The organism is Allobosea sp. LC85, from assembly GCF_000735605.1.
Classification (GTDB): Bacteria; Pseudomonadota; Alphaproteobacteria; order Rhizobiales; family Beijerinckiaceae; genus Allobosea.
In genome coordinates this window covers 56,257-103,992 of record NZ_JPKG01000052.1, presented here as the reverse complement: position 1 = coordinate 103,992, position 47,736 = coordinate 56,257, and the positions used below count along the sequence as shown (strand labels likewise).

At 64.1% G+C, this 47,736-nt stretch carries 50 protein-coding genes (1 of these 50 only partly in view); 25 read left to right on the top strand and 25 right to left on the bottom strand.

The window, feature by feature from the left end:
- Window positions 1-324: 324 nt before the first annotated feature.
- The 3 genes from FG93_RS33425 to FG93_RS23025 all read right to left on the bottom strand — a co-directional run bounded on the left by FG93_RS33425 (window position 325) and on the right by FG93_RS23025 (window position 7,059).
- Complete coding sequence (locus FG93_RS33425; RefSeq protein WP_210165837.1) at window positions 325-477, bottom strand: hypothetical protein; 153 nt, start codon at window positions 475-477, stop codon at window positions 325-327.
- 138 nt (window positions 478-615) lie between these two features.
- Window positions 616-5,928: an autotransporter domain-containing protein gene (locus FG93_RS23030; protein WP_043238947.1), complete on the bottom strand. Its 5,313-nt coding sequence runs from the start codon at window positions 5,926-5,928 to the stop codon at window positions 616-618.
- A 477-nt stretch (window positions 5,929-6,405) separates the two neighbouring features.
- The gene (locus tag FG93_RS23025) at window positions 6,406-7,059 is read right to left on the bottom strand and encodes a glutathione S-transferase family protein (protein ID WP_043239016.1); all 654 of its coding nucleotides are present in this window, start codon (window positions 7,057-7,059) and stop codon (window positions 6,406-6,408) included.
- Window positions 7,060-7,470: 411 nt separating this feature from the next.
- Here FG93_RS23025 and FG93_RS23020 point away from each other — a divergent pair, with 411 nt between their 5' ends.
- A complete protein-coding gene (locus FG93_RS23020; RefSeq protein WP_200878146.1) occupies window positions 7,471-8,337 on the top strand; it encodes a hypothetical protein in 867 nt (288 codons plus the stop codon).
- A gap of 309 nt (window positions 8,338-8,646) precedes the next feature.
- Here FG93_RS23020 and FG93_RS23015 read toward each other — a convergent pair whose 3' ends face one another.
- Window positions 8,647-9,555 carry a LysR substrate-binding domain-containing protein gene (locus FG93_RS23015; RefSeq protein WP_052514083.1) on the bottom strand — a complete coding sequence of 303 codons (909 nt, stop codon included), beginning with the start codon at window positions 9,553-9,555 and terminating at the stop codon, window positions 8,647-8,649.
- Window positions 9,556-9,680: 125 nt separating this feature from the next.
- On the opposite strand from FG93_RS23015, the gene FG93_RS23010 reads away from it, so the two are divergent.
- The 5 genes from FG93_RS23010 to FG93_RS22990 all read left to right on the top strand — a co-directional run bounded on the left by FG93_RS23010 (window position 9,681) and on the right by FG93_RS22990 (window position 14,622).
- Complete coding sequence (locus FG93_RS23010; RefSeq protein ID WP_043238944.1) at window positions 9,681-10,775, top strand: ABC transporter ATP-binding protein; 1,095 nt, start codon at window positions 9,681-9,683, stop codon at window positions 10,773-10,775.
- A complete protein-coding gene (locus FG93_RS23005; RefSeq protein ID WP_244448702.1) occupies window positions 10,772-11,623 on the top strand; it encodes an ABC transporter permease in 852 nt (283 codons plus the stop codon). Before FG93_RS23010 ends, FG93_RS23005 begins: the two co-directional genes overlap by 4 nt.
- Before the next feature lie 3 nt (window positions 11,624-11,626).
- Window positions 11,627-12,430 carry an ABC transporter permease gene (locus FG93_RS23000; protein WP_043238941.1) on the top strand — a complete coding sequence of 268 codons (804 nt, stop codon included), beginning with the start codon at window positions 11,627-11,629 and terminating at the stop codon, window positions 12,428-12,430.
- A 72-nt stretch (window positions 12,431-12,502) separates the two neighbouring features.
- A complete protein-coding gene (locus tag FG93_RS22995) occupies window positions 12,503-13,621 on the top strand; it encodes an ABC transporter substrate-binding protein (protein WP_043238938.1) in 1,119 nt (372 codons plus the stop codon).
- Between the two features lie 65 nt (window positions 13,622-13,686).
- Window positions 13,687-14,622: an arginase family protein gene (locus tag FG93_RS22990; protein ID WP_200878145.1), complete on the top strand. Its 936-nt coding sequence runs from the start codon at window positions 13,687-13,689 to the stop codon at window positions 14,620-14,622.
- Window positions 14,623-14,683: 61 nt separating this feature from the next.
- Here FG93_RS22990 and FG93_RS31380 read toward each other — a convergent pair whose 3' ends face one another.
- Together FG93_RS31380 and FG93_RS22980 are read right to left on the bottom strand one after the other, a co-directional pair.
- Window positions 14,684-15,604 (bottom strand): hypothetical protein, encoded by a 921-nt coding sequence (locus FG93_RS31380; RefSeq protein ID WP_152579582.1) that lies wholly within the window; start codon window positions 15,602-15,604, stop codon window positions 14,684-14,686.
- A 72-nt stretch (window positions 15,605-15,676) separates the two neighbouring features.
- Complete coding sequence (locus FG93_RS22980; protein WP_052514081.1) at window positions 15,677-16,255, bottom strand: hypothetical protein; 579 nt, start codon at window positions 16,253-16,255, stop codon at window positions 15,677-15,679.
- Between the two features lie 558 nt (window positions 16,256-16,813).
- Between FG93_RS22980 and FG93_RS22975 the strand changes: the two genes are divergently transcribed.
- On the top strand, window positions 16,814-17,521 hold the full coding sequence (locus FG93_RS22975) for a hypothetical protein (RefSeq protein WP_244448701.1): 708 nt from the start codon (window positions 16,814-16,816) through the stop codon (window positions 17,519-17,521).
- Window positions 17,522-17,739: 218 nt separating this feature from the next.
- Here the strand turns inward: FG93_RS22975 and FG93_RS32015 are convergent, their stop codons facing one another.
- The 4 genes from FG93_RS32015 to FG93_RS32010 form a co-directional block, all read right to left on the bottom strand.
- Complete coding sequence (locus FG93_RS32015; protein ID WP_081881751.1) at window positions 17,740-17,958, bottom strand: hypothetical protein; 219 nt, start codon at window positions 17,956-17,958, stop codon at window positions 17,740-17,742.
- Window positions 17,959-17,987: 29 nt separating this feature from the next.
- Window positions 17,988-18,266 (bottom strand): HdeA/HdeB family chaperone, encoded by a 279-nt coding sequence (locus FG93_RS22970; protein WP_244448704.1) that lies wholly within the window; start codon window positions 18,264-18,266, stop codon window positions 17,988-17,990.
- 22 nt (window positions 18,267-18,288) lie between these two features.
- Entirely contained in the window at window positions 18,289-19,719 is a 1,431-nt protein-coding gene (locus FG93_RS22965; RefSeq protein WP_043238933.1) for a DUF1254 domain-containing protein, read from the bottom strand.
- A 424-nt stretch (window positions 19,720-20,143) separates the two neighbouring features.
- Window positions 20,144-20,521: an AraC family transcriptional regulator gene (locus FG93_RS32010; protein ID WP_081881749.1), complete on the bottom strand. Its 378-nt coding sequence runs from the start codon at window positions 20,519-20,521 to the stop codon at window positions 20,144-20,146.
- A 286-nt stretch (window positions 20,522-20,807) separates the two neighbouring features.
- Between FG93_RS32010 and FG93_RS22955 the strand changes: the two genes are divergently transcribed.
- The 4 genes from FG93_RS22955 (at window position 20,808) to FG93_RS22940 (ending at window position 23,344) form a co-directional block, all read left to right on the top strand.
- Window positions 20,808-21,809 (top strand): AraC family transcriptional regulator, encoded by a 1,002-nt coding sequence (locus tag FG93_RS22955; protein WP_081881767.1) that lies wholly within the window; start codon window positions 20,808-20,810, stop codon window positions 21,807-21,809.
- Window positions 21,810-21,909: 100 nt separating this feature from the next.
- Complete coding sequence (locus FG93_RS22950) at window positions 21,910-22,494, top strand: hypothetical protein (protein WP_244448700.1); 585 nt, start codon at window positions 21,910-21,912, stop codon at window positions 22,492-22,494.
- 233 nt (window positions 22,495-22,727) lie between these two features.
- On the top strand, window positions 22,728-22,862 hold the full coding sequence (locus FG93_RS33885) for a hypothetical protein (protein ID WP_280114155.1): 135 nt from the start codon (window positions 22,728-22,730) through the stop codon (window positions 22,860-22,862).
- A 35-nt stretch (window positions 22,863-22,897) separates the two neighbouring features.
- The gene (locus tag FG93_RS22940) at window positions 22,898-23,344 is read left to right on the top strand and encodes a VOC family protein (protein ID WP_043238926.1); all 447 of its coding nucleotides are present in this window, start codon (window positions 22,898-22,900) and stop codon (window positions 23,342-23,344) included.
- Window positions 23,345-23,724: 380 nt separating this feature from the next.
- Here the strand turns inward: FG93_RS22940 and FG93_RS22935 are convergent, their stop codons facing one another.
- The 7 genes from FG93_RS22935 to FG93_RS22900 all read right to left on the bottom strand — a co-directional run bounded on the left by FG93_RS22935 (window position 23,725) and on the right by FG93_RS22900 (window position 29,495).
- Window positions 23,725-23,946 carry a hypothetical protein gene (locus FG93_RS22935; RefSeq protein WP_043238924.1) on the bottom strand — a complete coding sequence of 74 codons (222 nt, stop codon included), beginning with the start codon at window positions 23,944-23,946 and terminating at the stop codon, window positions 23,725-23,727.
- An 83-nt stretch (window positions 23,947-24,029) separates the two neighbouring features.
- Complete coding sequence (locus FG93_RS22930; RefSeq protein WP_052514079.1) at window positions 24,030-24,755, bottom strand: outer membrane protein; 726 nt, start codon at window positions 24,753-24,755, stop codon at window positions 24,030-24,032.
- Window positions 24,756-24,868: 113 nt separating this feature from the next.
- Entirely contained in the window at window positions 24,869-25,264 is a 396-nt protein-coding gene (locus FG93_RS22925) for a hypothetical protein (RefSeq protein WP_043238921.1), read from the bottom strand.
- A 111-nt stretch (window positions 25,265-25,375) separates the two neighbouring features.
- Window positions 25,376-25,597, bottom strand: coding sequence for a hypothetical protein (locus FG93_RS22920; RefSeq protein ID WP_152579581.1), 222 nt, complete (start codon window positions 25,595-25,597; stop codon window positions 25,376-25,378).
- A 156-nt stretch (window positions 25,598-25,753) separates the two neighbouring features.
- On the bottom strand, window positions 25,754-26,110 hold the full coding sequence (locus FG93_RS22915; RefSeq protein ID WP_043238988.1) for an HdeA/HdeB family chaperone: 357 nt from the start codon (window positions 26,108-26,110) through the stop codon (window positions 25,754-25,756).
- Window positions 26,111-26,174: 64 nt separating this feature from the next.
- Window positions 26,175-27,797: a DUF1254 domain-containing protein gene (locus tag FG93_RS22910; RefSeq protein ID WP_043238916.1), complete on the bottom strand. Its 1,623-nt coding sequence runs from the start codon at window positions 27,795-27,797 to the stop codon at window positions 26,175-26,177.
- 255 nt (window positions 27,798-28,052) lie between these two features.
- Window positions 28,053-29,495 carry a DUF1254 domain-containing protein gene (locus tag FG93_RS22900; RefSeq protein WP_043238912.1) on the bottom strand — a complete coding sequence of 481 codons (1,443 nt, stop codon included), beginning with the start codon at window positions 29,493-29,495 and terminating at the stop codon, window positions 28,053-28,055.
- A gap of 402 nt (window positions 29,496-29,897) precedes the next feature.
- Here FG93_RS22900 and FG93_RS22895 point away from each other — a divergent pair, with 402 nt between their 5' ends.
- From FG93_RS22895 to FG93_RS22845, 11 genes are all read left to right on the top strand, one after another.
- Window positions 29,898-30,902: an AraC family transcriptional regulator gene (locus FG93_RS22895; RefSeq protein ID WP_052514078.1), complete on the top strand. Its 1,005-nt coding sequence runs from the start codon at window positions 29,898-29,900 to the stop codon at window positions 30,900-30,902.
- Between the two features lie 380 nt (window positions 30,903-31,282).
- Window positions 31,283-31,981, top strand: coding sequence for a GntR family transcriptional regulator (locus FG93_RS22890; RefSeq protein ID WP_162835451.1), 699 nt, complete (start codon window positions 31,283-31,285; stop codon window positions 31,979-31,981).
- Entirely contained in the window at window positions 31,978-32,904 is a 927-nt protein-coding gene (locus tag FG93_RS22885) for a dihydrodipicolinate synthase family protein (RefSeq protein WP_043238908.1), read from the top strand. The genes FG93_RS22890 and FG93_RS22885 overlap by 4 nt, the downstream gene beginning before the upstream one ends.
- Before the next feature lie 96 nt (window positions 32,905-33,000).
- Entirely contained in the window at window positions 33,001-34,173 is a 1,173-nt protein-coding gene (locus tag FG93_RS22880; protein ID WP_043238906.1) for an extracellular solute-binding protein, read from the top strand.
- An 80-nt stretch (window positions 34,174-34,253) separates the two neighbouring features.
- The gene (locus FG93_RS22875; RefSeq protein WP_043238904.1) at window positions 34,254-35,330 is read left to right on the top strand and encodes an ABC transporter ATP-binding protein; all 1,077 of its coding nucleotides are present in this window, start codon (window positions 34,254-34,256) and stop codon (window positions 35,328-35,330) included.
- The gene (locus FG93_RS22870; RefSeq protein WP_052514076.1) at window positions 35,327-36,262 is read left to right on the top strand and encodes an ABC transporter permease; all 936 of its coding nucleotides are present in this window, start codon (window positions 35,327-35,329) and stop codon (window positions 36,260-36,262) included. The genes FG93_RS22875 and FG93_RS22870 overlap by 4 nt, the downstream gene beginning before the upstream one ends.
- 4 nt (window positions 36,263-36,266) lie before the next feature.
- Window positions 36,267-37,109 (top strand): ABC transporter permease, encoded by an 843-nt coding sequence (locus FG93_RS22865; protein WP_043238902.1) that lies wholly within the window; start codon window positions 36,267-36,269, stop codon window positions 37,107-37,109.
- Between the two features lie 65 nt (window positions 37,110-37,174).
- Window positions 37,175-38,380, top strand: coding sequence for a mandelate racemase/muconate lactonizing enzyme family protein (locus tag FG93_RS22860; protein WP_043238900.1), 1,206 nt, complete (start codon window positions 37,175-37,177; stop codon window positions 38,378-38,380).
- 19 nt (window positions 38,381-38,399) lie between these two features.
- On the top strand, window positions 38,400-39,260 hold the full coding sequence (locus tag FG93_RS22855; RefSeq protein WP_052514075.1) for an SMP-30/gluconolactonase/LRE family protein: 861 nt from the start codon (window positions 38,400-38,402) through the stop codon (window positions 39,258-39,260).
- A 2-nt stretch (window positions 39,261-39,262) separates the two neighbouring features.
- Window positions 39,263-40,096, top strand: a complete 834-nt coding sequence (locus FG93_RS22850) for an NAD(P)-dependent oxidoreductase (protein WP_244448699.1) — start codon at window positions 39,263-39,265, stop codon at window positions 40,094-40,096.
- A 16-nt stretch (window positions 40,097-40,112) separates the two neighbouring features.
- Window positions 40,113-41,006 carry a hypothetical protein gene (locus tag FG93_RS22845; RefSeq protein ID WP_043238899.1) on the top strand — a complete coding sequence of 298 codons (894 nt, stop codon included), beginning with the start codon at window positions 40,113-40,115 and terminating at the stop codon, window positions 41,004-41,006.
- 229 nt (window positions 41,007-41,235) lie between these two features.
- Here FG93_RS22845 and FG93_RS22840 read toward each other — a convergent pair whose 3' ends face one another.
- The 4 genes from FG93_RS22840 to FG93_RS32565 all read right to left on the bottom strand — a co-directional run bounded on the left by FG93_RS22840 (window position 41,236) and on the right by FG93_RS32565 (window position 42,800).
- The gene (locus FG93_RS22840; protein ID WP_043238897.1) at window positions 41,236-41,436 is read right to left on the bottom strand and encodes a hypothetical protein; all 201 of its coding nucleotides are present in this window, start codon (window positions 41,434-41,436) and stop codon (window positions 41,236-41,238) included.
- A complete protein-coding gene (locus FG93_RS22835; protein WP_043238895.1) occupies window positions 41,418-41,651 on the bottom strand; it encodes a hypothetical protein in 234 nt (77 codons plus the stop codon). Before FG93_RS22835 ends, FG93_RS22840 begins: the two co-directional genes overlap by 19 nt.
- 522 nt (window positions 41,652-42,173) lie before the next feature.
- On the bottom strand, window positions 42,174-42,506 hold the full coding sequence (locus FG93_RS22825) for a GrlR family regulatory protein (RefSeq protein WP_152579579.1): 333 nt from the start codon (window positions 42,504-42,506) through the stop codon (window positions 42,174-42,176).
- 81 nt (window positions 42,507-42,587) lie between these two features.
- Entirely contained in the window at window positions 42,588-42,800 is a 213-nt protein-coding gene (locus FG93_RS32565) for a hypothetical protein (protein WP_152579578.1), read from the bottom strand.
- Window positions 42,801-42,921: 121 nt separating this feature from the next.
- On the opposite strand from FG93_RS32565, the gene FG93_RS22815 reads away from it, so the two are divergent.
- The 3 genes from FG93_RS22815 to FG93_RS22805 all read left to right on the top strand — a co-directional run bounded on the left by FG93_RS22815 (window position 42,922) and on the right by FG93_RS22805 (window position 43,870).
- A complete protein-coding gene (locus FG93_RS22815) occupies window positions 42,922-43,290 on the top strand; it encodes a hypothetical protein (RefSeq protein ID WP_152579577.1) in 369 nt (122 codons plus the stop codon).
- 143 nt (window positions 43,291-43,433) lie between these two features.
- Window positions 43,434-43,658 carry a hypothetical protein gene (locus tag FG93_RS22810; protein ID WP_043238884.1) on the top strand — a complete coding sequence of 75 codons (225 nt, stop codon included), beginning with the start codon at window positions 43,434-43,436 and terminating at the stop codon, window positions 43,656-43,658.
- A gap of 11 nt (window positions 43,659-43,669) precedes the next feature.
- Window positions 43,670-43,870, top strand: a complete 201-nt coding sequence (locus tag FG93_RS22805; protein WP_043238881.1) for a KTSC domain-containing protein — start codon at window positions 43,670-43,672, stop codon at window positions 43,868-43,870.
- A gap of 71 nt (window positions 43,871-43,941) precedes the next feature.
- On the opposite strand, the gene FG93_RS22800 is transcribed toward FG93_RS22805, so the two are convergent.
- From FG93_RS22800 to FG93_RS22785, 4 genes are all read right to left on the bottom strand, one after another.
- On the bottom strand, window positions 43,942-44,778 hold the full coding sequence (locus tag FG93_RS22800) for an ABC transporter permease (protein WP_052514072.1): 837 nt from the start codon (window positions 44,776-44,778) through the stop codon (window positions 43,942-43,944).
- Complete coding sequence (locus FG93_RS22795; protein WP_043238878.1) at window positions 44,775-45,944, bottom strand: ABC transporter permease; 1,170 nt, start codon at window positions 45,942-45,944, stop codon at window positions 44,775-44,777. Before FG93_RS22795 ends, FG93_RS22800 begins: the two co-directional genes overlap by 4 nt.
- Entirely contained in the window at window positions 45,941-47,005 is a 1,065-nt protein-coding gene (locus tag FG93_RS22790) for an ABC transporter ATP-binding protein (protein WP_043238974.1), read from the bottom strand. Before FG93_RS22790 ends, FG93_RS22795 begins: the two co-directional genes overlap by 4 nt.
- A 199-nt stretch (window positions 47,006-47,204) precedes the next feature.
- A protein-coding gene (locus FG93_RS22785; RefSeq protein ID WP_052514071.1) for an ABC transporter substrate-binding protein crosses the window boundary here: on the bottom strand, window positions 47,205-47,736 show its 3' portion. The gene runs 521 nt beyond the window's last position; 532 of the gene's 1,053 nt are visible here — the last part of the coding sequence; the start codon falls outside the window, past its right edge — the gene reads right to left on this strand; the stop codon is at window positions 47,205-47,207.

The window sequence follows — 47,736 nt, the reverse complement described above, 5'->3', positions numbered from 1 at the left end:
TGTCCACCACCGCCGCCGCCGGCAGCCATTGCTTCAGGGATAGCGATCAGGGCTGCCGCGACCACGCTTGCGACGATCATTGCGCGTCGGGTCGATTGGGATTTCAGCATCGCGGAGTCCTCCTGTTGCGAACTGAAGGATTTGCCTCCCCTCCATGAACGCCGCCTGAATGTCTCGGCGCCATAAGACCGCCGACAATGTTGCGGGACATCCGGCTAGATCACGCTGCGTTTGGACGAAATCATCCAAACGCAGCGTGATCGACTCTCATAGTTTTGAGCAAGCTTTATGCGAAAAGCCGTTGCCACATTTTCGCAGAATGCTCTAGCGCGAGCGAGTACATGGTGGCCTGCCTCGCAAGAACGGCGGCGTTTCAGCACGGTTCTGCAGGTTCAGGAAGAACTGATCCGGCGCGATCTCGTAGCCGGACGCCTTCCTGACGATGCGGAAAAGCTTGAGGCTCTCCTCGTCAGCCATGAGTATCGTTGAGTGCAGATGTCCATAGCACCACCGATCTCCAGCTCATCATCGGACCGGCCGGCGATCGTCACATCCATCGGCGCGCGAGACGGAAAGTTAGATCATCGGACCGGATACGAGATCCGGCCCGATGATCTAGAATCTCATGGCGAGATTGGCCTTGAAGCCATGTTGCTGCGCAGATGCGGCGAGCTGTCCCGTGTAGGAGAGGCCGAGCGTTGCAGCGGAGTGCAGGTCGAGGTCGAGGCCGGTCTCGACGACAGCGGCGTCTCGCGCGATCGGCACGCCGGCGACGGAGAAGGCGTTGCCTGCGGAGAAGGCGTTACTAATGGAGAAGGCCTGGAGGGAGAGCGGCGTCGTGTCGCCAAAGGCATGGCGCCAGCCGAGGGTGGCGCGCGCGGTGGCGTCGACGCCGCCGAGGTTGAGGCTGGTGGACGCTCTGAGACCCAGCGTGGTGAAGGTGGCGTCCGTGCTCTGGCTGCCGGCGCGCAGCGCGGCTGCGCCGCCGCTCTCACTGAGGCCGCCGGTGGCGAGGCTGACATAGGCGAGATTGGCGAAGGGCTCGAACGCAGCCACCACCGTGTCGATGCGATAGCCGAACTCGCCGAAGCCCTGGACAGTGCCGGCGCGATAGTCGCCCTTCGGGCTGTCGGCGAAGCCGGGCAAGGCGACGGAACGGCTGGTGGTGATGTCATGCCATGTATAGGCGAGACCGGTGCGGAAGCCGAGATTGCCCCACTCTGTGCCGCCATAGAGGCCGAGATGATAATTGTCGCTGGAGCCTGAGGAGACGCGGTCCCTGGCGTTGAAGGTTGTGCGGCTGTAGCCGGCGAGCAGCCCGAGCCGCCAGGTCTCGAACAGCGGAGCATCGGCGCCCATGAGCAAGCCGCCGGTCGAGCGATCGAGACGGGCGGCGTTGCCATCCCCCTTGTTGTGACTCCAGGCGCCAAAACCTTGGCCCCAGACGGCGAAACGGTCAGTCGTCGCCGGCGCCAGTTCAGGTCCGCCCGGAGCGTAGGCCATCACGGGCATCGACGACGCCCCGACAGAGCCGAAGGCGGCGCGGATGCGATCCGTGGCGGCATCGCGCACGAAGCGGCTGTCTTCGATCAGCGCCGACTTGGCCGAGGCATGGATCTCGCCCGAGAGCCGGTCGAAGGCAGCGCGCGCCTGGATGTCGGAGAGATTGAGCACGGCGTCGTAGAGCCGATGGCCCCAGCCCAGGCTCTCCGTGCCAGCCCCGGTGGCGGCCTGGTTGCGGGTCTGGCCGATGCCGGCGAAGTCGGTATTGTTGCGGGTGAGCGTCAGAAAGACGCTGGTCGCATCATAGCCGAGCGAGGGATCGAGAAAGGCGAGGTTCGAGGTGACGCCGGTGAACGCGCCGCTGCGACCGCTCGAGGTGAGGATGGTGTAGCGCGTCGCGGGCCCATAGCTGCCGGCCGCGGCCAGCACCTTGACGGTGCCGCCATTGATCGTCGCTGCACCGGTCACGGCAATGCTGTCGCTCTCGCCCCCGGCATTGGCCTCGACCTCGTAGGTCGAGCCCGCGTTGAAGGTGACGGTCCCGGCGAGACGCAGCGTGCCGATCGAATTGCCCGGCGCAATCGTGCCGCTGTTGACGGTCACGGCGCCGCCGATGGTTCCGCTGCCCGAGAGCGTGCCGCCGGTATTGACCGCGACGGCGGTATGGCCGAGCGAGCCGGTCACCCGCAGCAAACCCTGGTCGATCGTCGTCGCGCCGGTATAGGTGTTGGCGCCGGACAGCTCCAGCTCCCCGGTGCCCGTCTTGGACAGACCGAGCCTGGCAGATGCGCCGTCCTGGATGATGCCGGCATAGCGGGTCGAGCTGTTGTCGCCGCCCGTGGTCAAAATGGCGAGAGAGCCACCCTCGTTGCCGACCACGGCACCGACGGCACCGGTGAGCGAACCGATCGTCTGATCAAACCCCAGGAGATGGAGTGCCGCGCCATTGGCCAGGATATGCGCGCTCGTGGCGCTGAATGCGTTGCGATTGTCGGCGCTCAGCGTGCCGGCGTTGATCGTGGTGACGCCGGTATAGGTATTCGTGCCGCCCAGCGCCCACGCGCCGCTCCCGTCCTTGGTCAAGGACGTCACCTCGGTCACATCGGCGACGAGGCCAGAGCCTGCCCCGCCCAGCGTCAAGCCGTGCGCGCCGCTGAGGCCGCCCCTCAATTGCAATGCTCCGCCGTCCGCATTGATCCGGGCTGCCGCCGTCAAGCTGATGGCACCGGCATAGCTGTTGCTGCCCGTGACATTGCGCAGCGCGCCGCCATTGTTGATGCCGCTGCCGGCCAGGCTCAACCTCTCGTTTGCGATTGCGATGCCGCCCTGCAGTTCGAGCACGGCACCGCCTTGCACCACGGTTCCGCCTGCCATCGTGCCGAGCGCACTGCCGTTCCGGATGTTCAGCACGCCGGCGCTGATCGTGGTGAGGCCGGTATGGCTGTTGGCGCCGGTCAGCGTCAGCGTTCCCGCACCGGTCTTGGTCAGGCCGTTGCCCGTACCATCCGTCAGGACCGAGCCGATCGTGACGCCGACGCCGTTGTCCACCAGGATTGTCGCGGTCGAACCGGACGCAGGAGTGAAGGCGAGCGCGCCGCCCATCAGGTGATAGCCACCCGCCGAGAATTGCAGCGTGTCGAAGCTCTGCGTGCCCGAGACGGTGACGGTTCCGGCCGCGCCCCTGAAGACGCCGACCGAGCCGCTCCAGAGGCCGTTGATGTTCGCCTGCCCGGGCCGGCCGGTCCAGTTGCCGGCCGAACCCCAGGTCCCGCTGCCGCCATCGACGGCTCCGTTGCCCACCGTGTCCGCCCCATCCCAGAATTGCATGGTCTGGCCGGCGCCGAGCACCGATAGATTGACCTGATTGGGAATGCCGTATTGCACCTGATGGCTGGCGACGGTGAAGCCGGCCTGGCTCGAGGTGACGGTTTCCGCGCCGAACGTGCTGCCGCCTGTCAGCGTGCCGTAGTCGAACAGCCGGAAGTAGCCGGCCGAGGCGACGCGGGCTTCGAGCGTACCACCCAGAGTGAGATTGCCGCCGACCTTGACGAGATCGTTGCCGGTGGTCAGGCCCGTGCCGCCGACGATGCCCGGCGTGTTCAGCTCGAACACGGTCGTCGAGCCACTGTCGAGCGTCAGATTGCTGGTGAAGGTCAGCGTCCCCGGACTGTTGCCGGCAGACAGCCTGCCGCCATTATTGACGGTCACGGCGCCACCGATGGTTCCGGTGCCCGACAATGTGGCGCCGGCATTGACCGCGACGGCGGTGTTGCCGAGCGAGCCGGTGACGCGCAGCTCGCCGCCGTCGACCCTGGTATTGCCGGTATAGGTGCTGGCGCCGGAGAGTTCCATGATCCCCGTGCCGGTCTTGGTCAACGCGAGCGACCCGGTGCCATTCTGGATCATGCCGGCATAGACGCTCGACTGATTGTCGCGGCCGGTGGTCAGGGTGGCGGGGCCGCTGCGATTCGTGACCACGGCGCCGGCGGCACCAGTGAGCGAGCCGATCTCCTGATTGTAACTGTAGAGATTGAGCGTCGTGCCGGCGGCCAGGACATGTGCGCTCGCGGCGCTGAGCGCATTGGTGCCAAAGCCGATCAGCCTGCCGGCATTGATCAGCGTGGCGCTGCCATAGGTGTTCGTGCCGATCAGCCACCACTCACCGGGCCCGTCCTTGCTCAGGCTGGCCACATTGGTCACGTTGGCGACGACGCCATCCCCAGTGCCGCCCAGCGTCAAGGCGTTCCCGCTGCCGCTGATCCCGCCCGAGAGCTCCATAACCCCGGCGTCTGAATTGATCCGGGTGGCCGCCGTCAGGGTGATCGCACCGGCATAGCTGTTGATCCCCGAGACATTGCGCAGCGCTCCGCCATTGCCGATGCCGCTTCCGGCAAGGCTCAGCGCCTCGCTTCCGCCCACGAAGGTGCCCTGCAATTCGAGCGCGGCACCGCTCGCCACCACCGTTGCGCCCGCTGTCGTGCCGAGCGCGCTGGCGTTGCGGATGTTCAGCGCGCCCTGGTTGACCATGGTGACGCCGGAATAGCTGCTGGCACCGGTCAGCGTCAGCGTCCCCGCACCGGTCTTGGTCAACGCAAGAGAACGCAAGCCGTCCTGGATCAGGCCCGCATAAAGGGTCGAGCTGTTGTCGCGACCTGTGGTCAAGGTGGCGATGCCGCTGCCATTCGTGACCACGGCGCCGGCGGCGCCGGCGAGCGAGCCGATCTCCTGATTGAAATGGAGGAGATTGAGGCGCGCACCGGCGGCCAGGACATGTGCGCTCGCGGCGCTGAGCGCATTGGTGCCAAAGCCAATCAGTGCGCCGGCATTGATCATCGTGGCGCCGCTGTAAGTGTTCGCGCCGGCCAACCACCATTCACCGGGCCCGTCTTTGGTCAGGGTGGTCACATCGGTCACGTTGGTGACAAGGCCGTAGATATTTCCACCCAGCGTCAAGGCGTTCCCGCTACCGCGGACCCCGCCCGTCAGCTCCAGGGTCCCAGCGTCTGAATTGATCCGGGTTGCCGCCGTCAGGGTGATCGCGCCGGCATAATTGTTGAACCCCGAGACATTGCGCAACGCGCCGCCATTGGCGATGCCGCTCCCGGCAAGGCTCAGCGCCTCGTTTCCGACCGCGACGCCACCCTGCAATTCGAGCGCGCCGCCGCTCGCCACCACCGTTCCGCCCGCAATCGTGCCGAGCGCGGCGGCGTTCCGGATGTTCAGCACACCGGCGCTCACCGTGGTGACGCCGGAATAGCTGTTGGCGCCGGTCAGCGTCAGCGTGCCGGCTGCCACTGTCAGCGCGAGCCGCCCCGGACCGCCATCCTGGATGACACCGGAAAACGCGGACGGCCCCGCCAGCGAGCTATCGACGGTCAGGACACCATGAGTGGCACCGGCATTGGTGATGATGCCGCTGTCTGCCTGCACAGAGTTGATGCTGCCAATGGTCGTGCTGTGGCCGTTCAGTCTGAGGACGCCGCCCGTATCGCCGACACTGCCGAATCGCACATCGGTCGTGGCCGTCAGGGCGTTGTCGGCGAGTACGTTCAGTGTGCTGTTGCCGCTGAAGCTCTGAATACCACCGCTGATTGCTCCGGCGACCGAGGCATTGAGCGCGCTGTCATTGTTGAAGGTCTGGATCCCACCGCTGGCGGCGTTGGCTGCGTTGGCATTGAATGCGCTGCTGTCCCAGAAGAACTGGGAGCCGCTCGAAAACGGGCCGTTGGTGGTCGTGCCGCCGGTGAATATCTGGGCAAAGGCGGGGGACGCCGTCGTGCCGATGGCGACAGTCCAGGCGACCAGCGCAGACTGGATATGGCCGCGGCTACGCGCGACCCCAGCACTGCCGGGCAAGACATCCCCCTGCCCGGCTTTCGCGGACGAGACGTCAGGCGGATCGGTCCGACCGGTTTCGACAGGCATCCAGCATTTGCCCCTAGAGTTGCCAAGCGCAACGCAACAGCCGGCGCGATTACGGTCGTCATGCCCAAATACGCGCGGCAGCCCATATTCCCTTGGGGCAGTTACCGGGAATATCAGGACGGAGCTGATCCCGCCAGTCGGCATTTTCCGGAGGGCAAGTCAGGCAGATCGTGTCGCCATTGCGCCCGTCCCAGCCACTCGGAAGGGAGGGTCCGGAGGGCGGTCGCCAGCACCGCCCAGAGGCCCCTCCCCGCCTCCGCCGAAGCGATTGAGTCGAGGCACTGTCCTGGCGGAGAACCGGGATCGACAGCGCGCCGCAACCGGTCAGGTGGACGCCGACCGCTTCAACGCCGACGTTCACGCCTTCATCAAGGCCTGAGGCGACTGGCGGGCACTGTTTCACACGGTGCCCGCCAGGTCAGCGGACGTGCAATGGCCCAGGAGCCCGGCGACGTGCAGCTTCAGGCCGGCCCTCGATCAGCCGGTCGGCGATTTGCTGGTGTTCACCGCCCATTGAGCCTCAAAGGCCCGCTTGTAGGCGGGTCGCGCTTCGCCGCGGGCTACATAGGCGGAGAGGTTCGGATAGTCGTCCAGCAGGCCCGATGATTTCAACCTGAGCAGCACCGACACCATCATCAGGTCGCCCGCGCTGAACGCGCCATCGAGCCAGTCGGCTTCGCCAAGGCGACGGGACAGTTGGACCAGCCGGGAACGGACGCGTTCCTCGACCAGAGGCAGGCGTTGCGCGGTCCAGGATTTGTCGCCCTCGATCAGCTTGGCGTTTGCCAGCTCAAGGATCGGCGGCTCCACCGTACTGAGCGCGGCGAACATCCAGGTGATCGCGCGCGCCCGGGCATTCTCATCGTCTGGCAACAGGCCCGCATGGCGCTCCGCGATATGGAACACGATCGCGCCTGTCTCGAACAAGCCGAGATCGCCGTCTTCGTAGGTCGGAATCTGCCCGAAAGGATGAAGCGCCAGATGTTCGGGTTTCTTCATCGCCCCGAACGAAACAAGACGAACCTCATAGGGTTGGCCCACTTCTTCCAGCGCCCAGCGCACGCGCATATCGCGCGCCAATCCCTTGCCGCCATCGGGTGACCGTTCAAAGGCGGTAATGGTGATGGCCATCATGAAGCTCCTCCTTGACCACAATCATCGACTGCGGGGCAGGCACGCTGTCATTCCATCTGATGCGACAGCGTGATTCAAGCGCGGCAAGAGGCCCTGCCGAAGTTTAGGACCTGCCGAAGTAGGACTTGCCGACGTTTGCAGGCGGCGCGCACCACGCCGCAGCGTTTGGCGCGAAATGGCAAGATTCGCCTCCGTGAGTCGATACGAGATGGCGCCGGAGCGCTATCGCCGGGTGTTGCTGTCGGGGCAAGTCGAGGTTGCGCGGACTACGGCGGTTAAGGCCAGAGCATGCTGCGAAAAAGTGGCAACGGTTTTTCGAATCGAGCATGCTCTAAACTATGAGAGTCGATCACGTTTTCTGCGTTTGGACGATTCCGTCCAAACGTAGCGTGATCTAAGGGGCGCGACGTGCCGGACATCGATGGGAATGGGGAATTCTCGCAGCAAAGTTGCGGGCGGTTGCGGCTGACGCTGTGTCTCACGCTCGCCATGCTGGCGGGCTTTGGCAGCTCAGTGGCCATCGCGCAGGACGAACCCGGGAAAAGCACGGCCGATCTGGCCAAGGCGGCGCAAAATCCCGTTGCCGACATGATCAGCCTGCCGTTCCAGAACAATTTCAACTTCAATGTCGGGCCGCATAAGCAGCTGCAGAACGTCCTCAACATCCAGCCCGTGATCCCGATCACGCTGAACCAGGACTGGAACCTGATCACGCGCTGGATCACGCCGGTGATCTCGCAACCGGCCCTGACGGTGAATGGCGACCGCGAGTTCGGCCTCGGCGACATTAACCCGAGCTTCTTCTTCTCGCCGAAGCAGCCGACGCACGGCATCATCTGGGGCATCGGGCCGACCTTCGTGCTCCCGACCGGCACCGACAAGACCCTGACCGCCGGCAAGTATTCAGCGGGCCCGGCCTTCGTCGCCTTGACGATTCAAGGGCCCTGGGTGCTCGGCGTCCTCGTCAACAATGTCTGGTCCTTCGCGGGCAAGAGCAACCGCAGCGCGGTCAACGCGATGACGCTGCAGCCCTTCGTCAACTACAATTTCCACGGCGGCTGGTACCTGACCTCGGCTCCGATCATCACCGCCGACTGGGAAAGTGGCCATGGCGACCGCTGGACGGTGCCGATCGGCGGCGGCTTTGGGCGGGTATTCAAGATCGGCCATCAGCCCGTCAACGCGCAGCTCGCAGCCTATTACAATGTCGCAAAGCCCAGCGGCGCCGCCGACTGGCAGCTCCGGGCCCAGCTCCAGTTCCTGTTCCCGAAGTAGACACGGCAAACACGCAGCATTGAGCGTTCGACCCACCTGCCTTTGCGGGTGGATGGCTGACGTTCGTGGAGCGCCTCTGGGATGTCGCGCGCCCGCCATCAGCGGACAACGGGCACCTGTGCAATAGATCATCGGACCGGAAATCGTATCCGGTCCGATGATCTAACCCTTTGTGTTTGCGTCGGCTTTGCCCCGAAAACCGCAATCCACTTTTCGGGCCGATTCTTCAGCTGACATCCGGACTGTGGCAGAGCGATCCACCCGTCAGGCGCTTGCCTGACGCCAACTTTTCGGCCGCAGGCGGCGACCTCAGCCGAGGTAAGGGTTATTGGCGCGGATCAGCCGCGCATTTTGATCCCTGAATGCTTCTACGAACTCGCGCGCAATACGCGACAGAGGGCGAGGCCCCGGCTGGAACATCGCGTAGCGGTAGTCGAGCCTTGGCTCGAAGGGTCGTGCGACCAGGCCGACCTTGCGGAAGTGAAGGCTGGTGATCACGTCGACGATCGTCACACCGACATTCTCCATGGCAAGCGCGCAGGCCGTGCCGAAGAATTCGACATGGACGGCCATGCGCAGCCTCGCCGACTGCTCGGCGAAGGCGCGCTCGATCGCCTCGTGCAGGAAATGGTCGGCGTAGAGCGAGATGAAGGGAACGTCGTCGAGATGGCGCGGCGTGATGACGGTTTCGGCCGCGAGGGGATGGCTCGCCGGCAGCATACAGACGCAGGGCACCTCGATCGTGTCGATGACGAAGGCCGGAGTTTCGATCGGCAATTCCGCAAAGCCGATGTCGAACGCCTCGATGCGGCCAAGGTCGCGGACGGTGGGCGAGGATCGGGTGATGAAGCGCACCGTGCCGTCGGGCCACCGCTTCAGCAATCGCGCGATGATCGGCGGCAAGACGTAGGTGGCGAGGCCGGGCTGGCTCGCCAGCGACAGCGTCCCCGAGCGCAGGCTCTTCAGATCCCGCGCGACCTGGCGCGTGCGTTCGAGCACGCCGAGGGTACGCCGCGCCTCCTCGAAGAACAGCATCGCTTCGGGTGTGACCTGGAGCTTTCCCTTCTTCCGCTCGAACAGTGCGACCCCGAGCTCGTCCTCCAGCCGCGTGATCAGGTTACTGATCGCCGGCTGCGATTTCGCCAGCAGCACGGCCGCCGCGCTCATCGAGCCGGTCTCGATCACCGCGCGGAAAGCCTCCAGATGTCGCGTGTCCAAGCTCGTCCCTCTCGCTGAAGTTATAATGCAGAATTATACCTTTTGGGCCATTTCGTTTTTGACGTGGCTCTCGAAAACGCGACCATTGCGCCAAGCCTGAATGGCAGGGGAATGGGACCGCATCGGTGAAAGACACCCTCGTCCTCGACAAGGTCGAGAAGCGCTATGGCGATTTCGTCGCGCTTGAACCGACCGATCTGACGATCGGCGCCGGGGAGTTCATCACGCTGCTGGGCCCCTCCGGTTCCGGCAAGACGACGATCCTGATGAGCATCGCCGGCTTCGTCAGCCCGAGCCGTGGGCGCATCCTGCTCGACGGTCGCGACGTCACCGCCCTGCCGCCGGAACGGCGGAACTTCGGCGTCGTCTTCCAGGGCTATGCGCTGTTCCCGCATCTCACCGTCTTCGACAACGTCGCTTTCCCGTTGCGGGCGCGCGGCATCACCGGTGAAGCGGCCCGGCCAAAGGTTCTGGCGGCTCTCGAAATGGCGAAGCTGCAGACCTTCGCCCACCGCTACCCGCGCCAGTTGTCGGGTGGGCAGCAGCAGCGGGTCGCCTTGGCGCGCTCCCTCGTCTTCTCGCCCGAACTTCTGCTCCTGGACGAGCCGCTGAGCGCACTCGACCGGGCGCTCCGCAAGGAGTTCCAGACCGAGTTCAAGTCGATCCACCGCGAGGTCGGCACGACCTTCATCTACGTCACGCATGATCAGGAGGAGGCGCTGACGATGTCGGACCGCATCGTCATCCTCGATCGTGGCCGCATCCTCCAGATCGCGCCGCCATCGGAGCTCTATGAGCGGCCGGCCACCGAATTCGTCGCGGGCTTCCTCGGCAAGAGCAACTTCCTGCGCGGCAGGACTGCGTCGGCCAGTCAGGGGCAGGTCGAGCTTCACATGCCGGGCTTCGTCTCGACAGCGGCCGAAAACGGCGTCGCCCCGCGAGTGGGCGCACCGGCGGTCGCCGCGCTCAGGCCGGAGAAGATCAGGCTCGCTCAGCCGAGGGACCGTGCCGGCGCATCGGCCTGTCAGGTCCGCGGCAGGGTCAGCGACGTCACCTATCTCGGCGCCTCCGTCGAGGTCGAACTCAAGCTCGAGGACGGCGAGTCGCTGCTTGCGGCCGTTCCTGCCGGACAGCGGTCCTTCGTCGAGGGCGAGGAGATGGTCGCATCCTGGGGCTCGGACGCGGCCATCCTCGTGCGCCCGAGCGAGGCGTCGTCGTGAGCGCGGCCGCCGCAAGCTCCAGCGGGACCGAGCGGCTTTACTGGCTGATGCTGCTCGCCCCTTGCGTCTTCCTGGCGCTGTTCTACCTCGCGCCGGTTCTCAACGTGCTGGTGCTCAGCTTCACGGTGCCGCGGCCCGGGGTCGCCAACTACGCCGAACTCGTCAACAACGCAGCCGTGCAGCGTGTGCTCTGGACGACGGTGCGGATCGGAGCGATCACCACCGTTCTGGCGCTCCTCATCGGCTACGTCGTCGCCTATGCCCTGCTGCATTGCGGGCCGCGCGAGCGCCGGATCCTGCTCGGGATCGTGGTGGCGAGTTTCTGGATCAGCGCGCTCATCCGGGCCTTCGCCTGGGTCGCGCTCCTGCAGTCACGCGGACTCGTCAACGCGCTGCTGATCTCGGCGGGCGTCATCGACAGCCCGCTGAGCCTCGTCCGCAACGAGTTCGGCGTGGTCGTCGGCATGGTCCACTACATGCTGCCCTATGCGATCCTGCCGCTCTACACGAGCCTGCGCGGCATCGACGACCGGCTGGTCCCCGCGGCACGCGCGCTGGGGGCCACGCCGTCACAGGCCTTTCGCTGGGTCTTCCTGCCCCTCAGCCTGCCCGGCCTGATCGGCGCGGGGGTGATCGTGATGATCTTCTCGCTCGGCTTCTACATCACGCCCGCGATCCTCGGCGGGGGGCGCACGATCATGGTCGCCGAGTTCATCAGCGTGCAGATCTCCGAGACCTTGCGCTGGGGGCTGGCCGCGATGCTGGCGACCGTCCTGCTCGGCACCGTGCTGCTGCTGGTGATGTGGCTCAGCCGGTTCATGGATGTCGAGCAGGCGCTGAGGAAATAGCCCATGGCCTCTCCCGGCACCTCCCCGAACGGACCCGGCGTTTCGCTCAAGCGGATCGTCGCCTGGCTGGCGGCGGCCTTCCTGCTGCTGCCGGTTCTCGTCGTGATCCCGATCTCGCTCACGCCGGAACGCTATCTGTCGCTGCCGACGAACACGATATCGCTGCGCCATTACGAAAGCCTGGTGACGGACGGCCGCTGGTCGAAGAGCATCGCCGACAGCCTCATCGTCGGGCTGGGCGCGACGGTGCTCGCGACCGGGCTCGGCGTCGCCTTCGCGGTCGGCGCCTGGCGCCTCGGCGTGCCTCTCGCCCGGCGGCTGAGGCTGCTGCTGCTCGCGCCGATCATCGTGCCGCCGATCGTCCATGCGGTCGCGTTCTACCGTGCCTGGGCGACGCTCGGATTGCTCGATACCTATCTCGGCTTGATCCTCATCCATGCGATGAAAGGGCTTCCATTCGTCGTGCTCACGGTCGCCGGCACGCTGGCAAATGTCGATCCACGGCTCGAGCAGGCGGCGCGCAGTCTCGGGGCCAATGCGCGACAGGCGATGGGATGGGTGATCCTGCCGCAGATCCGCGCCGGCATCGTCGCCGGCGCCGCCTTCGCCTTCATCACCTCCTGGGACGAGACGATCGTCGCGCTCTTCGTCACCAGCCGCGCCGTCACGACCCTGCCACGCCGCATCTGGGAAGGCCTGGCGGACAACATCGATCCGGCGATCGCGGCGCTCGGCACGGTGATGATCGTCCTGACCTTCATCGTCGTCGCGATCACGACGGCGCGCAGCGCTTCCGCAAAAGCCTAGAGCATCGGACCGAAAAGTGGACTCCGGTTTTCGGAAGAATCCGATGCTCAAACAAACAGAGGGGACGACAGCATGACCAGAGAACATCAGGAATTCCGTGAAGACTGCCTGGCGATCCTGCGCGAGCAGACGCAGGGCAAGCGCGTGCATCGCCGGCATTTCCTGCAGGCGCTGGCCATGCTCGGCGCCATTCCGGCCGGGCTTCGCCTGACGCCGGCGCACGCCGCCGCCGGCGAGATCGTGATCGTCAACTGGGGCGGCGATGCCGTGCCCGCCTATGACGCGATCTGGGCCCAGCCGTTCAATGGCGCCAATCCCGGCGCGAAGGCGATCATCAACGGCTCCGGTCCGAGCTCGGGCAAGATCAAGGCGATGGTCGAGAGCGGAGCCGTGACCTGGGATGTCTGCGACCGCACGGTGCCGGCATCGATCGAACTCGGCCGCCAGAGCCTGCTGGAGAAGGTCGACTGGTCGATCGTCGCAGAGGACAAGCTGCGCCCGGCCCACCGCTCGGATTGGGGCGTCGGAGCCTATCTCTACTCGTTCGTGCTCACTTACGATGCGCGCGCGCTGCGCGGGCCCGCCCCGAAGAACTGGAAGGACTTCTGGAACGTCAAGGACTTCCCGGGAAAGCGAACCCTGCGCAACAATATCGAGGGCATGCTCGAGGCGGCCCTGCTGGCCGACGGGGTCAGCCGCGACAAGATCTACCCGATCGACGTCGACAGGGCGCTCGCCAAGATCAAGGAAATCAAGGCGCACACCATCTTCTGGACGACCGGTGCGGAGAGCCAGCAGCTCTTCCGCAACCAGGAAGTCGTGATGGGCAATCTCTGGCACACGCGCTCGATGCTGCTCGCCAAGGAGGTCGGCGACCACATCAAGTTCACGTTCGAGGACGGCGTCCTCTTCCCCGGCGCCTGGATCGTGCCGAAGGGTAACCCGGCCAAGGCCCGCGCCTGGCAGTTCGTCGCCTCGGCGCAGGACCCCAAGAGCCAGGTCGAGCTGTTCAAGCGCGTCGGCAACGGACCGGTCAACCCGGCCGCCGCGGCGATGGTCCCGGCCGAGATGAAGGCGCTCGACTGCGGCTCGCCCGAGAACTTCGCGCGTCAGGTCGCCGTCGATAACGAATGGTACGCGGAGCATTACGCCGCGATCCTGGCCCGCTACCTGGACGCCATCTCGTCCTGAGCCCTGATACCCACGGACGGCGTGCAGCCGCCCGTTCCTCGCTCCCGAACCCACAAGGTAAATCCATGACGACCGCCCCGTTTTCGCTCGCCCAGACCTTCATGGGCGTTCCGCATCGCACGGAGATCGGTGACGCCAAGGCGGTGGTCCTCGGCCTGCCCTTCGACTGCGGCACCCACCCCCAGCGCATCGGCTCGCGGCTCGGGCCGTCCTCGATCCGGGAACAGTCGTTGCTGTTGCGCGCCTTCGACTTCGCCAACGGCATCAACCCGCTCGACGCGCTGGGCGTGGTCGATGTCGGCGACGCCCGGGTCAGCCCCGGCGATCTGGAAAACTCCTATGCCGCGATCGAGACGGCTGTCGGCATGATCGCCGAAGCCCGGGCCGTCGCCGTCACGCTCGGTGGCGACGGAGCCATCGCCCTGCCGGAGATGCGTGCGCTTCACCGCGTCTATCCCGATCTCGTCACGGTCCATATCGACGCGCACACCGATGCCTATCCGATCGAGGGATACAACACCGCGACCGCCTTCGGGCGCGCGGCCGAGGAAGGGCTCGTCGACCCGACGCGCTCCTACCAGGTCGGTATGCGCGGCACGACGATGCTGCCCGGCGTCGGCGATTATGGCCGGAGCCTCGGCTACAACGTGATTCCGATGAGCGAGCTGCTCGAACGGGGCATCTCAGCCGTTTTCTCGGAGATCCGGACACGCATCGGCGACCGGCCCGTCTATCTGTCCTACGACATGGATTTCTTCGACCCCTCGGTCGCGCCGGGCGTCTGCACGCCGACCTGGGGCGGCGCGACCTCGCGCGAGGGCCTCGCCGTGCTCGAAGCCTGCGCCGGCCTCAACCTCGTCGGCGTCAACATCAACACTGTAAGTCCCCCCCATGACGTAGGCGGCATGTCGGCGCTGCTTGCCGCCCAGGTGACGTTGAACGCGCTGAACCTGATCGCAAGGCAACACCAGTCGAGCGTGGCTTCAGCTTCTAAGGAGTGATCGCTCAGGGGCCCTGGGCTTGCCATATAGACGGCACTGGCCGCGACAGTTCTTTAGGCTGTCAGTTGCCTCCCCCGGGTTTTGCTATCTCGAGCGGCACATAGCCTTCGGATTCACTGAGGCGTTCGATCGTCGTCTTGCCGGCCGCACGCAGATAGTCGACAGCCTCCAGGAGAAGCGGGTGGGTGAGGTCCGCCGCGCCCAACACATGACTTTCGTCGCCCTGCAGACGCGACAGGAAGTCGGCTCGATCCGTTTCCTCGACGTAAGAGCGCGCGACATAGGTCCTGTCCGCGCGCGAGAAGCGATAGATATCGTATTCGTAGTGATAGTCGTGGAAGCCTTGCTCATCGGGCTCCGACGCATCGACATGATGGCTGATCGCGACGTTCATTGCCGGCCGTTCACCAGTGGCCGAGGCGTCGCCATCGAGCGTCATGCCAAGCATCCGAACGGCCTGCCCGATCCCGGCGAGAACATCGGCAAGCTCGTCCTCGCTGGCGGCAGCCAACAGGATGCCGTCTCCGTCTACGGCCGGCGCGATCAAGAGCCGGGCATCCGACGGAAAGCAGACGCCGTGCCAATCCCGCAGGCTGCGAAGCGTCCCGATCGTCGTTTCGGATGGTCTTGCGGCCCGCAATACGAGGGCGGTCTGGCCCTGTAGTTGCCAGTCCTGCTTGAACAGTTCGGCTGTGCCTCGAGCGTCGTTGGCCACGGCAATATCGGCAGGCCAGGTTCGCGTCAGCCTTTGATAGAGTCTCATTGGCAACCAGGCACGCGGCGCTGCCAGCGTCGAAAGTTCAGCAGGCAGGTCATGCGGCCAGAAAAGCCGGAATGCGACCGGCCCCAATGACACGGCGACTTGCGATACGATGTCGATGATCGCGGCGGGAACGCCGGCGTCATGCAGCGGCGGATCCATCTCCCAGGTCAGTAAAGCTGCGGCGCTGCGCATCGGCGTAAAAGCAGTCGTGCGGAACAAAACTTCGTTCCAGGAGCGATCGATCCGTAGGGTGGCAACGGGGCTCATCATCAAAGCAACGTTCGGGCCCGTTCAATCCTTGAGCTCGACTGAATAGGAACAGCCCAGAAGCGCTTTGGTGGGGTGGCTCGTCACATTCGAGAGTACCCGCTTCACCGTAGAGGCGAAACTCAGGCCATTGTCCGTCTCGCTTTTTGACGAAATCACCCGTTCGCCCAGGAATTTCTGTGAAGCACCCAATTTTTGCGAAGCACCCAATTCTTCTGAAGCGCCCAGGGCATTCTCAATATTCTCATGACGGGCGAGTTCGTTGAGATCGGCGTCCAGCACGGCCATGATCGCCGTGCTTGAAAAGACGACCGTTCGCGTGCGGTGCCCCGCGATCGTGATCGGCTTCGGCAGTTCGTACTGCGAGAGAAAAGGATTGTTGGACTTCCGCCGCTTCCAACCCCGGGCTCGATAGCCGCTGTCATCGGATCCAATGGTGAAGGCAAAGCCGTTATAGGTTCGCGGATCGAGCCTGCATTCCAGTGCATCCACCACGTCGACGGTGAGAGGATCGAATTCCATCTCCCCTGCCACAGCAACGGCAGGCACCGTATTCACTGCGGCAGCCGCCGCCACGATCACCAGAGAAACCAGTTTATGCATGCAACCTCTCTGCAATGCAGGGCCCGAACGAGGCGTCTTTTGGCAAAAAGTCCATAGCGGATCTTTCCGTGAAATTAGAAGAGGTAGCGTGCAGCTCCTCGCCACATTCTCCTCCGTGATCTTTGGTCTTCTGCCCCTTTTCCCGTTGATTACGGCCAATTTTCATTTTTCTGCGGCAAGCAAGATCTGACGGCTCCCGGAGCCTATCGGCAAGATCTTGCCACCAAAAGCCGAGGCCCGTGCAGTTTTAGCCGCATCTTCATGCGCATCATGACGCTTCAGCCTGTCGCTCAACGACGACGACACAGGAACAGCAAGTTGCTGCGCGGCAAAAGTCCGCGTGCGGGCGGCTCGCCCCGAGCCGCAGCGTTTGCCGCGAAATGGCAAGACTCGCCTCCGTGAGACGATACGAGATGGCGTAACGAAAGGGCTGTCGCCGGGTGCTGCTGTCGGTGCCCGTCGCGATTGCGCGGACCAACGGAGGATACGCTCGGCGCGCCCGTTGGGAACCGATCGCTCGTAGAACACACTCACGAAGGCAAACGAGGAGAGTGCGCCATGAAAACCGCGCGAAATGCAGTTGCCCTATTCTTTCTTCATGCTGTCGCGGCTTCAGCCCTGACCTTGATCTCCGACTCTGCGTCGGCTCAGGCGACGCCGGCCGTCCCTCCGCACGTGCCGCTGCAGAAAACGATCGGTGCCCCAGCCAAGCCCGAGCTCGTGCCGTCGCTCTTCGTCCTGAGCGCTCGCGGCGCGACCTTGCAGGGCGGGAAGCTGGTGCTGAGCGGCCTGTCACCAAACTCCATCGTCTTCGCCGACCGTCCCGTGAGGTCCGCTGGTCACGAACTCACGGCGCATATCCTCGAGGAGTGGCTGCCGAGCAACCAGAGCCCCGACAGCTTTTACAAGGACCCTCCGAATGCGACAGTGTCGGCTTTTATGAGGGATGGCTCGGGCGTTCGGGACGCGGTCGTGGTCTTGAAGACACCGAAGCTTGAAGGCGACCGGGTGACATTCGACGTCGATGTCCTGGAAGGCGACCTCGCGGGCGGTGACGGCGCTGCGTCGATCTTCATCGATCTGATCGGCAGGCCATTCACGCCATTGTCCTTCGCCGGCGTGGCCCGACGTTCGGCCTTTCGCGGAGCCTATTACCGAGGCGCCGCGATGGCCGCCGGCGCCGGCGCCCTGGGTGCCGCAGCGTATTACGCGCCCTATGCCTATCGACCGGCCTGCGGATATTATCCGTACCCGCCCTGTTACTGATATGAGCTCGCGCCCGTATGGGCGGACCTGAAATCCGATGTCCGCTCGTCCCGCCCCTGGCGGCGCCTGAGCGGACATCGCTGTGGCCGAACGCGTTCTGACGAGTAGCGCGGGATGCTAGATCGCCGGGATCCGGTGTCGAGCGTAAGTCGATCCGTCGAGGCATCGCCGTTGCCATCTGGCAGGCAGGCTTTGATCGCCTCGGCCCCGCGGCAGGTTTAGCGGCAGACCCGTCGCCCGTTGACAATCGCACAGCGGACCGGCGCCGGCCTCACCACCACGGCCCTTGGGACGGGGCGTCGCGCGACGACGGCGCCACCGGGGCCGGCGCATCCCGCTCTCACCACGCCACGCGCGCAGACGACAGCGTTGGCCTCCGCCGGAATGGCAATTGCCGCCAGCCCGAACATGCCGGCCACCAGGATTAGAGCTTTCATCAACGGTCCTCCTGCGATGGGCGGCCAGGCTACGGCTTCAACGCGATCCCGAGCTTCGCGCGCATGTCCTTGAATGCGACAGCGATCGCTTCGATGACCCGCTTGTCGGGGTTGACCTTGCAGTACTGGATCACCTCGTGTTCCGCCTCCTTCGCTCTCTTGACGTTCAGGAGGTGGTGGCGGGCGAGGCCGTTATACCAGCCACTGTACCAGGTGGTGAGCATGTCGGCGTCTTCCTGCCAGGTTCCGGCAAGTTGAGCGCAGGGGAGATTCTGAACGTCAATGGAGCCCTTGGTGGCCGCCTGCAGAGGGCGGCCACCAGCTCGAGCCTCAGGCGAGTTTCTGGGCCGCAGGAATCGCCCAGGTGCCGTTGATGATCGACGGATCCGTCTCGCTCGGCCAATACATCCGCAGCATCAGGATGAATTCGTCGGGTGGCGCCGGGAGCCAGTTCGACTCCTTGTCCTTGCCCGGAGAATCCTTCTGGATATAGAGATCGGTCGAGCCGTCCGGATTCGTCTTCAAATCCTGCCGCGCGCTGATCGAGTATCGATTCAGGGGATTGTTCACGAAGAAGTACTTGTCGTCATACATTGTCAGCGACCAGAATCCCTCGACCGGCGGCAAATGGCCTTTGGGGAAACGCATGACATACTTGTTGGCGCCGTTATACTTTCGGCCTTGCGCATCCACCTTGGATGTCGGGTAGACCGCGTCCTGCGGACGGTTGGCGCCGAGTCCGATCGCGGTAATCAGAGCCCGCATCAAGTAATCCGTGCCGTAGATGCCGGTTCTTGTCGTGAAGGCCCAACCATCCTCGTCCTTGATCGCCTTGTTGATCTTGAACTGAATCATGATCCTGTCGAACGCGATTTCCGGAACGCGCTTCACGAAATCCGCCTTGAGCTTGCTCGCGTCAAAATCCTGTCCGGGCACGATGCCGATGCGGGCGAATCTGGCGAGCTGGGGAGCATCGGCGGCAGATGGCGGATTGGTCTTCATCAGCTCGCAGAGCAGCGTGAAGTAGGCTACCGCGTCCATGCGATTGACCTGATCGCGGACCGCCGTCTTCATGTCGATCGACGGATCGGCCTTGCCGGGCGGCGGCGTGTAAGTCTTGCCGTAGGCGCTGAGCGGAACGAGCTTGAACTCGTCCTGGAGCTTGTGCACGGCGGCGTAGTCCTCGGGCGTGCCGGTGCAATAGATGCGGCCGAGCAGCCACACGATGCTGGTCGGCGATTTGTATTCTTTCACACCCTCCGGCAATGTGCCTTTCCAGCCGGGTCCGGTAATCGCATAGGTCTGCGCCCCGGTGCCGGTCGTGCGCTTGCCCGGAACCTGGAACACCGAGGTCCAGCCGTCGAGCATCGGCATCAGGAAATAGCGCCCCTTCATGTCCGGGATGCTGAGCACCCACGGTTCTTTGCCGACATCAAAAAAGGCGGTCGTGTAAAGCGTGTCCGCATTCGGCGCCGTGACATCCCTGAACGAAGCGTCGGGATAGTGGCGCAGCTTGATGATTTGCCCCATCGGTGCCCGCGTTCCCACGGGATCGGCAACATTGGTGATGACCCGGCGGGTCATTTCCATTGTCACCAAGGGATATCCAAAGATGTAGGCGTCGGTCGCAAGCCAGAAGTCCTCAAGACCTTCGCCAATACCGAGGAATGCCCCCTGCTCTGCGTGTGCTGATGGGCCCATTGCGCCGCCGGCAAGCATTCCAAGTCCGCCCAATGTGGCGGACCGACGAGTGATCTTCATTTTTGTACCTCCACAAGATTCTCAGGTATGAAACAGCAGCCGCGTGCAGGAACGATCCTGCAGCGGAGCGGAGATCAGGGGCGCGCCGTCCCGCCCGCGATCGGCCCCACCGACAACGGCGTGACCTAACTGGCGCGCCCTCTCCACTTCACCGCCCGCCCGCCCGAAGTGCCGGAGGCCAGCGGGAAACAGCCGGAGCGCTTGCACAAATCCCGGCGGTGCCGGCATGGTCTGCGGCGGTCTTGGCCGGAGCCCCGAATGTCCCAGATACCTCCAGGCGATTGCCCCCTTGGCCCATTTCTCCATTTGCCCGTGCATCTCGATAGACTCCGGAGCGGCTGCATCGGCGACAGCGGTTATCGCCTAGCCATTTCGCGCCAACTCGGAGAGACGTGTCTTGCCATTTCGCGCCAAACCCGACGGCTCAGTATCGGTTGCCTTCAATCAGACGATTGCCGGGGAACGACCTCTTCCTGTGCTGCCGCCGATACGTGACAGGCTGAACCTTCATCAGACGCATGAAGGTGCGGCTGAAGCTGCTGGCGCCGGCATAACCAAGACGGAGGGCGATGTCCGAAATGCGCTCGTTGGATTGAACGAGAAGATGGCAAGCGGTATCGAGGCGCACCTCGGCCACCACCTCGCTGTAACTGGTACCTATCTCTGCGAGATGACGCTGCAGCGAGCGCGCGCTCACTCCCAATTGACTTGCGATACATTGAAGAGATGCGCCATTGTGCTGCAGCGATTCAGCAATCGCTGCTCGCACCACGTATCGGGAGGGCAAATGGACGAGCTTCATAGCCACGTTGTGAAAAGGTCGAAGCCTTTGCCTCGCGGTTCAAACAAGTCCTCTATTCAATGACCGAAAATATCGACGGTCTGGCCATCAGCCGCCAAAATTAACCCGAAACGAGCATCGCCTGGAGATGACCAGGGCGAAGCATCCGAGCCGAAACGCAACATACAGAAGCGCAAGCGCGTCGTTGAGAGCCTGCTGCCTACCCGTTATTTCGGTGAAACCACAATGCCGAGGAATGGCCGGGGATCAGCGAACCACTCTCTCCCGCAGCCGGGGGGCAAGCAATATGGACGGAATTCCTCTCACCCGTTGCCAATTCCTCATTCCCTTCGCCGGTATCCACGACGAGATCGGCGCTCCGACCGCGTCACTTCTGACCAAATTTCGCCTGCCGACATCCCTTGAGGAAAAGGCCGATCACTTCTTGCCGATAATGCCGGCCATACACTTCGCGGAAGCGGCGCAGAGGTCGCAAGGTATCACGGATTTCGGGTTTCAAGCCGCAAGACGGCTGCAGTTTTGCCACCTCAGCGAAAGGATCCGGCTCCTGATCGGGTGCTCGCCGACCTTGTTCACCGCGTTACAGCAGACATGCAAATGGGCGACCCTTGAAGATACAGTCTTGAGCATGTGGCTCGAGCGTCGGGATGATCACGTCAGGATTTGCAGCAAGCTCACCGGGACCGCCGGAATGGCGCATCTTGAACACTCACAATGGCTTCAGCTCATCTTTCCCATCCACATTGTTCGACAGTTTGCCGGATCGAGCTGGGTTCCGAAGACGATAGCCTTTGAAGCCCGGTATACGCCTGGCCCGGAGCCTCAGTCCTTCTGGCCGAATACGCGCTTCCTGTCTGGGCAAGAGGCGTCCTGGATCGATGTGCCCATCTCGCTTTTGAGCCTGCCCAACCTTGCCAATGAAGTGCTGCCCGATCCGTCCGGTGATGACGCTCGGCCGGCCGGCAATGGAATCATCGCCACGCTCAAACTGATGTTGCCATCATACCTGGATGAAGGCCCCCCGACCGTCGCTGAAATCGCGGAGATGGCCGGCACCAGCGTCAGAAGCCTTCAACGCAAGCTCTCGGACGCGGGCCTCACATATTCCGACTTGCTCGGCGCGGCCCGGTTTGAAAACGCCGCAAAATACCTGCGCGAGACGGACGTCAAGATTATCGAGATCGCTTTCTCGTCCGGCTACACGGACCCTGCGCATTTTACCCGCGCCTTCCGTCGGATCTCCGGTGTGACACCGCGGCAATTCCGCAACCAGTGGAGATCGCAATAAACCTGCCCCTCGCGTCGAGAGACGCGTCGGTTCTCGATTGGCGCGAAATGACAATTCTCCCCGACGCAAGCCGGCTATTGGATGGGGAGCAAGCAGCGTGATGCCGCCGCATGGCGCGGCGTTGGACAGCTTGCGAAATCCGGGCTTCGCCAAAATCCGGGCCTCACAGGGTGGTGATATGGATGTACTCGATGCAACCCCATGGGGGACGGACTGGGCCTGGAGCCTGCCGCTCATCCTGTTGAATGTCATCATTCACGTCTTCGGCCTTGCCTTCATCTACGACGCGTTCACCGTCCTCTTGCGGGAGACGACGGCTCGCCGCCGTTTCATGATCCGGTTTGCCGAAGTCATGAGCGTCTCCGTGCTGCTGATCGTCGTGCTGCATGGCCTGGAGGCGATCACCTGGGCCGTCGCATATCTTGCACTCGGCGCGATTCCGGACAGCAAGTCCGCGATGCTCTATTCGCTCGGCGCGATGACCGGCTTCGGGGTCGGGAACGTTTCCTTGCCGGCTCACTGGCAAATGATGGGTGTCCTGCAATCCCTCGCCGGAGTGCTTCTGTTTGGCCTGACCACGGCGTTCATGTTTGCCATGTTCCAGGCGGTGTGGCCGTCGCAGCAACAGCCGGAACGGGGCAATCCGCGGCGCGACAAGGATTCGATCGCCAAGCGTGTTGATTGAGACCCCGCCCCTGGCGCCGTCACGGCCTGAGCCACGGCGCAGGGTCCAACCTCCGAACACTGCCGGCCGATGAGAGAGAGGCTCGGGAGGCGGCGAGAACTCGCGGTCCGGCCGGCAGCCAACACGTTGCGGATCAGGAGTTCGTTGCCGGACGTCCGGTATGCCATGGCAAATCCGAACTAGGCTGCGCGCCCGTCAATCGTCTAGGTTGCCCCGACGGCGCGTCGGACGAGGTGCAGGAGCGGCACTTCGGCGACCAGTCGGTCGGCGGCAAGACGCTGATGCTGCGGGGAGATTGCGGTTTCAGCAAGCGCTTAGGCGGGGTCGCCGATGGCCTCGATGTGTCCTGGCAACTCGAACTCGCCTGACGCGCGTCGACGTTTCGATCAGAAAGGAGACGACCATGAAGATCGTGACCAGCTTGAGCTTCCAGGGCCAGTGCCGCGAGGCGTTCGAGTTCTATGCCAAGGTCCTGGGCGGAAAGATCACGGCCGCCATCCCCTATGGCGACGCGCCGGCGGGCATGCCGATCACCGACGAGAAGTACAAGACCTGGCTGATGCATTGCTGGCTCGAGGCCGGCGACCAGGCGTTGATGGGCGCCGACATGGATGTCAAATGGGCTCCCAACATCGAAAAGCCCAAGAACGGCTTCGACGTCACCCTGCACACCGAGGACAAGGCCCAGGGCCAGCGCTGGTTCGAGCAACTGTCTGAAGGCGGCAAGGCGGTCATGCCGTTCGGCGAGACGTTCTGGTCGCCCGGCTTCGGCTCGCTCGTCGACAAGTTCGGCATCCCGTGGATGATCAACGTCATTCCAGCGGCCGGCTGGAAGCCGTCGCAGGGCTGACCCTCTCGCTGAAGCGACAGAAGCAACCGAATGTCGGCGCCGGTCGGCCCCCTTGGTGGATCACCCTCACGCGGCCAGCCTGCTTCGGGGCATCGCCCTGAAGCAGGCCTTGCCACTGGGGTTGGCCTGCTTCCGCCCACGATCCGTCCCGGACACGAGAGCATCGGCCTGAAAAGTGGATTGCGGTTTTCAGGCAAGCCGATGCAATCACAGCAAGCCGATGCAAACACAGGAGGCTGGATCATCGGACCGGATACGATATCCGGTCCGATGATCCAATGTGTTCGGGGAACGCTCTGATCAGGGCCCTGCCCGCCATTCCGGGCAAGATACGGCCCTGGACGTGGATCCCGGAATGCGCTTCGGCGTCACTGCCGCGATCAGCGACAGACGCGCCTGCCGTTGATGATCGTGCAGCCGCGTCGCGCGGGCGCGACGACCACGGCGCGCGGCGCGACCGGGCGACGCACCGCGACCGCACCATTCGGCCCCGCACAGCCAGCCCGCACGACCCCGCGTGCGCAAACCACGGCGCTGGCCTCCGTCGGAGCCAGCGCAGCCGCCAAGGCCAGGGCTCCAAAGCCGAAGATTGCATATTTCATGTCGTAGCCCCTTGTCGTAACGGAAGGATGGGATGGCTCTCGGACGACCTGCTCGCAGCCCGTCCGAGAGGATCAGGAGAGGATCAGAACTTGTAGAGCAGCCGCCCGACAACCTGATTGGTGCTCAATTGCTGCTTGAAACCGACGATCCCGAGCCCGCCGACGCCAACCGGGTAGGCGTAGGTATTCTCCTCGAACTGAGAGTAGCGATACTCCAGGCCGGCGATCCAGTTGTTCGTGATCGCGTATTCGGCGCCGGCACCGAGCGTCCAGCCGACACGGGTGCTGTCGCCCGCGCCAAAGGAATAGCCCGTGCCCGTCACCGTCGACTTGGGCGCGGCCAAGGCGAGGCCGCCGGTTGCGTAGACCATGAACCGGTCGAAGGCATAACCGACACGCAGCCTGGCCGAGCCGACCCAGTTGGTATGGGCGGTGATAATGTCGCCGGTCAGCGCGGTGAACCGCTGCTTGCCGGTGATGAGGGCAGCGCCGTCGATCTCGCCACCGAGGACAAGCTGGCCAATCTGGTAGTTGTAGCCCAGCAGCAGACCGACCGTGGCGCCGTCCCTGTTCAGGCTCGGCAAGGACGCAATGGCGGTCCGACCGGCGATCGCGGCGCCGGGCGTCAGTTCGGTTCTGGTCTGCGTCCAACCGGCTTGGGCGCCGACATAGAAACCGGTCCACGTGAAGGCAGGCGCCAAGGGAATGGCAGGTGCGATCCGCCGCGACGGCAGGTCGGCGGCCTGCGCGCCGATCGAGAATAGTGCGAAAGCAAGTCCGGCGCCAAAACCGGTAGATAAGGTAGACATCTCTAAAAACCCCTCATTAATAGCAAAGCGATTGCGCGTATTGGCCTGCAAATTCATACAGACCAACACGTGCACGGAACTCAGGCCTTCTTCTTTTGAAGCGCGATATCGATTCAGTACATGAAGGGTCCTGGCCCACCCCAGGGCCCGAAATCGAAGGCGTCCTGATTCATCATCGCCGTCATCTGGCGCTCGTCGGCCAGTTTCTGCGCGAAGACCATCTGGCGAAACTGGGCGTAAGCCGCCTGGTTGCCGAAATAGACGCATTGGCAGACGACCGGATCGGCGTAGACATAGACGATCTGCGCGTTTTGCGCCTGTTGAACGAACTTGTTGGGGGGTAGCTTCTTCATCGCCGCAATGCGCTGCGGCGTGTTCGCGGGCTGTGGCACGAAGCCGGCCGCCGAGAGCTGGTCTTCCTTCTGCTGCACGGCCTGGGGCGCGGACTGGCAGCCGGCCAGGGCCAGCCCGAGCGAGATCGCAAGGGCAGTGACGACGCGCGATGTCATGACATTCTCCAGAGAGGGGTTCGACTTAGGACCAGTTGGGCGGCGGCCAAGCAACGGCGCTTGCCGCGAACGTCCCGGGTCACAGTGGCGAGGGGGAATTCCGGCGAGGCCTCAATTGCCGACGGCCGCGCCGAGCAGATAGTCCTTCTGCAGCGCCTGGTCCGATGACGGATAGAGCGCCTGGCATTCCGACCAGTAGCCGGACTTCGGCGCTCTGTTGTTGGGATCGGCGCAAATCGTGGCGAGTTCCGCCTGCCGTGATTGCGACGTCTGGCAGCCCGCAAGGACGAGGCCGATCGATAATGCAATCCCAGCCAAGATAGACCTGGTCATGACGTCCCCTGTTGAGTGAGGTTCTGGAGGTTGCCAGCTTGATTTAAGGGAAGCGGACGCCCCATCGGTGCGTCCGCCAGGTCTCATTCGGCGGCTTTCGGCCGGTTGCTGCCGGCCGGCAAAGCAGGCACGGCCAGCGAACCCACCGGCAGGGGCTTATTTCATCTGGATGCCCAGCTTGGCGCGCTCATCCTTGAACACGACTGCAAGTGCCTCGATGATCTTCTTGCTCGGATTGGCCTTGCAGTAGACGATGACCTCGTGCTCGACGACCTTGCCCTTCTTCAGGTCGAGAAAATGCTTCTTGGCCAGGCCGTTATACCAGCCGCTATACCATGCGGACAGCGCATCGGCGTCCTCCTGGAAGGTCCCGGCCAGCTGTGCGCAGGTCAGGGCCTGAACATCGATGAAGCCGTTGGCATCGACATAGCTCGTGAGCGGAACCTGGGCCGTCGCCGCTGACGAGGCTGCGCAGACGACCGATACCGCCATGGCGGCAAGAATTCTGGACATGATGATCTCCACTTTCGAAGTGTATGGGGTGCGGACAGGTGCCATCGATTTCCTGTGGCGATGACTACTTCATCAGCTCGATCTCGCTCGGCTGCCAGGTCTTGGCGAAGAACGGCTCGAGCGGGCTGTAGAGGCGCAGGACCGTGAACCAGCCTTTGCCTGGCATGGTCTGGATCCAGTTGCCGCGCTTCACCCCGGCCGGCTGGGTCGGGCTGAAATAGACAGTCGTCGAACCGTCGGCGTTCGGTTCTGCCGCCGGCGACGGGTAGCTTTGGCTGCCAGCGCGCGGGAAGCGCTGCGGCGTGTCCAGCATCGACCGCGTCATGTTGTCGTACACGGTGAACGACCAGAAGTTCGCCTCCGGGATCCCCTTGGGCAGGGTCACCGTGTAAGTCTTGGCTCCGTCGAGGTTTTGCTTGTTCGCATCCAGCATACTCCAAAGATAGGTCGAGCCGATGCCGGGCAGGCGCATCGCCATGCCAGGCGTGATGCCGGTCACGCCGTAGAAGAAGTTCGAGCGCGCATCCATCGTCCGATAGCCGGTGGGCGGGAAGGGCTTGACGCCCTCGCGCGTGATCAACGGAATGGGCGTCTCGAACTCGTAGCCGGTCTCGAACAGGTAGTTCTGCCACGACGAGTTTGGATAGTAGAACCAGCTTGGATCGCGCGCACTCATGAGCAGGGTGCGGGAGGTCGCGTTGGCGAGCCCGAGCGCGTCGCTCATGATCTTCTTCATGCGCGCGTCGGGAGCGAAAGGCTTGCCTTTGACGATCCCGATGGCGGCGATCGGTCCCATCAGTTCCGGATCGAGCGAGGTGGCCGGCTCCCGCTGCACGATCTCGTTGAGCATTTCGTAAAATGCCCAGTCGTTCGGCGGGATGGTGTTCATCACCTTGCCGCTGCCTTCGTGGAACACGGTCGGCGGCGGAGGCGTGACGCGACCGAGCCTGGCCTTGCCCGCCAGGAACTCGGCGACCGGAGTGCCGACGCCGCCCGGTTCGTAGGCGTAAACCCTGGTCGATTTCCGGATGCCTTCGACCACTGGCTTGGGATCGCCGTGGTTCTCCAGGAACGACCGGCCGAACCACACGATGGTGTTTGTGCGCGCGCGCGAGATGAAGAAGCCGCCATCCGGCAGTTCACCCTTGTAGTCCGGCGGCACGATCAGATACTTGCCGCCCTCTCCGCGATCGGGGCCAGGGACTCCGAGGTCGACGACCCAGCGGAACCAGGCGTCCTGCACCGCGCCGAGAAACTTGGGCGGCGTCTCGATCACCACCGGGCCCTTTGTCAGGTCGAGCGAGCCCATGACATAGATCGTGTCGGCGTTGGCCGTCAGGAACAGCGACTTGGCGTCCATCAGTTGCGAGAAGACGAGCACCTCGTTGTCCTTCACGCCGATGTCGTGCATGCCCTTGCGCAGCGCATGAATGCTGACGCCCCGCAGGTTGTCCATGAAGGCACGATAAGCGTAGGTGAAGTCGAGGTTCTCGTAGAGTTTCTCCGCCGTGGCCTTGCTTGGCACGCCGTCCTTGAATTCGAGCGGGCCGAGACGCGACTCGACCTTGTCGGGCGTGCTGAGCGACGGCGGTATCGGCGCCTGGGCGAACGCTGAACCTGCACTGGCGGCGAGCGTTGCGGCCAAGACGCCTGCAATTGCGGGAAGCTTACGCTGGCTAAATTTCATGACGTAGATCCGTCTTTGTCAGAACGATGAAGGTGCAGTTCGACTGTTCAGAAGGTCACACAACCGCATTGCTCACCGCGGTCGCGTCGGTGAGGATCTTTTTCATCCGGCATCCGTTTGACGATGCCGATGGCCGCCGCTGCCTGTCATGCGCCTCAAGAGCGAGGCGGATACGGCTGGCAGCCGCACGGCTGTCGAAAATCGGGATACGGATGGGAAGTACGCCGCGCCGGGCGCGGCGCATGCGTTCCACGTCTACGATACCCGCTTGATTCCCGGTGGCTGCCATGTCCCCTCGCCCGCCGGCAGGATCGACGGCGGCGTAGGCTTCGGCCAATAGAGGCGCATCACCAAGTAAATCGGCCCGTTCGGAGCAGGCAGCCAGTTAGCTTCCTTGTCGGCACCCGGAGACTTGTTTTGGATGTAGAGCGTCAGCGACCCGTCCGCGTTGGTCTTCATGGCGGGCAGCATGGGCGAGTTAATCAGATAGCGGTTGATCGGGTTTTCGATCAGGAGTTGGGACTTGCCGTCATACATCGTCAGCGACCAGAACGAATTCACCGGTGGCAGTTGTCCCGCCGGGAAGGTCAGTGTGTAATTGTGCTTGCCGCCGTCGAGCGTCTGGCCGTCACTGTCAACGCGCGTGAACGGATAGGTCGCTTCCGCCGGGTCATTACCATAGATGCCGGCCTGAGCGGCGACGGCACGCTTCAACCAGTCGCCATTGTAGTGGGCGCTATCGCCCGGAAGACCGCTAACCCGCCAGCCATTGATCGCCTTGCCGACATTGGCGACGGCCTCGTCGACCTTCCGCTGGCCTTCCTTCATGCCAAGGCCGATCTCCAGCTTATGCTCCAGAGAGAGGTCCTTAAAGTTGAAGGTCTTGCCAGGCCCAACGCCGATGCGTGCCAGCTTGGCGCGCATCTCCTTCTCATTACCCTGCGCCGGCGCGAATTGCAGCGCGAAGTCGAGATAATCGAAGAAGTTGGTCTTCACGAGTTCCTTGTCGATCTTCGGGAAATCGATGGTTGGCGCGGCCGGCGGCGGCGTCTGCTTCAGATAGGCCGAGAGCATCTGCACCTTGTAGCCAGCCTGCACCTTCTTGACGTTGTCGAGATCATCCGGGCCGAAAAGCTGGGTGCGATAGCCCGCGAGGGAAAACTCTGTGCTCGAACGAAACACCTGCTTGATGCCCGCCGGGGTGTCACCCTTCCAGTCGGGCCCGACCACCATGTAATCGCCGGCCTCGCTCCCTGTGGCACGGGTACCGATATAGCCGTAATTGTAGGTATTGCCGTCGCAGAGCATGACCGAGTAGTAGCGCTTCGGGTCGATCGCCGGCACCGAAAGCACCACCGGCTCCGCCCGCAAATCCATCCACACGAAGGAATAGGGCGTGTCGCTGTTCGGCGTGACGATTGCCGTATCTTTGTAGGTGAAGACGTTAGGTTCATTCTTGATCTGATTGAACGGAGCCTTGAACTGCCCGGAACTGCGATCGATCGCATATTCATGCATGACGGCATAGTTCATCACGATAGGCAGGCCGTAGATGAACCCTGCCTCGGCGATGTCCTTGGCTTCAAACATGTTGGGCCATTCGGCTTTGTTCTGCGCAAAGACCGGGGTGGACTTCGCCGTCGCTGCGGCGAATGCGGCCATCGCAGCGGAGCCAAGCAGATCGCGTTTCGTCAGCATCTGAACACTTCCTTCCGGTTCGCAACTTTTGGTCAGGCGCGCGCAGGTCGCAGGGTAACGCTACGCGACCTCGGCGATGATTGACAATGCAGGAATGGCCGACCTGGCCCCGCTTCCGGCGAATTCCGCTCTTGCGCCGCTTGATGGGCCTGGGACGGACGAGCGGACATCCCGCGCTCCGGACGCACCCGGATTTGTGAGTACGCGGCGCGGTTTGGCGGAACTGGTCAAACTCCACGCGCTCACGGCCGGACATTCCCTTAACTATGTCAAAGCTATGCCGACGGCCAAAACCGGTTTTCCCGTTTGCCCGCTGCACTTATACTGTGCCACAAAGCAGCGATCGGATTTCGAGACCACTCATTTTGCGCCAACCTTGCGGCATTCCGGAGCGTCCAGCGCGTGGCTGAGATCCCAGTCATCTCCAGCCACATCCTGCACGGGCTGCCGGCATTCGTGCGTCAGGAAATCGGGGAAAGGGCGCTTCTGCAGGCGAACCGCGCCGCAGGATTCGATCTTGAACTGACCGAGGGGCGGAATTGCTTCATCCCGCACGCCGCGGTGATCGGCTTCGTGAATGCCGCCGCAAGAGCAGCCGGCGAGCCCAATCTCGGGCTCATGATCGCCCCCACGATGAACGCTGCCAACTATGGCAGTTTTGGGCGCTACGTCCTGGGGGCCGACACGCTCGGCCAATCCATCGAGCGGGCCATTGCAGCCCTTTGCTATCATAGCACCGATGACAGGATGTCTGTCGCGATCGTCGGCGACGAGGCGCGGTATAGCTATGTCTTCGCCTTGGCCGGCCACCCTGGCTACGACATGATCGCCGGCGCGGCGGCCGGCGTTCTGCTGAGCGTGTTCAGGGCCTATTTGCCGCTTGACTGGCGGCCACTGCGCATCGAACTCAATATCAAAAGGCCGCGCCAGGCTGGCCTGTTCGAAGATCTCTTCCAGTGCCCTGTCATTTTCAACGCGCCCGCGGTGACCGTCGTCGTGGAACGCCATCATTTGTCTGCTGCGCCCAACCGCGCGTCATGGCCGATCGTCACCATCGAGGATGTGGCGCGCGAGCGGCCCGGCGGCGCTCCACGGGAACTGCTCGACGTCGTCATGGCGCAGATCCGGGCCCAGGTTCTCGCGGGCAGCGTGTCGATCGATCGCGCGGCGCGACCGATGGGGACCAGCGTCCGGACGCTGCAACGTGAGCTGAACCGGCTTGGCACGGATTTTCGCAGCCTGGTGAACGCGGCCCGGATCCAGCGGGCGAGCGAGCTGCTCCGGCACATGAATGGCTCGATCACCCGCGTTTCGGCGGAGATGGGCTATTCCTCGCCCGCCAATTTCGCGCGCGCCTTCCAGAAGGTGACCGGCCGCACCCCCCGGGAGTTTCGTTCGAGCATGTAGCATCGAAGGACACGCGCCAGGGCCGACCGCTACAGGAGGCTGCAGCCCCAAGCTGGCCGGCGTTGGCCTGCCGCTCGGCTCAGCGCATCCGGAAGGCTCATGGCCTGGTGCCGCACCGTATCGGCGCCTTCGAGCTTTCAAACGATCCGAAGTTAGCCGCTGCCGGGCTCCGTGCAGACCATCGCAAGGCCCGGATTTGGACAGTCAGATTGCTGATCCGGCCAAAAGCCCGAGGTTGGCGCGCCTCCGCCAAAGTGAACCTCAACAGAAAGCAATGGGCACGAAAATCAGGTGCCTTCTGCCTTCTCGAAAATCGGCATTGAAATATCAGATATCTCATATTAGAGAACCGGCGGTGGATGTCGAACAGGGAGGGCCCAATGGATCGCACCAAGCGGGTCAGCCCCGTCCAACCAATGTTCCTGATTAATCTGCGCGACCACGTGCACGAGAGCTTGCGCAAGGCGATCATCGCCGGCCGCTTCAGCGACGGGGAGCGGCTGAATGAACGTGATCTCGCTCTTGACCTCGGTGTCAGCACCACACCGTTGAAGGAGGCCTTACGTCAGCTCGAGGCCGAAGGCCTGATCAGAACCGAGGCGCGCCGCGGTGTTTTCGTCACCTATGGCCCCCAACAGGCGGAAGAAATGTCGCTCGCCCGCGCGGCGCTGGAAAGCATGATTGCCCGCATGGCGGCCAAACGCGCATCCCGTGCGGATGTCGAGGTGCTGCGGGCGCAGGTCGCCGACATGGAGGCCGCGACCCGCTCGGGCGATGTCGAGCGCCTGATTGAGCTCAACGAACTTTTTCATGGACAGATCCACGAGGCTTCGGGCTGCGATTATCTCAGGCGATTGCAGGGCAAGCAGCAAATCTACAACCACACCACCCGGGTCGGGCTGCTGCGGGAGGCAGACGAGCGCGGTCGCGCCCTTGCCGAGCATCGCGCGATCCTCGACGCCATAGCGGCCGGGGATCAGGACGCTGCCGAGCGGATCATGCGCGATCACATCGTGCGCTCGGGGCAACGACATATCGAAACTGTTTTCGGCCGCGCGCCGACCGGAGAAAAGCCATGAGCATCGAACGCGTTCGCAGCGCCCTGGGTGGCATTTCGGGTATCCATGTCACGCCCTATGACGCCGACGGGCTTCTGGATGAGACGTTGCTGCAAAAGGTCGTGCGCCGCATCGCCGAAGCCGGCATTCAGAACATTGTCTCGGGCGGGAACACCGGCGAGTTCTTCAGTCTGACCTTCGACGAGGTCGTGCGGTTGCAGGCGGTCGCGTTCGCGGCGATGGGCGACAAGCCGCTGAAGACGGCGGCGGTCGGGCGCTCCCTCTCCGAGGCGCTGGCGACGGCAAAGCTCGCCGTGGCGGCGGGCGCCGAGGCGCTGATGGTGCATCATCCGCTCGATCCCTTCGCTGCTCCGGCCGCTCAGGCTGACTATTTTCTGTCGATTGCGGAGGCCTCGACGGCACCGGTGATGGCCTATTTGCGCTCGGACGCGATCCCGGTCGAGGAGGTCGTCCGCATCGCGCGCCATCCGAACATGGCAGGCATCAAATTCGCGACGCCCAACCTCCTGCACTTATCCGAGTGCATCCGCGCGACCGAGGACTGCGCCGCGATCTGGGTCTGCGGGCTGGCCGAGGGCTGGGCACCCTCCTTCTACGGCACCGGCGCGCGCGGCTTCACGTCGGGTCTGGTCAATGTCGATCCAGCGCGCTCGCTTGCGATCTGGAAAGCGCTGGAGTCCAGCGACTATGCGCAGGCGCGCAGCCTGATCGCGCCGATCGCCGCCTTCGAGAAGCTGCGCACCAAGCACAACAATGGCGCCAATGTGACCGTCGTCAAGGAGGCGCTCGAGCTGTCGGGCTGGCCCGTCGGCCCGGTGCGCCTACCGGGGCTACCGCGGCTGGGCGAAACCGACCGCGCCGCACTCGCCGCCATCCTTCGCAACCTCGGCCAGGAGATCGCGCCGGCGCAGGCCGCCGAATGAGATGAAACTCCCAGGTCCGGACCGGACCCGAAAACAACCGACGGGCGAACCAACGCCCGCGGACAATCCTTCAAATTCCGAAATGGGTAGGGAACCATGACACACGACATCTCCAGACGGCATCTCATCGGCGGCGCGCTCGGCGTCGTCGGGCTCGGAGCTCTTCCGGCCGCAGCCCAGGTCGCGAAGCCGAAAGCGCCGTTGCTCCTGAACGTCATCGACGCTGCCGGCAATCTCGCGCTCACGCAGCCGGCCTTCGACAACTACCGCAAGGCCAATCCCGAGCTCGTCTCGCGTATAGCCTTCACCAAGGCGCCGGCGCCGGAACTGCCGAGCAAGATCAAGGCGCAGCAAGGTGCAAACCGCGTCGACATCGATCTCGTCATCATCGGGCCTGATGCCCTTTCGGCCGGCCTCGCCGACGACATCTTCTACGATCTGCTGGGACTGCAGGGAAAGAACCTGCCCGACCTCCAGTCGATCTATCTCGATCCGGCTTGGCGCATGCAGTCCCTTGCCAAGGGACGCGGCGTCGTCGTGAGCTATTATCCTTCCGGACCATTGCTCGAATACGCGCCCTCGCGGGTCAAGACTCCGCCGACGACGGCCGAGGAGTTGCTCGACTGGGCCAAGCAGAACCCGAAGAAGTTCATCTACGCGCGGCCGGCCAATTCCGGCCCTGGCCGCACCTTCCTCATGGGCCTGCCCTATCTCCTTGGCGATGCCGATCCGAAGGATCCCGTCAAGGGCTGGGATAAGACCTGGGCCTATCTCAAGGAGCTCCACAAGACGATCGAGTATTATCCGACCGGCACTGGCGCCGTGATGAAGGAGTTCGGCGACGGCACGCGCGACATGATCGTGACGACCACCGGCTGGGACATCAACCCGCGGGTGCTAGGGATCGTGCCGAAGGACGCCAAGGTCCAGACGCTGAAGGGCTTCCGCTGGGTGGTCGACGCGCATTATCTCAGCATTCCGAAGGGCGTCGCCCCCGAACGCATCCCGATCCTGATCGATCTCATCGCCCATATGCTGAAGAAAGACCAGCAGGCCTATGCCTATGACGAGGGCTATTTCTATCCCGGCCCGGCAGTCAAGGACGTGCCCCTCTCGATGGCTCCAAAAGCAAGCCAGGACGCGCTGGCGGAGTACGGTCGCCCCGAATACGAGAAGCTGATCGCGGACAACCCCAAGGAACTGCCGCTCGAACCCGAGCAGCTCGTCCAGGCCTTCCGTCGCTGGGACCAGGAGATCGGCTCGAAGTAGCCGTCGCCCTTCCGCTCTTCATCAACGGGCGCCCGCCACGGGCGGGCGCCCGTTCATTGCGCACGCCGCGAGTGTCAGCCATGTCCATTCACGCCGCCAATTTCCACGAACTGCGCCTTGAGCGTCTCGGACGCCAGTTCGGAACACACAACGCGCTCGACGACGTCTCGCTGACGATCCGGAAAGGCGAGTTCATCGCCCTTCTCGGTCCTTCCGGCTGTGGCAAGTCGACGACGCTGAACTGCATCGCCGGGCTCCTGGTCTCGACCTCGGGCGGCATCTGGCTTGACGACAAGCGCATCGATCGCCTTCGGCCCGAGGAGCGCGGCTTCGGTATGGTCTTCCAGAATTATGCGCTGTTTCCGCACATGAGCGTGCGCAAGAACATTGCTTTCGGATTGCAGATGCGCCGCGTTCCGAGCGCCGAGATTGCGCGTCGCGTCGAGGAGGCTGTTGCGCTCGTGCGCCTCAATGGCCAGGAGGACAAGCTGCCGGGTCAACTTTCCGGTGGCCAGCAGCAGCGTGTCGCAATAGCGCGCGCCATCGTCATCGAGCCGCCGCTCGTGTTGATGGACGAGCCGCTCTCCAATCTCGACGCGAAGCTGCGCCTTGAGATGCGCGCCGAGATGCGCCGCATCCATAATTCGCTCGGCGCCACCACGATCTATGTCACCCACGACCAGGAGGAGGCGCTTTCGCTCGCCGACCGCATCGTCGTGCTGCGCGACGGCACGATCCGTCAGGTCGGCACGCCGCATGAGCTCTTCGCCGAGCCCGACCATCTCGACGTCGCGGATTTCATGGGCTTCCGCAATCGCGTCGAAGGCACGCTTGTCTCCACGGAAGGCGGCATCGCGGAGATCGCCGTCGGCGAGGCGCGGCTGCACGGCCGCCTGCGCGAGCAGATCCGCCCGGGCGCGCGCGCCGTGGTCGCGATCCGTCCTGACGACCTGATCGCGGTGCCCGCCGGCGCGGACACGCTCGCGGCTTCGGTGATCAGCTCCGAATTCCGCGGCCGCGACCATGTCGGCTTCGCGCAGGGTCCAGGCGGCCGCGACCTCGTCTTCGCCGCGCCGCGCGCACTCGCCGTCGGCGAGACCGTGCATCTCCAGGCCGAGCCCGATCGGGCGGTCGTCTTCGCCGGAGCGGACGCATGACAAGCCTCGACACATCCCTGCCGCGAGCCAGAAACGCCACCGCTCCGGTCGCGCCCGAAGCGGTTCCGTTGCGACAAAGACTTAAGGCGCAGGGCTATGACGGCATCACGCTCCTGGCGCTGCCGGCTGCCGGCTTCCTGGTGTTGCTCTTCGTCTATCCCTTCCTCTACGGGCTGTTCCTCTCCTTCAAGCCGAAAGCCGGCGGGCTGCTCGCCAACTATGCGCGGTTCTTCTCTGATCCATTCCTCTATGAGACGATCGGGAAGACGCTATGGCTCGCCGTGCCGGTGACGCTGCTCAATGCGGTGCTGGCCGTGCCGGTTGCGCTGCGGGTGCGCGATATCCGCTACCAGCGCGTGCTGACCACGATCCTTGTGGTGCCGATCACGCTCGGCACCGTGCTCGTGGCGCAGGGGCTACTGAACTATCTGGGACCGCAGGGTTGGTTCAACCGCGTCCTCATGACGGCAGGCATCATCTCGAGCCCGGTGAAGCTGATTCACAACTACTGGGGCGTGTTCCTCTCCCTGCTGATCACCGGCTTCCCCTTCGCTTTCCTGCTGACACTGTCCTATGTCAGCGGCATCGACCGCAATCTGGAGCGCTCGGCGGCGACGCTCGGCGCCGGCGGCTGGGAGCGCTTCCGGCGCATCCTGCTGCCGCTGATCCTGCCGGGCCTGGCCATCACCTTCTGCCTCTCCTTTGTGCAGGCCTTTGCGGTCTTCCCGTCCGCGGTGCTGCTCGGCTCGCCGGCCGGCCCCACCCGCGTGATCTCGATCGCCGCCTACCAGGCCGCCTTCGAGGAGTACGACTACGCCATGGCTTCCGCGATCGCGATGGTGATGGGTGCGGTGCAGCTTCTCGTTGTCGGGCTCGTGCTCGGTGCGCGCGGCTTCCTCTATCGCGGCTCCACAGCCGGCGGAAAGGGCTGAGACCATGATCAAGGACACCTCTTTGACGGCGAGGCTGTGGAGCGCCGCCGTCTGGGCCTTCATCGTCTTCTTCGTCGTCAACCTGTTCGCCATGATCGGCAGCGTGGTGACGAGTTCCTTCGCCACGCGCTGGCTCGGCACCTGGCTGCCGGCCGGCTGGACGACGCGCTGGTATGGCTCGGCCTGGGCGGAGTTCCAGCTCGGCGAGGTCCTGACCGTGACATTCCAGGCGGTCTTCCTGGTCGTATTGTTCTCGGGGCTGCTCGGCGTGCCGGCCGCCTATGCGCTGGCGCGGCGCGACTTCAAGGGCAAGCGGCTGCTGATGCTGCTGTTCCTGCTGCCGCTGCTGATCCCGCCGATCACCTTCGGCATCCCGCTGGCGACGGTGCTCTACCAGACCGGCTTCGCCGGCTCGCTCGCGGGCGTGGTGCTCGCGAACCTTGTGCCGACCGTGCCCTTCGTCGTGCTGGTGATGGTGCCCTTCATTGAGCAGATCGATCCCAAGATCGAGGCGGCGGCGCAGGTGTTCGGCGCCAACACGTCGCGACTGTTCCTGCATGTGCTTCTGCCGCTGCTTCTGCCGGGCATCCTCGCGGCGCTGTTGCTGGTGCTGGTCAGGACAATCGCGATTTTCGAGCTGACCTTCCTCGTCGCCGGACCGACCAGCCAGACGCTGGTCGTCGCGCTCTACTACGCAGTCTTCGCGGCCGGCGTGCGGGCGGTGCAGTCGATTGACGCGATGGCGGTGATCTACATGGTGACGACGCTGATCTGGCTCGTGATCGCGCTGCGCTTCGTAAATCCGACCCAGCTCGTGGGGCGGCCTCGCGAGCAGGCGGCCCACTGACACCGTCCATGCGAGGTTCGCGCTTTTGCGGACCTCGTGCCTAGCCCTCTCTCGGATCATCGGCGATGAAGATCACGGCTCTTGAAACCATCCAGCTTCCCCATCTGAACAACATTCTCTGGCTGCGCGTCCACACCGACGAGGGGGTGACAGGCCTCGGCGAAACGTTCCGCGGCGCCGACGCGGTCGCGAGCTATCTTCATTCCGACGTCGCGCCGCTGCTGATCGGCCGCAACCCGCTGGAGATCGATGCGATCTCCAAGCTGCTGATCGAGACCTATGTGGGCTTCCGCTCCTCGGGAGTCGAAATGCGCGCGGCCTCCGCCGTCGACATCGCGCTCTGGGACCTGTTCGGCAAGGTTGTGAACCAACCGATCCACCAGTTGCTCGGCGGCCTGTCGCGGCCGCGGATCCGCACCTACAACACCTGTGCCGGCTATACCTACAACAAGCGCGGCACGCGCCGATACATTGGAACAGGCGACGAGGCGGCCGAGGGGCCCTATGAGGACCAGATCGCCTTTCATCGCGATGCCGGTGCGCTCGCCCAGAGCCTGCTTGACGAGGGCATCACGGCGATGAAGATCTGGCCATTCGATCCCTACGCGGTCGCCAGCGGCGGCAACTTCATCCATCGCGCCGACATCGACAAGGCGCTTACTCCCTTCCGCCAGATCCGCGACGCGGTTGGCGACCGGATGGAGGTGATGGTCGAGCTGCACTCGATGTGGGATCTGCCCTCGGCGCTAGCGATCGCACGCGCCCTGCAAGAGTTCCGTCCGTTCTGGGCGGAGGACCCGATCAAGATGCAGGATCCGGACGCGCTCGCGATCTATGCCCAGCGCTCCGGTTTGCCGGTCTGCGCCAGCGAGACGGTGGCGACGCGCTCGCAATTCCTTGAACTGCTGCGCAAGGGCGCCGCCGACTACGTCATGCTCGACGTCTCTTGGTGCGGCGGCCTCAGCGAGGCGAAGAAGATTGCCTCCATGGCAGAGGCCTTTCAGCGCCCGGTCGCTCCGCATGACTGCACCGGTCCGGTGGTCTTCGCCGCTTCGATCCACCTCGCGCTGAACCTGCCCAATGCGATCTTCCAGGAATCAGTCAGGGCTTATTACAGCTCCTGGTATCGCGACCTTGTCACCGTGATGCCGCGCATCGAGGACGGCCATGTCTACCCCTTCGCGGGCGCCGGGCTTGGCCTTGAGCTCAGCCCCTTCGTACTCGGCCACCAGGATGCCATCATCCGCAAGACCGGGCAGAGCGATCTGTGATCGCCTTCAGGACTGATCTGTGATCGCCTTCAGGACTCTTGCCGCGCTCGGCAGCCGCGTCGGCGAATCTCCGGTCTGGGACGATCGGCGCGGCGTGCTCTTCGTCTGTGACGTGCTCGTGCCGACGATCCATCGCGTCGCGCTCGACGGCACGGTTGTGGCGAGTTGGTCGTTCGACCGGACAGTCGGCTCCTTCGGTCTCGCCGAGAGTGGCCGGCTCGTGGTCGCGCTCGGCCGCGACATCGTGCTCTTCGACCCCGAGAGCGGATCGGTCAACGCTTTCGCATGCACGCCCGAGCCGGGAACGAACCGCCTCAACGACGGCAAGGTCGGGCCGGACGGGCGCTTCTACATAGGCAGCATGGACGACAGGCCCGAGAAGGAGCCACTGGGCGTGCTCTACCGGGTCTCGGCAGACGGCTCGGTAGAGCCGGTCGCAACGGGCTTCAAGGTCTCGAACGGACTTGCCTGGTCGCCGGACGGTCGGCTGCTCTATCACAGCGACTCGCGCGGCCCCACCATCGATTGCTACGATTTCGATCCTGAGAGCGGCGCTTTGTCCGGTAAGCGCCGTTTCGCAACACTGAATGAAGCGACGGGCCGCCCCGATGGCGGCGCCTGTGATGCCGAGGGCTTTTACTGGAGCGCAGGCGTCTCCGCCGGCGTGCTGAACCGTTTCTCTCCCGATGGAACGTTAGTCTCGCGCCATCCCGTGCCAGCGCGCGCGCCGACCATGCCCTGCTTCTGCGGCCCTGGGCTCGGCCTGCTCGCCGTCACCTCCCTCAATCTCGGTTCCGAATCCAGGAACGGTGACGGCGATCTCTTTATCGCCGAGGCGCCGGCTGCCGGGGCCGCTATCGCGCGCATGAAAGGCGTCTAGATATGATGTCGGCCTCTGCGACCGTGCCACTTCGCCGCCCCGGCACGGGCCAAGTCCTCCTCACCGGCGCTTCGGGCACGCTAGGCCGAGTACTCGCGCCAGCGCTCGCGGCGGCTGGCCATCGCCTGTGCCTCAACGATCTGCTGCCCTTCCCCGATCCCCTGCCCGACGGTGCTACCTTCGTTGCGGCCGACCTCACTGACAGGCAAGCGCTAGGGGCGGCTTGTCCTGAGGATGTCACCGACATCGTGCATTTCGGCGGCATCAACACCGAGAAATCGCCAGAGGTCATTCTTCACGCCAATATTCTGGGGACGCTGAACGTCTTCGAGATCGCGCGGGAGCGCGGTGCCCGCGTGATCTTCGCCAGTTCCAATCATGCGGTTGGTTTCTATTCACGCTCGCGGCAATCCGTGACCATCAACGATCCCTATCGACCCGACGGGCATTACGGCGTGTCCAAGGTTTATGCCGAGGCACTCGGCCGACTCTATTACGATAAGCACGGCGTCGAGAGCGTGCACCTGCGCATCGGTTCTTGCCTACCGGCGCCTCTTGAGACCCGTAATCTCGCGACCTGGCTGTCCTATCCCGATCTGGTCCGCCTCGTCATCGCCGCGCTCGTCGCGCCCGAGCCGGGCTATGCCATCGTCTGGGGCATCTCTCGCAATACGCGCCGCTGGTGGGCAGGTGACGATGCGGATCGGATCGGCTTCGTGCCCCAGGACGATGCCGAAGCTTTCGTTGGCTCCGTCGTGTCCGAGGGCGGCGACGAGGTCAGCCGTGCCTTCCAGGGCGGCTCGCATTGCAGCATCGGCTATAGCCGGCGAGATTGAAGCAGGAGCGGGAGTGATGCCACGGATCGTCCTGTCCGGCCATGGCTACAGCCTTGCCGTCAATCCCGACTACGGCGCCAACCTCACGGGATTGAGTTGGCGGCACCCGGCCGGCGCCGACATCGAGATCCTGCGAGGCTGCAGCGACGAAGCGCTGCAGCCCGGCCTTCCCTCACCGGTTGGCTGCTTCCCGCTGGCGCCCTTCGCGAACCGCATCGATGGCGGCGTGTTCGAGCATGCGGGCCGACGCCATATCCTCCCTATGAACCGGCCAGAGGAGAATGTCGCGATCCACGGCCTGTCGCGCTTCGAGCCCTTCGAGGTTGTGTCGCAGGGCGAGGGCTCGATCGCCCTCCTGCACCGGCACCGGGGCGAGGTTTTCGCCTATGATCTGCTGCAAGAGGTCGCGATCGAACGGGATGGTGTTGTCATCCGTCTCGAAGCGACCAACCGCGGCGCGGCCATGCCCTTCGGCATCGGTCTGCATCCATTTTTCCGGCAAGAGGCCGGCGCGCGGCTGCGTTTGACGGCGGCGGTCCGCTCGCAGTCCGACAAGCGCTACCTGCCCTTGCGCTTCGTCGCGGCCCGAACGGAGCCGGATTTCACCGAGGGTAGCGACCTCGAACGGCTTGGTGGATTCGACGCCCACTACGCCTGCTGGAAGCCACGTATCGCGATCCTCGAACGGCCGTGGGCGGATGTTGCCGTTGCAGTAAGTGCACGGGGCACTTTCACCAATCTCCACCTATTCGTGGGGCCGGACTGCGATTTCGTCTGCATCGAGCCGGTCAGCCATGTTCCTGATGTGCACAACCGCAGGAAGCTCGAGCAATTCGGTGATCTCGCCGTCCTGGAGACGGGCGCGGTGACAGCGGGGGAGATGCGCATAGCGGTTTCGGCCCTGGCGTAGGCCGTGTCGGAAGACGAGGCGACAGTGCAACAGCTCTGCCTGGAAAAGAGACTTCTCGTGACCTGGAGCGCGCAGCGGTTCAGCGTCAGAATGGCTCGATCACCCGTGTCTCGGCGGAGATGGGATAGTCCTCGCCCGCCAATTTCGCGCGCGCCTTCCAGAAGGGGACCGGCCGCTCCCCCCGGGAGCGGGCCTAAACCACGGGACGGGACCCGAGGGACGCCCATTGCTATGGACCACCGGCCATCGAGCCGACGATCACCATCACGAGCGCGTCGATATCGATTTCGCCGTTGACCGTCACCTTCTCTCCGCTTCGCCGGACTTCAAGCTTTGATGGACACTCGCCAGCCTGCCGTTCGAGTTCGTCGATCACCGCTTTGATGGCTTTGTCTTCTAGAGGCTTTCTGCTCATAGCGCTGGCACCCATTTCCAGAAAACTCCTTCATTGCGCTGGGGATCGTACTCGAATTCGCACTCAAACCGCTTTCCATAGGCCTTGGCCGCAGCAAGAGCTGGAGCCGAGGGCGGGTTCATCCCGGTGCCCGGCGCAAACCAGTCCTCCAGGAGATCGTCTGGAACATAGGCACCAATTCGGACGGGGAGGTTTTTGAGCACCGCATCCATCTGCTTCGGCACCGGCATGAAATTCTCTCTGAGCGGAAGGGCGGGAGGCCGACACGCCGTCCATATTGCGGGCATGCAGCAGAGAAACGTGCGGCTGAGGAATTGGTTTCAGCGGCGTCTCTAGAGCCTCGGAGGCCGTCGGCCCTGGGCGGGAAAGGCCGGCTGTAGCTCGCGGCCCGGTGGTCGACATTTCTCGCCAGGGTTGGCGGCGTTGACGAAATGTTAGCCGCATGAACGACGCACAGAAGCGCGGGCTTGCAAGGCTCATGCTTCGCTGGCCGCAGTGGAGAGCGGAGTTACGGCAAGAATGCAGCCGTATCGCGGTACTGGCTGTCCTGTTCGAAGACTATGAATGGGCTTGCGAAGCCGTGGCCCATTGGTCGAAAATCTCTTCGCCGACAGGGCAGGTACGGGTGGAGGAGTACCGCGTTCTAGCCCTCGAGATAGAGCAGGAGATTGAACATTCGATGAGTGCGGCGCGCTAATTCCAATAAGACGGGGCGAAACCCAGGACAGCCCTGAGATGCTCGAGCCGTTTAGTCAGTCGGCAACGCGAACAAGGGTGACCCGAACTGTGATTCCTGGCGCGTCCGGCGACTCGCCTAGCAGCGAAATGGTGCCCTCGATGGCCACCCCTGCAAGGCTGACAGACACGTCATCCTTACCGAACACGCTTTCGACAGCCAGAGTCGGGGTATGCCTGGATACCCGGATCTCCGCGCTGAATGTATCTCGATCCTCTTGATAGCTTCCGACGTACAGCATGGCTGAATTGCCTCCGCGCACCTTGCCGCCGCGGATCACCACGACACCGCTGCCGATGCCGAGGGCGGTCCCAAACTCCGCTTTATAGGTGCCTTCTTGGACGGCCATGCTGGTCTCCCCCAGAATGAGCAATTCCGACCTCGCACGCCCACAAGCTCGGAGACAACGATCCGGCCACGGCCGCGCCGCTCAAAGAGACGCTATTCTAGTCCTGTCGGCACCGAGGATCACGGTTATCATGTCGTGAGCACGGACCGACGCCGTCTGCAGCTTTTTTCCGGTGCGGGCCATGATGCGCTGCTCGAGCTCTTTCATGAGCGCTTCAGCCAGCAGATCAGCGCAGCCGTCACGGGAGACATGCTTGAAGGCGGCCGGTACGATGATGCGAATGCCAACGATCAATCTGCCTCCTGCTCGCTTGCAGCCATGGATCGCTGTGCCGAGATGCGTCGCCTCCGTTGCCGGTGAGGCGGGTCGTTGACGATCCTGACGGCGAGGTTCCGTGCAACCTGCGGAGACCGACGTGAAGCACTTCATTGCGACATACGATATCGAGACCGCTCCCGGCGATCCGCACCAGCGCTTCCTGGAGGCGGCCCTCGCTCAGGGCTGGTTCGACTCGATCACGGTCGCAGGCCAGACCGAGAAGCTGCCAAGCTCGACGCTGGTCGGCGAGTTCAAGAACCTCGATCATGCTCAAGCGGCATTTTCTGAGGCGGTGGAGGAGGCGTCTCGCCTGATGTCGCCTGCGCAGGTGACCGTTGCATCCCGCTATATCGTTCAGCGTGTCCCGATGGGCCGCCTGAATATCTTCAGGCGGAAATGGGTCGAGGCCAATATCGGCCGTCTCCAGGCCATGCTCAAGATGAAGGAATCGAAGCGCTCGGGATGAGAAACCCGTTTTCCGAAGGTCGGCGAGACGTCCGATCAGGCAGCTACCTTGCCGCGATGATCGCGCGGTTGCGCCGCTTTTTCTCGCGAATGTGAACCTCCTGGTTGTCCCAGCGTTGCATCCCTGCAGCCTGGAGCACTCCAATGCCGGTGATGACCGAGCTCAGCCCGCCCGCCTGGATCGATATCGAGATCGCGCCGGCAGCAAGGCCCATCGTCAAGGACGCTCAGATCGACGTGGCAATCGTCGGTGAAGGCATTGCAGACCTTTCGAGCGCCGGTGGGCTCGTTTGCGGCTCGCGTTTTGCCGCCGACGAAAGCGTTCTGAATCGGCCGGCCATCCGCGGCCTCCCACCCGCCCAAGACTAGCGGTCGGGCGAATGCCTTCGACCTCCATCCGTGAAGCGCGTTACGACCCGGACACCCGCATCCTTTCGGTGTGGTTCCGCGCAAGCGGCCTGAGATACGACTACGACGATGTCCCGCCGGAGATCTATGCGGCCTACAAGTCCGCCTTTTCGAAGGGGCGCTTCTTCAACGCCTTCATCCGGGACCATTACAAATACAGGCGCCACCGGTAAGCGCGAAAAATTCGTTGAACAAGATCCCAGTAACGGGCGCAGACCGGTTCATTGACGCACGAAAGTCGCACCTAAGCCTCGCTCGGCCGAACCCTCTGCTTCTTGCGCAACGCGGGGAAAAGCGAGGCGCCCTTCACGGCCAGCAGCAGGGCGAAGGTCAGGATCATGATGATGAAGGCTGCGGCCGCGATCGCGGGGCTGATGTTCTCGCGCAGCGAGGAGAACATCTGACGGGCGAGCGTGGTCTGGTTGGGGCCCGCGACGAAGAGCGTGATCACCACCTCGTCGAGCGAGGTGGCGAAGGCAAAGACCGCCCCGGTCAGGATGCCGGGCATGGCCAGCGGCAGCGTCACGCCGCGAAAGACCTTGACCGGCGAAGCGCCGAGACTGGCGGCGGCCCGCTCGAGCGCCGGATCGATGCTGGCGAGCGAGCCCGCGACATTGACGAGCACGAAGGGCACGCAGAGCACCGCATGCGCAATGATGACGCCGAGATAGCTCGAGGCCAGCCCCATGCGGGCATAGAGGATCTGCATGCCGACGCCGAGCACGACCGCCGGCACCACCATCGGCAGCAGGAAGACCGAGCGCAGCAGGCCGGACAACGGCAGGAGCTCGCGCCTCAGCCCAAGCGCCGCCAGCGTTCCGATCACCGTCGCGACGACGGTCGCGCCCGTGCCGATGATCAGCGAATTGACGATCGCGCGGGTCCAGGCCTGGCTTTCCGCCAGCGCGCCGAACCAGCGCAGGGAGGGACCGCTGATCGGATAGACCAGGAAGACGCTGTCGGTGAAGGCGAGCGGCAGGATCGCGACGAGCGGCAGCAGCAGGAAGGCGACGGCGAGGCCTGCGAAGGCGAGCCGCACAGCGTTGAAGGCCGCGCCGCCGGGACGGGAGACGCCGCTCATGTCTGCACCAGCGGCGTGCGCGAGAGCCGGCCGTAGAGGATGTAGAGCGCGGTCGTCGGCACCAGCAGGAACAGGCCGAGCGCGCCCGCCATGCCCCAGTTCGCCGTTCCGGTGGCGTAGAAGGCGATGACCGAGCTGATCATCTGGTCGCCTGCCCCGCCGGTCAGGGCCGGGGTGATGTAGTAGCCGAGCGCCACCATGAAGACGAGAAGCGAACCCGAGAGCAGGCCCGGCATGGCGAGCGGCAGCAGGACATGGCGGAAGGCCTGCAGCGGGGCGGCGCCGAGCGCAGCGGCGGCCGGCATCAGGTTGCGCGGAATCGCGATCAGGCTGGCATAGATCGGCAGCACCATCAGCGGCAGTAGGACATGCGTCATGGCGATCAGCACGCCCGTGCGGTTGTAGATCAGCGACAGCGGCGTATCGATCAGCCCGAGCGCGCGCAGCGTCTGGTTGATCAGCCCGTTATCCTGCAGCAGGATCAGCCAGGCTGCCGTGCGCACCAAGAGCGATGTCCAGAGCGGCAGCAGCACGGCGATGAGCAGCGCATTGCGCTTCCAGCCCGTCACGCTCGCCGCCAGCATCGCGAAAGGCAGGCCGATCGCCGCGCAGAGCAGCGTGACCTGGCCGGCGATGACGAAGGTGCGCAGCATGATCGCACGGTTGACGGCGAAATCGGGCTCGACGGGCTCGATCCGCGCCGCGTCATTGCGCTTGAGATCGATCGCCGCCAGCAGATTGGCGTCGGTATAGGCCGGCATGCTGCGCTTCAGCGCCAGCCAATAGCCCTGCTCGCTCCAGCGCGGGTCGACGGCGACAAGGTCGACCGCGTCAGTTTCGCCGGCTTCCCGCACGGCCCGCGCCGTCCGGGGGAGCAGGGTGCGGAAACCGGCCTGCTGGCTGTTCAGCGTGCGGACCGCATCGCCGAAGCGCTCCTGCGGCGTGTCGGCCCGCAGATCCCGGACCAACGCCGCCTGCAGGGAGGCCGGCGGCGGGCCAGCCCCATCCCAGCTCCCGATCGCGGTCGCCGTCTGCGGAAAGGCGAGGCGCACCGTGCCGCCCTGCACGGCGGTCGAGACCATCATCCAGAGCGGCCAGAGGAAGAAGAAGCCGAGGAAGAGCACCAGCGGCAGGATGAGGAGCAGAGCCTTGAGGCGCGCGCTCATGGCGCCACCAAAGCGCAATCGCCCGGCGCGAAGCTGGCCAAGGCCTTGCTGCCGATCGGCGGCGCCGCATCGCGACGCCCGGCCCGGGCGACCAGACGGCTCTCCCCGAAGGCGAGATGCAGGCGGATATGGTCGCCATGGTAGACATGGTCTTCGATCGTCACCGACAAGGCGTTCGCGGCAGCAGCGTCCTGCACGAGATGCAGCATTTCGGGACGCACCGAGACCATGACCTCGCTGCCGGTTTCAAACGGCCCTGCCCTATCGCAGCTCACGCTCCCGCCGGATATAAGCGCGACCGTCGCGGCCTCGCCCTGGCGCTGCGAGACGCGTCCCGCGAGCAGATTGGTCTCGCCGATGAATTCGGCGACGAAGCGTGTCTGCGGCCTGTCATAGAGGCCCGACGGCGTATCGAACTGCTCGATCTTGCCGCGGTTCAGCACGGCGACACGGTCCGACATGGTCAGCGCCTCGCCCTGATCATGCGTCACGAAGATCACGGTCAACCCGAGTTCGCGATGCAGCGCGCGGATCTCGAGCTGCATATGCTCGCGCAGTTGCTTGTCGAGCGCGCTCAGCGGCTCGTCCATCAGCACGACCTTGGGCTCGTAGACCAGGGCACGCGAGAGTGCGATGCGCTGCTGCTGGCCGCCGGAGAGCTGCGAGGGCCTGCGGTCGGCGAGATGGCCGAGCCGCACCAGATCGAGCGCGCGTTTCACCCTCGCGTCGCGCTCCGCCCTGGCGACGCCGCGCATCTTGAGGGGAAAGCCGACATTCTCGGCGATCGTCATATGCGGGAACAGCGCGTAGTTCTGGAAGACGACGCCCATCTCGCGCTTGTAGGGCGGCAGGTGCTCGACGCGCCGCCCGTCGACATGGATGCGCCCGCCCGAGGGCGCCTCAAAACCGGCGAGCATCATCAGGAGCGTCGTCTTACCCGAGCCGGAGGGGCCGAGAAGGCTGACGAACTCGCCCCGCGCGACATGGAAGTCGAGCGCGTCAACCACAGTGACCGTGCCGAATACCTTGCTGATGGCCTCGAAACGAATGAACGGATCCAGATCTCGCAATGAACAATCTTCCCGTGAGGATGAGACGAAGCCGCTGCGGCCGCGGCGAGGAACCGGTCGGAGACGGCGCCAGGCCGGGCGGCTGGCGGGGGCGGCCCCGGGTACGATGGCGTGCCCGGGACGCGTTGCTTGGCGGGCGGCTAAGCGAAGGCGGCGAGCTGCCGCCTGCCTGCCTCCCTGCCTGCTGGCCCTATTTGCCGACCCAGGCGTTGAAGCGCTTGGTCAGGTCCTCGATATTGTCGTTCCAGTAGTCGACATCGATCGCGATCGCATTCTCGAGATTCTGCGGCGCGGTCGGCAGATCCACGGCGAGATCGGCCGGGACGGCGGCTGCGGCCGCCTTGTTGGGCAGGCCATAGGCGATGTCCTGCGGCAGCTTGGACTGGTTCTCCGGCAGGCTGGCGAACGCGATGAAGTCCATCGCCTGGTCCTTGTTCGGGCTGCCCTTCAGGATCACCCAGCTGTCGACGGCGTAGATGGAGCCGGGCCAGACGGTCTTGAACTTGGTGCCCTCGGTCTTGTTGATGCCGCTGATGCGGCCGTTATAGGCCGAGGTCATCACGACCTGGCCGGATTTCAGCAGCTGCAGCGGCTGCGCGCCCGATTCCCACCAGACGATATCGGACTTGATCTCGTCGAGCTTCTTGAAGGCGCGATCGACGCCGCCCTTCTCGCGCAGCACCTTGTAGACGTCCTTCGGCGCGACACCATCGGCGATCAGC

Bases quoted from the DNA above. Each gene is read 5' to 3' on its own strand.
- FG93_RS33425 (WP_210165837.1), bottom strand. From the start codon at position 477: ATGGCTGACGAGGAGAGCCTCAAGCTTTTCCGCATCGTCAGGAAGGCG.
- FG93_RS23030 (WP_043238947.1), bottom strand. From the start codon at position 5,928: ATGCCTGTCGAAACCGGTCGGACCGATCCGCCTGACGTCTCGTCCGCG.
- FG93_RS23025 (WP_043239016.1), bottom strand. From the start codon at position 7,059: ATGGCCATCACCATTACCGCCTTTGAACGGTCACCCGATGGCGGCAAG.
- FG93_RS23000 (WP_043238941.1), top strand. From the start codon at position 11,627: ATGGCCTCTCCCGGCACCTCCCCGAACGGACCCGGCGTTTCGCTCAAG.
- FG93_RS22995 (WP_043238938.1), top strand. From the start codon at position 12,503: ATGACCAGAGAACATCAGGAATTCCGTGAAGACTGCCTGGCGATCCTG.
- FG93_RS22990 (WP_200878145.1), top strand. From the start codon at position 13,687: ATGACGACCGCCCCGTTTTCGCTCGCCCAGACCTTCATGGGCGTTCCG.
- FG93_RS22980 (WP_052514081.1), bottom strand. From the start codon at position 16,255: ATGCATAAACTGGTTTCTCTGGTGATCGTGGCGGCGGCTGCCGCAGTG.
- FG93_RS22975 (WP_244448701.1), top strand. From the start codon at position 16,814: ATGAAAACCGCGCGAAATGCAGTTGCCCTATTCTTTCTTCATGCTGTC.
- FG93_RS32015 (WP_081881751.1), bottom strand. From the start codon at position 17,958: ATGAAAGCTCTAATCCTGGTGGCCGGCATGTTCGGGCTGGCGGCAATT.
- FG93_RS22965 (WP_043238933.1), bottom strand. From the start codon at position 19,719: ATGAAGATCACTCGTCGGTCCGCCACATTGGGCGGACTTGGAATGCTT.
- FG93_RS32010 (WP_081881749.1), bottom strand. From the start codon at position 20,521: ATGAAGCTCGTCCATTTGCCCTCCCGATACGTGGTGCGAGCAGCGATT.
- FG93_RS22955 (WP_081881767.1), top strand. From the start codon at position 20,808: ATGGACGGAATTCCTCTCACCCGTTGCCAATTCCTCATTCCCTTCGCC.
- FG93_RS22950 (WP_244448700.1), top strand. From the start codon at position 21,910: ATGCCGCCGCATGGCGCGGCGTTGGACAGCTTGCGAAATCCGGGCTTC.
- FG93_RS22940 (WP_043238926.1), top strand. From the start codon at position 22,898: ATGAAGATCGTGACCAGCTTGAGCTTCCAGGGCCAGTGCCGCGAGGCG.
- FG93_RS22935 (WP_043238924.1), bottom strand. From the start codon at position 23,946: ATGAAATATGCAATCTTCGGCTTTGGAGCCCTGGCCTTGGCGGCTGCG.
- FG93_RS22930 (WP_052514079.1), bottom strand. From the start codon at position 24,755: ATGTCTACCTTATCTACCGGTTTTGGCGCCGGACTTGCTTTCGCACTA.
- FG93_RS22925 (WP_043238921.1), bottom strand. From the start codon at position 25,264: ATGACATCGCGCGTCGTCACTGCCCTTGCGATCTCGCTCGGGCTGGCC.
- FG93_RS22920 (WP_152579581.1), bottom strand. From the start codon at position 25,597: ATGACCAGGTCTATCTTGGCTGGGATTGCATTATCGATCGGCCTCGTC.
- FG93_RS22915 (WP_043238988.1), bottom strand. From the start codon at position 26,110: ATGTCCAGAATTCTTGCCGCCATGGCGGTATCGGTCGTCTGCGCAGCC.
- FG93_RS22910 (WP_043238916.1), bottom strand. From the start codon at position 27,797: ATGAAATTTAGCCAGCGTAAGCTTCCCGCAATTGCAGGCGTCTTGGCC.
- FG93_RS22900 (WP_043238912.1), bottom strand. From the start codon at position 29,495: ATGCTGACGAAACGCGATCTGCTTGGCTCCGCTGCGATGGCCGCATTC.
- FG93_RS22890 (WP_162835451.1), top strand. From the start codon at position 31,283: ATGGATCGCACCAAGCGGGTCAGCCCCGTCCAACCAATGTTCCTGATT.
- FG93_RS22885 (WP_043238908.1), top strand. From the start codon at position 31,978: ATGAGCATCGAACGCGTTCGCAGCGCCCTGGGTGGCATTTCGGGTATC.
- FG93_RS22880 (WP_043238906.1), top strand. From the start codon at position 33,001: ATGACACACGACATCTCCAGACGGCATCTCATCGGCGGCGCGCTCGGC.
- FG93_RS22875 (WP_043238904.1), top strand. From the start codon at position 34,254: ATGTCCATTCACGCCGCCAATTTCCACGAACTGCGCCTTGAGCGTCTC.
- FG93_RS22870 (WP_052514076.1), top strand. From the start codon at position 35,327: ATGACAAGCCTCGACACATCCCTGCCGCGAGCCAGAAACGCCACCGCT.
- FG93_RS22865 (WP_043238902.1), top strand. From the start codon at position 36,267: ATGATCAAGGACACCTCTTTGACGGCGAGGCTGTGGAGCGCCGCCGTC.
- FG93_RS22860 (WP_043238900.1), top strand. From the start codon at position 37,175: ATGAAGATCACGGCTCTTGAAACCATCCAGCTTCCCCATCTGAACAAC.
- FG93_RS22850 (WP_244448699.1), top strand. From the start codon at position 39,263: ATGATGTCGGCCTCTGCGACCGTGCCACTTCGCCGCCCCGGCACGGGC.
- FG93_RS22845 (WP_043238899.1), top strand. From the start codon at position 40,113: ATGCCACGGATCGTCCTGTCCGGCCATGGCTACAGCCTTGCCGTCAAT.
- FG93_RS22840 (WP_043238897.1), bottom strand. From the start codon at position 41,436: ATGGGTGCCAGCGCTATGAGCAGAAAGCCTCTAGAAGACAAAGCCATC.
- FG93_RS22835 (WP_043238895.1), bottom strand. From the start codon at position 41,651: ATGCCGGTGCCGAAGCAGATGGATGCGGTGCTCAAAAACCTCCCCGTC.
- FG93_RS22825 (WP_152579579.1), bottom strand. From the start codon at position 42,506: ATGGCCGTCCAAGAAGGCACCTATAAAGCGGAGTTTGGGACCGCCCTC.
- FG93_RS22810 (WP_043238884.1), top strand. From the start codon at position 43,434: ATGCCGGTGATGACCGAGCTCAGCCCGCCCGCCTGGATCGATATCGAG.
- FG93_RS22805 (WP_043238881.1), top strand. From the start codon at position 43,670: ATGCCTTCGACCTCCATCCGTGAAGCGCGTTACGACCCGGACACCCGC.
- FG93_RS22800 (WP_052514072.1), bottom strand. From the start codon at position 44,778: ATGAGCGGCGTCTCCCGTCCCGGCGGCGCGGCCTTCAACGCTGTGCGG.
- FG93_RS22795 (WP_043238878.1), bottom strand. From the start codon at position 45,944: ATGAGCGCGCGCCTCAAGGCTCTGCTCCTCATCCTGCCGCTGGTGCTC.